Annotated in this window: 55 protein-coding genes (1 of these 55 only partly in view); 28 read left to right on the top strand and 27 right to left on the bottom strand. The window is 61.1% G+C overall.

Translation table 11 applies throughout. The features are described from left to right. The first annotated feature begins 185 nt into the window (after positions 1–185). The 14 genes from NIBR502773_RS15840 (at position 186) to NIBR502773_RS15775 (ending at position 13,968) form a co-directional block, all read left to right on the top strand. On the top strand, positions 186–371 hold the full coding sequence (locus NIBR502773_RS15840) for a DUF1127 domain-containing protein (protein ID WP_027608005.1): 186 nt from the start codon (positions 186–188) through the stop codon (positions 369–371). Between the two features lie 136 nt (positions 372–507). Beyond that, on the top strand, positions 508–828 hold the full coding sequence (locus NIBR502773_RS15835) for a DUF2388 domain-containing protein (RefSeq protein WP_027608006.1): 321 nt from the start codon (positions 508–510) through the stop codon (positions 826–828). Positions 829–933: 105 nt separating this feature from the next. Beyond that, entirely contained in the window at positions 934–1,242 is a 309-nt protein-coding gene (locus tag NIBR502773_RS15830) for a DUF2388 domain-containing protein (protein WP_141156403.1), read from the top strand. A gap of 26 nt (positions 1,243–1,268) precedes the next feature. Further along, positions 1,269–1,589, top strand: coding sequence for a DUF2388 domain-containing protein (locus NIBR502773_RS15825; protein WP_027608008.1), 321 nt, complete (start codon positions 1,269–1,271; stop codon positions 1,587–1,589). Then, positions 1,586–3,547: a DUF4105 domain-containing protein gene (locus tag NIBR502773_RS15820; RefSeq protein WP_141156402.1), complete on the top strand. Its 1,962-nt coding sequence runs from the start codon at positions 1,586–1,588 to the stop codon at positions 3,545–3,547. Before NIBR502773_RS15825 ends, NIBR502773_RS15820 begins: the two co-directional genes overlap by 4 nt. A 313-nt stretch (positions 3,548–3,860) precedes the next feature. After that, a complete protein-coding gene (locus tag NIBR502773_RS15815) occupies positions 3,861–5,168 on the top strand; it encodes a CitMHS family transporter (RefSeq protein ID WP_003170826.1) in 1,308 nt (435 codons plus the stop codon). 68 nt (positions 5,169–5,236) lie between these two features. After that, positions 5,237–6,004, top strand: coding sequence for a TerC family protein (locus NIBR502773_RS15810; protein WP_027608010.1), 768 nt, complete (start codon positions 5,237–5,239; stop codon positions 6,002–6,004). A 211-nt stretch (positions 6,005–6,215) separates the two neighbouring features. Continuing rightward, positions 6,216–7,874, top strand: a complete 1,659-nt coding sequence (locus tag NIBR502773_RS15805) for a Na/Pi cotransporter family protein (RefSeq protein ID WP_065937850.1) — start codon at positions 6,216–6,218, stop codon at positions 7,872–7,874. 57 nt (positions 7,875–7,931) lie between these two features. Continuing rightward, a complete protein-coding gene (locus NIBR502773_RS15800; RefSeq protein WP_141156401.1) occupies positions 7,932–9,314 on the top strand; it encodes a pitrilysin family protein in 1,383 nt (460 codons plus the stop codon). Positions 9,315–9,386: 72 nt separating this feature from the next. Beyond that, entirely contained in the window at positions 9,387–10,418 is a 1,032-nt protein-coding gene (locus NIBR502773_RS15795; protein WP_027608013.1) for a DUF5924 family protein, read from the top strand. A 53-nt stretch (positions 10,419–10,471) separates the two neighbouring features. Next, positions 10,472–11,620, top strand: a complete 1,149-nt coding sequence (locus NIBR502773_RS15790; RefSeq protein WP_141156400.1) for an ABC transporter permease — start codon at positions 10,472–10,474, stop codon at positions 11,618–11,620. After that, complete coding sequence (locus tag NIBR502773_RS15785) at positions 11,617–12,420, top strand: ABC transporter ATP-binding protein (protein ID WP_065937854.1); 804 nt, start codon at positions 11,617–11,619, stop codon at positions 12,418–12,420. The genes NIBR502773_RS15790 and NIBR502773_RS15785 overlap by 4 nt, the downstream gene beginning before the upstream one ends. A gap of 1 nt (position 12,421) precedes the next feature. Then, positions 12,422–13,360 (top strand): MlaD family protein, encoded by a 939-nt coding sequence (locus tag NIBR502773_RS15780; protein ID WP_027608016.1) that lies wholly within the window; start codon positions 12,422–12,424, stop codon positions 13,358–13,360. Next, complete coding sequence (locus NIBR502773_RS15775) at positions 13,357–13,968, top strand: ABC-type transport auxiliary lipoprotein family protein (RefSeq protein WP_141156399.1); 612 nt, start codon at positions 13,357–13,359, stop codon at positions 13,966–13,968. Before NIBR502773_RS15780 ends, NIBR502773_RS15775 begins: the two co-directional genes overlap by 4 nt. Before the next feature lie 85 nt (positions 13,969–14,053). Here NIBR502773_RS15775 and NIBR502773_RS15770 read toward each other — a convergent pair whose 3' ends face one another. From NIBR502773_RS15770 to NIBR502773_RS15750, 5 genes are all read right to left on the bottom strand, one after another. After that, positions 14,054–15,283 (bottom strand): nucleoside recognition domain-containing protein, encoded by a 1,230-nt coding sequence (locus tag NIBR502773_RS15770; RefSeq protein WP_027608018.1) that lies wholly within the window; start codon positions 15,281–15,283, stop codon positions 14,054–14,056. Positions 15,284–15,381: 98 nt separating this feature from the next. Further along, the gene (gltP, locus tag NIBR502773_RS15765; RefSeq protein ID WP_141156398.1) at positions 15,382–16,713 is read right to left on the bottom strand and encodes a glutamate/aspartate:proton symporter GltP; all 1,332 of its coding nucleotides are present in this window, start codon (positions 16,711–16,713) and stop codon (positions 15,382–15,384) included. A 727-nt stretch (positions 16,714–17,440) separates the two neighbouring features. Further along, positions 17,441–17,908 carry an inhibitor of vertebrate lysozyme family protein gene (locus NIBR502773_RS15760; protein ID WP_115488289.1) on the bottom strand — a complete coding sequence of 156 codons (468 nt, stop codon included), beginning with the start codon at positions 17,906–17,908 and terminating at the stop codon, positions 17,441–17,443. Positions 17,909–17,910: 2 nt separating this feature from the next. Beyond that, positions 17,911–18,075, bottom strand: coding sequence for a DUF1328 domain-containing protein (locus tag NIBR502773_RS15755; protein ID WP_003170804.1), 165 nt, complete (start codon positions 18,073–18,075; stop codon positions 17,911–17,913). Positions 18,076–18,158: 83 nt separating this feature from the next. Then, positions 18,159–18,443 (bottom strand): hypothetical protein, encoded by a 285-nt coding sequence (locus tag NIBR502773_RS15750; RefSeq protein WP_115488332.1) that lies wholly within the window; start codon positions 18,441–18,443, stop codon positions 18,159–18,161. Between the two features lie 378 nt (positions 18,444–18,821). Here NIBR502773_RS15750 and algB point away from each other — a divergent pair, with 378 nt between their 5' ends. Together algB and NIBR502773_RS15740 are read left to right on the top strand one after the other, a co-directional pair. Then, positions 18,822–20,168, top strand: coding sequence for a sigma-54-dependent response regulator transcription factor AlgB (gene algB / locus NIBR502773_RS15745; protein ID WP_027608022.1), 1,347 nt, complete (start codon positions 18,822–18,824; stop codon positions 20,166–20,168). A 10-nt stretch (positions 20,169–20,178) separates the two neighbouring features. Next, positions 20,179–21,966: a KinB sensor domain-containing domain gene (locus tag NIBR502773_RS15740; RefSeq protein WP_115488290.1), complete on the top strand. Its 1,788-nt coding sequence runs from the start codon at positions 20,179–20,181 to the stop codon at positions 21,964–21,966. Positions 21,967–21,973: 7 nt separating this feature from the next. On the opposite strand, the gene NIBR502773_RS15735 is transcribed toward NIBR502773_RS15740, so the two are convergent. The 6 genes from NIBR502773_RS15735 to NIBR502773_RS15710 form a co-directional block, all read right to left on the bottom strand. Beyond that, on the bottom strand, positions 21,974–22,750 hold the full coding sequence (locus tag NIBR502773_RS15735; RefSeq protein WP_027608024.1) for an N-acetylmuramoyl-L-alanine amidase: 777 nt from the start codon (positions 22,748–22,750) through the stop codon (positions 21,974–21,976). 87 nt (positions 22,751–22,837) lie between these two features. After that, on the bottom strand, positions 22,838–24,904 hold the full coding sequence (locus tag NIBR502773_RS15730; protein WP_141156397.1) for a GGDEF domain-containing protein: 2,067 nt from the start codon (positions 24,902–24,904) through the stop codon (positions 22,838–22,840). Next, positions 24,901–25,779 (bottom strand): endonuclease/exonuclease/phosphatase family protein, encoded by an 879-nt coding sequence (locus tag NIBR502773_RS15725; RefSeq protein ID WP_065937860.1) that lies wholly within the window; start codon positions 25,777–25,779, stop codon positions 24,901–24,903. The genes NIBR502773_RS15730 and NIBR502773_RS15725 overlap by 4 nt, the downstream gene beginning before the upstream one ends. 10 nt (positions 25,780–25,789) lie before the next feature. Then, the gene (gene dsbA, locus NIBR502773_RS15720) at positions 25,790–26,425 is read right to left on the bottom strand and encodes a thiol:disulfide interchange protein DsbA (protein WP_027608027.1); all 636 of its coding nucleotides are present in this window, start codon (positions 26,423–26,425) and stop codon (positions 25,790–25,792) included. 169 nt (positions 26,426–26,594) lie between these two features. Then, complete coding sequence (locus NIBR502773_RS15715; protein WP_065926859.1) at positions 26,595–27,221, bottom strand: cytochrome c4; 627 nt, start codon at positions 27,219–27,221, stop codon at positions 26,595–26,597. A 33-nt stretch (positions 27,222–27,254) separates the two neighbouring features. Beyond that, positions 27,255–27,557 (bottom strand): cytochrome c5 family protein, encoded by a 303-nt coding sequence (locus NIBR502773_RS15710; protein ID WP_141156396.1) that lies wholly within the window; start codon positions 27,555–27,557, stop codon positions 27,255–27,257. 192 nt (positions 27,558–27,749) lie between these two features. On the opposite strand from NIBR502773_RS15710, the gene yihA reads away from it, so the two are divergent. Then, positions 27,750–28,391: a ribosome biogenesis GTP-binding protein YihA/YsxC gene (yihA, locus tag NIBR502773_RS15705; RefSeq protein WP_027608030.1), complete on the top strand. Its 642-nt coding sequence runs from the start codon at positions 27,750–27,752 to the stop codon at positions 28,389–28,391. A 269-nt stretch (positions 28,392–28,660) separates the two neighbouring features. Here the strand turns inward: yihA and polA are convergent, their stop codons facing one another. Continuing rightward, positions 28,661–31,444, bottom strand: a complete 2,784-nt coding sequence (gene polA, locus NIBR502773_RS15700; protein ID WP_141156395.1) for a DNA polymerase I — start codon at positions 31,442–31,444, stop codon at positions 28,661–28,663. A 74-nt stretch (positions 31,445–31,518) separates the two neighbouring features. On the opposite strand from polA, the gene NIBR502773_RS15695 reads away from it, so the two are divergent. Together NIBR502773_RS15695 and NIBR502773_RS15690 are read left to right on the top strand one after the other, a co-directional pair. Further along, positions 31,519–31,809 carry a DUF2782 domain-containing protein gene (locus NIBR502773_RS15695; protein ID WP_141156394.1) on the top strand — a complete coding sequence of 97 codons (291 nt, stop codon included), beginning with the start codon at positions 31,519–31,521 and terminating at the stop codon, positions 31,807–31,809. Between the two features lie 56 nt (positions 31,810–31,865). Beyond that, positions 31,866–32,819: a homoserine kinase gene (locus tag NIBR502773_RS15690; protein ID WP_115488294.1), complete on the top strand. Its 954-nt coding sequence runs from the start codon at positions 31,866–31,868 to the stop codon at positions 32,817–32,819. Between the two features lie 129 nt (positions 32,820–32,948). Here the strand turns inward: NIBR502773_RS15690 and NIBR502773_RS15685 are convergent, their stop codons facing one another. Beyond that, positions 32,949–33,878 carry a zinc ABC transporter substrate-binding protein gene (locus tag NIBR502773_RS15685; protein WP_092356040.1) on the bottom strand — a complete coding sequence of 310 codons (930 nt, stop codon included), beginning with the start codon at positions 33,876–33,878 and terminating at the stop codon, positions 32,949–32,951. 58 nt (positions 33,879–33,936) lie between these two features. On the opposite strand from NIBR502773_RS15685, the gene zur reads away from it, so the two are divergent. Genes zur through NIBR502773_RS15665 form a run of 4 tightly spaced genes read left to right on the top strand, consistent with a single transcriptional unit; the run spans position 33,937 to position 36,742 of the window. Then, on the top strand, positions 33,937–34,419 hold the full coding sequence (gene zur, locus NIBR502773_RS15680; RefSeq protein WP_026136513.1) for a zinc uptake transcriptional repressor Zur: 483 nt from the start codon (positions 33,937–33,939) through the stop codon (positions 34,417–34,419). After that, on the top strand, positions 34,419–35,204 hold the full coding sequence (gene znuC, locus NIBR502773_RS15675; protein WP_115488295.1) for a zinc ABC transporter ATP-binding protein ZnuC: 786 nt from the start codon (positions 34,419–34,421) through the stop codon (positions 35,202–35,204). The genes zur and znuC overlap by 1 nt, the downstream gene beginning before the upstream one ends. Continuing rightward, positions 35,197–35,985 carry a zinc ABC transporter permease subunit ZnuB gene (gene znuB, locus NIBR502773_RS15670; RefSeq protein ID WP_141156393.1) on the top strand — a complete coding sequence of 263 codons (789 nt, stop codon included), beginning with the start codon at positions 35,197–35,199 and terminating at the stop codon, positions 35,983–35,985. The genes znuC and znuB overlap by 8 nt, the downstream gene beginning before the upstream one ends. A gap of 37 nt (positions 35,986–36,022) precedes the next feature. Beyond that, complete coding sequence (locus NIBR502773_RS15665) at positions 36,023–36,742, top strand: PA5502 family lipoprotein (protein ID WP_141156392.1); 720 nt, start codon at positions 36,023–36,025, stop codon at positions 36,740–36,742. Positions 36,743–36,839: 97 nt separating this feature from the next. Here NIBR502773_RS15665 and katE read toward each other — a convergent pair whose 3' ends face one another. Then, positions 36,840–38,981: a catalase HPII gene (gene katE / locus NIBR502773_RS15660; protein WP_141156391.1), complete on the bottom strand. Its 2,142-nt coding sequence runs from the start codon at positions 38,979–38,981 to the stop codon at positions 36,840–36,842. 265 nt (positions 38,982–39,246) lie between these two features. Between katE and NIBR502773_RS15655 the strand changes: the two genes are divergently transcribed. The 3 genes from NIBR502773_RS15655 to NIBR502773_RS15645 are packed head-to-tail and all read left to right on the top strand — an operon-like array spanning position 39,247 to position 41,753. Next, positions 39,247–40,254, top strand: a complete 1,008-nt coding sequence (locus NIBR502773_RS15655; RefSeq protein WP_027608039.1) for a methionine ABC transporter ATP-binding protein — start codon at positions 39,247–39,249, stop codon at positions 40,252–40,254. Then, positions 40,254–40,928, top strand: a complete 675-nt coding sequence (locus NIBR502773_RS15650; protein ID WP_065926851.1) for a methionine ABC transporter permease — start codon at positions 40,254–40,256, stop codon at positions 40,926–40,928. The genes NIBR502773_RS15655 and NIBR502773_RS15650 overlap by 1 nt, the downstream gene beginning before the upstream one ends. A 51-nt stretch (positions 40,929–40,979) precedes the next feature. Further along, positions 40,980–41,753: a MetQ/NlpA family ABC transporter substrate-binding protein gene (locus NIBR502773_RS15645; RefSeq protein ID WP_141156390.1), complete on the top strand. Its 774-nt coding sequence runs from the start codon at positions 40,980–40,982 to the stop codon at positions 41,751–41,753. A gap of 143 nt (positions 41,754–41,896) precedes the next feature. Here NIBR502773_RS15645 and NIBR502773_RS15640 read toward each other — a convergent pair whose 3' ends face one another. From NIBR502773_RS15640 to NIBR502773_RS15620, 5 genes are read right to left on the bottom strand one after another with little or no spacing between them, the layout of a single operon-like run. Then, positions 41,897–42,532, bottom strand: a complete 636-nt coding sequence (locus tag NIBR502773_RS15640) for an SCO family protein (RefSeq protein ID WP_065937870.1) — start codon at positions 42,530–42,532, stop codon at positions 41,897–41,899. After that, entirely contained in the window at positions 42,529–43,428 is a 900-nt protein-coding gene (cyoE, locus tag NIBR502773_RS15635) for a heme o synthase (protein ID WP_027608043.1), read from the bottom strand. Before cyoE ends, NIBR502773_RS15640 begins: the two co-directional genes overlap by 4 nt. Further along, complete coding sequence (locus tag NIBR502773_RS15630) at positions 43,416–44,495, bottom strand: heme A synthase (protein WP_065937871.1); 1,080 nt, start codon at positions 44,493–44,495, stop codon at positions 43,416–43,418. The genes cyoE and NIBR502773_RS15630 overlap by 13 nt, the downstream gene beginning before the upstream one ends. A 10-nt stretch (positions 44,496–44,505) precedes the next feature. Then, on the bottom strand, positions 44,506–45,090 hold the full coding sequence (locus tag NIBR502773_RS15625; protein ID WP_141156389.1) for a hypothetical protein: 585 nt from the start codon (positions 45,088–45,090) through the stop codon (positions 44,506–44,508). After that, a complete protein-coding gene (locus tag NIBR502773_RS15620; protein WP_141156388.1) occupies positions 45,056–45,820 on the bottom strand; it encodes an SURF1 family protein in 765 nt (254 codons plus the stop codon). The genes NIBR502773_RS15625 and NIBR502773_RS15620 overlap by 35 nt, the downstream gene beginning before the upstream one ends. A 45-nt stretch (positions 45,821–45,865) precedes the next feature. On the opposite strand from NIBR502773_RS15620, the gene NIBR502773_RS15615 reads away from it, so the two are divergent. Next, positions 45,866–46,069 (top strand): twin transmembrane helix small protein, encoded by a 204-nt coding sequence (locus NIBR502773_RS15615; protein WP_016978774.1) that lies wholly within the window; start codon positions 45,866–45,868, stop codon positions 46,067–46,069. Positions 46,070–46,075: 6 nt separating this feature from the next. Here the strand turns inward: NIBR502773_RS15615 and NIBR502773_RS15610 are convergent, their stop codons facing one another. The 4 genes from NIBR502773_RS15610 to coxB are packed head-to-tail and all read right to left on the bottom strand — an operon-like array spanning position 46,076 to position 50,347. After that, positions 46,076–46,963, bottom strand: coding sequence for a cytochrome c oxidase subunit 3 (locus NIBR502773_RS15610; protein ID WP_027608047.1), 888 nt, complete (start codon positions 46,961–46,963; stop codon positions 46,076–46,078). Positions 46,964–46,998: 35 nt separating this feature from the next. Next, positions 46,999–47,550 (bottom strand): cytochrome c oxidase assembly protein, encoded by a 552-nt coding sequence (locus NIBR502773_RS15605; RefSeq protein ID WP_065937874.1) that lies wholly within the window; start codon positions 47,548–47,550, stop codon positions 46,999–47,001. Positions 47,551–47,571: 21 nt separating this feature from the next. After that, positions 47,572–49,161 carry a cytochrome c oxidase subunit I gene (gene ctaD / locus NIBR502773_RS15600; protein WP_024072609.1) on the bottom strand — a complete coding sequence of 530 codons (1,590 nt, stop codon included), beginning with the start codon at positions 49,159–49,161 and terminating at the stop codon, positions 47,572–47,574. 58 nt (positions 49,162–49,219) lie between these two features. Next, positions 49,220–50,347: a cytochrome c oxidase subunit II gene (gene coxB / locus NIBR502773_RS15595; RefSeq protein WP_141156387.1), complete on the bottom strand. Its 1,128-nt coding sequence runs from the start codon at positions 50,345–50,347 to the stop codon at positions 49,220–49,222. 367 nt (positions 50,348–50,714) lie between these two features. On the opposite strand from coxB, the gene NIBR502773_RS15590 reads away from it, so the two are divergent. Beyond that, entirely contained in the window at positions 50,715–51,362 is a 648-nt protein-coding gene (locus NIBR502773_RS15590) for a hypothetical protein (RefSeq protein ID WP_027608050.1), read from the top strand. Positions 51,363–51,429: 67 nt separating this feature from the next. Here the strand turns inward: NIBR502773_RS15590 and NIBR502773_RS15585 are convergent, their stop codons facing one another. The 4 genes from NIBR502773_RS15585 to NIBR502773_RS15570 form a co-directional block, all read right to left on the bottom strand. Continuing rightward, positions 51,430–52,977 (bottom strand): SulP family inorganic anion transporter, encoded by a 1,548-nt coding sequence (locus NIBR502773_RS15585; protein ID WP_141156386.1) that lies wholly within the window; start codon positions 52,975–52,977, stop codon positions 51,430–51,432. 85 nt (positions 52,978–53,062) lie between these two features. Next, a complete protein-coding gene (locus NIBR502773_RS15580; RefSeq protein ID WP_027608119.1) occupies positions 53,063–53,794 on the bottom strand; it encodes a carbonic anhydrase in 732 nt (243 codons plus the stop codon). 226 nt (positions 53,795–54,020) lie between these two features. Further along, the gene (locus tag NIBR502773_RS15575) at positions 54,021–55,079 is read right to left on the bottom strand and encodes a PA0069 family radical SAM protein (RefSeq protein ID WP_065926840.1); all 1,059 of its coding nucleotides are present in this window, start codon (positions 55,077–55,079) and stop codon (positions 54,021–54,023) included. Positions 55,080–55,149: 70 nt separating this feature from the next. Next, positions 55,150–56,327 carry the 3' portion of a cytochrome c gene (locus NIBR502773_RS15570; protein ID WP_141156385.1) on the bottom strand. Its footprint extends 121 nt past the window's final position, so only the last 1,178 of its 1,299 coding nucleotides appear in the window; the start codon falls outside the window, past its right edge; its stop codon occupies positions 55,150–55,152.

Here is a 56,327-nt window from a genome sequence, read left to right as displayed (position 1 = left end):
CCGGAGGCGGGCTTTGTTGTTTTCCGGGACAGCATTCTTCCAGTCCAGACAGAAGCCATTCATCCAAACCAGTACAGTTCAAAAAATATAACAGTTAAGCAGTACAATTAAACATTGGTGTATCTGTAACGGTCAGAGCCACTCGCCCACCATGGTGTTCCAGGACCTCACGAAAGGCGCCCACCATGGACACCCAACCTTCTCTATATAAACGGCTGTTACACAGGACAGCTTCCACGCTGGCCAAATGGCTCCGCCACGCCTACGAACGCCGCCAACTGGCGCAACTCGATCTTCGAGAACTCTCCGATGTCGGCATCAGCCCGGGAGACCGAATGGCCGAGCTGTCCAAGCCGTTCTGGCGAGACTAGGCAGTCAAGAAGCTTTCCGAACGGATAAACAGCGGCTTAATATCCATGCACAACGTGGCGAACCGTTTAGGACAGGCGTCTGATCCCCAATGGCTGCCCTGCGCCACCTTATTCGTTCACCTACAGGAGTCACCCCATGTCCCGTATTCGCCTGCTGAGTGCTGCTGCCCTGCTGGCCCTGGCCACCAACGCCAGCGCCTCCAGCTTCATCGTGACCACCGACTCCATCGTCGGCGCACTGAAGGCTACTTCCGACGCCACCTCCGATGCCACTTCGTCACTGCGGGATAACAAGGTCGTGCGCGCCGCCCGTGACGACGCAGCCAGCTTCGTCGCAAGCGAAGGCGCCATTCGTGGTGTGAAGCTTGAAAGCGCCCTGGCCCAGATCCGCCAACAGGCGCCGCAACTGAACACCGCGACTGACGCACAGCTGGCCCAAGCCATCCTGGCTATTTGAGTGAGTTGACCCAAAGGGAGCGCCCGTCGCTCCCCGATGCCGCCGCACTGGCTCTCGCCCGGGCATTACGCTAGCCTTGGCGCTCGTTTTCAGTTGTCGAGTCCCATGGCTTTTTCATACCGCCTGCTAATTGTCCCTGTGTGTTTGTGTGCCAGTTGGTCGCCATTGGCTTCGGCCTTCGACCTGACCATCCAAGGTACCGTCGCGAGCGCGTACGCCACCAGCAAGGTGACCTCCGCGCCTTTCGACCGGAAAGTAGTCGTGGCGGCCCTGGATGATGCCGCTGCGTTTATCGCCACTGACGGCCAATGGCGGGGCGCACGGCTGGAATCCGCGCTGGATTACCTGCGCCGTACCCAACCAAAACTTAACGCCAGCGACCTTGAACTGGCGCAGGCAATTCTCGTCCAATAATCATCTTTGTATTTCGGAGTCATTCCATGCGTAGCCCGCTGATCGCCGCCACCCTTGGCCTGCTGTTGTTGGCCGACGTTGCCCAGGCACATACCCTGGTGGCCACCAGTAACATCATTGTTCGCGCCTCTGGCCGCACCATTGATTTCACTTCGGACACCACCACCTCTATCCGCGACTCCAAAGTCGTGCGCGAAGCCCACGATGACGCGGCCAGTTTCGTCGCCACCAACGGCGAGATCCGCGGCGCGCAGTTGGAAGCCGCCTTCGACACCCTGCGCACCCGCCTGCCGGAAGCGCGCGATGCCAGTGACCAGACCCTCGCCGAAGCCATTCTCGCTCTGTGAGGCGCCTTGTCGCCTGGCTCCTGGCCGGGACTGTGCTGCTGTGTGCCAGCGCAGCCCAGGCCAGCCTGCAACTGCGGCTCAAGACAGATGGCTTGAGCCCGGCCGAACAGCAGGCCAGCCAGGCATTGCTCGATGAGGCGATGCGCTCGCTGCCACCACGCTTCGTCGAGCAGTTGGACCGGCGCATCGATGTCGGCTGGACCGATAAGATGCCCGAAAATGCCTATGGCCAGGCTTCGTTGGTGTCCGAGCTGGACCTCAACCGCAACCTGCTCGACAGCCTGACCGACGGCAGCGCTGCCACGCAGAAAACCAATCGCCCCCACGGCACCGTGCGCCGGGAAATGCTCGCGACCGTGCTGCATGAACTGACCCACATCTATGACCGTGCGCGCCTGTGGCCCAAGGACGAACGCGCGCTGATCCAGCGTTGCAGCCGCCAGAACAACATCACCGGCCTGATCGGCCTGCCCGATCAATGCCGTGGCCAGAATGACCGGCGCTTCACCCTCAGCGATGACCCGCGCCTGCTGGACCTGGCGGGCTGGCCGCAATATGTCGGCCGTCGCGGTGAGCGCGAACAACACAACCGTCAGGTCGCGCGCAGCCCGGATATCTACGAAACCACCAGCCCGCTGGAATTCGTAGCGGTCAATATGGAGTACTTCCTCCTCGACCCAAGCTATGCCTGCCGGCGCCCCGCGCTGTTCCGCTATTACAAGGAACACTTCGGCTGGGCCCCACCGGAACAAGACACCTGCGCCAAGACCTACGCGTTCCTCAACGCCGGCAACGATTTCGCCAAGACCCCCCTGGGCCACGTCGACCCGGAGCGGGTCTACGAAATCGACTACCTGCTGGCCGAAGCCAACCAGAACCTGGTCAGCCGCTGGGGCCACAGTATGTTGCGCCTGGTGATCTGCGCGCCGGGCCGCCCCCGTGGGCCGGACTGCCGGCTCGACCTGGACCAGCACCTGGTGCTGTCCTACCGCGCCTTCGTCGGCGATGTGCAGCTGTCCAGCTGGGACGGCCTGGTGGGCAAGTACCCGTCACGGCTGTTCGTGCTGCCGCTGGCCCAGGTGATTGACGAATACACCAAGACCGAACTGCGCGGCCTGGCGTCCGTGCCGCTGAAACTGTCGCGCCAGGAGATCAACGACACCGTCGAGCACGCCGCTGAAATGCATTGGAGCTATGACGGCAACTATTACTTCCTGTCCAACAACTGCGCGGTCGAAAGCCTGAAACTGCTGCGCAGCGGCAGCGCCAACCCGCAGCTGACTGGCCTGGACAACATCACCCCCAATGGCCTGCTGGAAGTGCTGCAAGCCCGCGGCCTGGCGGATACCAGCGTACTCAACGACAAACGCGAGGCCATGCGCCTGGGGTATCACTTCGACTCCTTCCGCGAACGCTACCAGGCCATGTTCGACGTGCTGCGCAAACACCTGCCGATCAAACAGACCCAGGTTGAAGACTGGCTGTCCCTCAGCGCCGAAGAGCGCCGCCAGTGGTTTGACCAGGCCGACCTGCGCACCAGCGCCGCACTGCTGCTGCTGGAACAGGCGAGCTTTCGCAAACAGCTGATGCTGGCCCAGGACGAAGTCAAGCAACGCTACCTCGGTGCACGCGAGCTGAAAAACGGCGGCATGGAGAAAGCCAACGCCACGCTGCAGCAGATCCTCGCCAACAGTGGCTTCCTCAGCCGTCCCGCAGAACTGCTGGGCAGCGGTGGCTATGGCCTGCCGCAATCATCGGAAGCCAAGCGCCTGGAATCGGAAAGCGCCGAGCGCCAGAAGCAGCTGCAATCGCTCACCGGCGAGCTGGATAAAGAGGTGAGGGCGCTACTGGATCCGTCCCGCGCGGCCGAAATTGCTGCGTGTGAAGCCAACCTAAAGCAGGTGGGTGAACACCTGCGCAAACTGCACAAAGCAGCGGGCGGCCTTGAGCTGCCCTGAAGTACACGGGATAAACACATTCCAATGTGGGAGCGAGCCCCCTCCCACATTTGCAATGTGTACACCTGAAGACCGTACATCTTCCCACCACCAACTGTTTTACCAACGAAAGCTGGCTGAAAGCTAACGCGTCTAGGATCGCCCCCAACTGCCGGCAACAGACCGGCTGTACACAACAACAATGGTGATCCCCGATGTCCGTCCGTACCCGCCTGTTCGCCCCAACTCCACCCGTACGCCTCGTGCCCTTCGTTCTGCGCTGACCCCACCCCGGTTCGCCATTCCCTAGCCGCGCTACGCCTGGAGTATTCCTATGCTGACTTTCCTTGGCTTTGCCATGGTCATCACGTTCATGTTCCTGATCATGACCAAGCGCCTGTCCGCGCTGATCGCCCTGATCATCGTGCCTATCCTGTTCGCGCTGTTCGGCGGTTTCGCACCGAAGATCGGCCCGATGATGCTCGAAGGCATTACCAAGCTCGCGCCCACCGGCGTGATGCTGATGTTCGCCATCCTCTATTTTGCCCTGATGATCGACTCCGGCCTGTTCGACCCGGCCGTGCGCAAGATCCTCAAGATGGTCAAGGGCGACCCGCTGAAGGTGTCGGTCGGCACCGCGGTGCTGGCCCTGGTGGTGTCCCTCGACGGTGACGGCGCCACCACCTACATGATCTGCGTGGCCGCCATGCTGCCGCTGTACCAGCGCATCGGCATGAGCCCGCGGATCATGGCCGGCCTGATCATCCTCGCCGGTGGCGTGATGAACATGACCCCTTGGGGCGGCCCGACCGCCCGCGCCGCCAGTGCGCTGCACGTGGACCCCTCGGATATTTTCGTCCCGATGATCCCGGCGATGGCCGCCGGTGTGGTCGCGATCCTGGTGATTGCCTACATGTACGGCAAGCGCGAACGGGCGCGCCTGGGTGAGCTGCACCTGCAAGGCGACGAGATCGACCACAGCGAGATCAGCGTGTCGCAATACCCGGACGCCCGCCGTCCGAAGCTGATCTGGTTCAACGGTGCCCTGACCCTGGCCCTGATGTGCACCCTGATCGCCGGCCTGTTGCCGCTGCCGGTACTGTTCATGGTGGCATTCAGTATCGCGATGATCGTCAACTACCCGTGCCTGCAACAGCAGAAAGACCGCGTCGCCGCCCACGCCGGCAGCGTATTGGCGGTGGTCGGGTTGATCTTCGCCGCAGGGATCTTCACCGGCATCCTGTCGGGCACCGGCATGGTCGATGCCATGTCCAAGAGCCTGCTGGCCGTCATTCCGGAAGCCATGGGCCCTTACCTGGCGGTGATCACCGCGCTGGTGAGCATGCCGTTCACCTTCTTCATGTCCAACGATGCGTTCTACTACGGCGTACTGCCGGTACTCGCCGAAGCCGCCAGCCACTACGGCATCACCGCGGTGGAAATGGCTCGCGCCTCGATCGTTGGCCAGCCCGTGCACTTGCTCAGCCCGCTGGTACCGTCGACCTACCTGTTGGTGGCACTGGCCGGTATCGAATTTGGCGATCACCAGCGCTTCACCCTGAAGTGGGCAGTACTGGTATGCCTGTGCATAATGTTCGCCGCATTGCTGATGGGGATTTTTCCGCTGTTCAGCACTCTATAATCGTACCGACTCACTCACCGCGCGGCGCTGCAGCTTGCGCGGTTTAACACTTGCTCAAAGGAATACACATGGAATGGCTGACCAATCCGGAAATCTGGATTGCCTTCTTCACCCTGACGGCTCTCGAGATCGTCCTGGGCATCGATAACATCATCATGATTTCGATCCTGGTCAGCCGCATGCCCAAGCATATGCAGGCACGCACCCGGATCTTCGGCCTGGCATTGGCCATGGTCACGCGAATCCTGTTGCTGCTGTCGATCACCTGGGTCATGCGCCTGACCGACGACCTGTTCGTGGTCTTCGGCCAAGGCATTTCCGGCCGCGACCTGATCCTGTTCTTCGGTGGCCTGTTCCTGCTGTGGAAAAGCTCCCAGGAGATGTACCACGCCCTGGAAGGTGAAGACGAAACCCACGACGAACCCAAGGGTGCCGGTGGCAAGTTCATCTACACCATCATCCAGATCGCGATCATCGACATCGTGTTCTCCCTGGACTCGGTGATCACCGCCGTGGGCATGGTCTCCCATGTGCCGGTCATGGTTGCCGCGATCATTGTTGCCGTATTGGTGATGATGCTGGCCGCCGGCACCATCAGCGACTTCATCGACAAGCACCCGTCGCTGAAGATGCTGGCGCTGTCGTTCCTGCTGGTGGTGGGTACCGTGCTGATCGCTGAATCCTTCGACGTGCACGTGCCAAAAGGCTACGTCTACTTCGCCATGGCGTTCTCGCTGGCGGTGGAAGCGGTGAACATCAAGATGCGCACCGCCATCGCGAAAAAGAAGAAACAGCAGGACCCTGTGAAACTGCGCAAGGACATTCCGGGTCAATAAACCCGAGCCAGACAAAAAAGGGGCTTTTATAAGCCCCTTTTTTTCATGCATAAAAAGCTGATTTCATGACAGTTTTGTTTCAATCCCCACTTTAGCTATGCGATGCTGGCGCCGAGCCCATTCGCCAACTACAGCTTAACTACAAGACGTAGAACGGCACGCGGCAACTTTCCTTCGCTCCTCTTGGAGCGCACCCACACGGGGGCCGAGCATGCTGACCTTGCTCAATCTGCTTTCCGCCGTGACCCTGCTTATCTGGGGCACGCACATCGTCCGTACCGGCATCCTGCGGGTCTACGGTTCCAACCTGCGTCAAGTCATCGGGCAGAACATGTCCAAGCGCTGGCTGGCATTTGTCGCCGGCATCCTGGTGACCGCCATGGTGCAGAGCAGCAACGCCACGGCGATGCTGGTGACCTCTTTTGTCGGCCAGGGCCTGATGGGGCTGGTGCCCGCCCTGGCGACCATGCTCGGCGCCGACGTCGGCACCGCGCTGATGGCCCGGGTGCTGACCTTCGACCTGTCCTGGCTGTCGCCGCTGCTGATCTTTCTCGGGGTGATTTTCTTCCTGTCGCGCAAACAGACGCGGGCCGGGCAGTTGGGCCGGGTCGGGATCGGCCTCGGCCTGATCATCCTCGCGCTGCAATTGATCGTCGAAGCCGCCGGGCCGATTACCCACGCCCAGGGCGTGAAAGTGCTGTTCGCTTCGCTGACCGGCGATATTTTGCTCGATGCCCTGGTCGGCGCCCTGTTCGCGATGATTTCCTACTCCAGCCTCGCCGCTGTCCTGCTGACCGCCACCCTGGCCGGCGCCGGGGTGATCGGCTTGCACGTGGCCATCGGCCTGGTAATCGGCGCCAACATCGGCAGCGGCGTGCTGGCCTTTCTCAGCACCAGCATGCAGAACGCCGCCGGTCGCCAGGTCGCCTTGGGCAGCCTGCTGTACAAACTGATCGGCCTGCTGCTGATTATTCCGGTACTCGACCCGCTGGTGCTGTGGATGGACGGGCTGGACTACAGCGCCCAAGGCATGGTCATCACCTTCCACCTGCTCTACAACGTCAGCCGCTGCCTGATCCTGCTGCCCACCATCGGCCCCATGGCCAAGCTGTGCGCCTGGTTACTGCCGGAGCGGGACGAGGTCAACGGCAAGGCCCAACCGCGCCACCTGGACCCCACGGCCCTGACCACACCGAGCCTGGCCCTGGCCAACGCCGCGCGCGAAACCCTGCGCCTGGGTGATCTGATCGACAACATGCTTACCGCCATGCAGGAAGTGCTGCGCGGCAAACAGACAGCCATTACCCAGGAAATACGCAGCCTCAGCGACGACGTCGAGGCACTCTACAGCGCGATCAAACTCTATCTGGCGCAAATGCCTCGCGAAGACCTCAGCGAGCAAGACAGTCGGCGCTGGGCCGAAATCATCGAGCTGTCGATCAACCTGAAACTGGCCGGCGACCTGATCGAACGCATGCTGCGTAAAGTCCAGCAGCAGAAAACCTCCCAACGCCGCCAGTTTTCCGAAGTGGGCCTGGAAGAACTCACCGGCCTGCACAGCCAATTGATCGCCAACCTGCGCCTGGGTTTGTCGGTGTTCCTCAGTGCCGACCCGGAAAGCGCCCGCCAACTGCTGCGCGAAAAGCGCCGCTTCCGCGCCCAGGAACGCCGCCTGGCCCACGCCCACGTCAGCCGCCTGCAACGCAAGATCGTGCAGAGCCTGGAGACCAGCTCCCTGCACCTGGAGCTGATTGCCGACATGAAACGCTTGAACTCGTTGTTTTGCAGCAGTGCTTATGTAGTCTTGGAAACGTCCGACACCGGCGCACTCTCCGCCGAAGATATTGCCGACATCACACATTCACCCTGAACGTACGATGGCCCGTGAAGTCAGTTAAAACTGACCTCACTCGCCAGGAAGCTTGTTATGCGTCGCCTGTTGTTCGCTTGCCTGCTCATGGGTTCTGCCCACGTCTTTGCCTTTGACCGCTTGCAGGTTGAGGGCTACACCTTGCCCAACGGCCTGCAATTGCTGCTTAAACCGGGCACCGAGCGCGGCCATGTGGCGATTCGCCTGGTGGTCGGCGTCGGCCTGGACGACTTCGGTTGCGAAGACAAGGAACTGCCGCACCTGCTCGAACACTTGCTGTTCAGCGGTATCGACGGCGGCGGCGAAGGCGAGTTGGAAGACCGCATGCAAGCCCTGGGTGGCGAGTGGAACGCCTACACCAGCAACGCCGATACAACCTTTGTGATCGAGGCACCCGCGCAAAACCAGCGCAAGGTGCTCGACCTGCTGCTGGCGATCATCACCCGCACCCAACTGAGCGACGCCAATATCAACGCGGCCAAACAGGTAGTCGAGCGCGAAGACGGCGGTCATTACTCCCACCTGCAACGCCTGCTCGACCGCCAGGACCTGGGTCACACCGCCAGCAATCAACTGGCCATCGAGCTGGGGCTCAAATGCGCCGAGCGCGCCGAGGTCGATCATCTGACCCGCGACCAACTGGAGACGCTGCGCAAAAATTGGTACGCCCCCAACAACATGACCCTGATCATCGTCGGCGACCTCGACAAACTGCTGCCGGCCTACCTGGAACGCACCTACGGCCAACTCGACCCGATCGAACCCAGCGAGCACCCGGCGCTGCCGCAGATCCAGCACGCCGCCGCCAGCCACCGCGACCTGATCCACGGCTGGGTGGGCGACAGTGCCAAACTGCACTTGCTGTTCCCCGAGCCGGTGCTGGACGACCAGCACGATGAAACCTACGACCTGCTCAAGGATTACCTGGACTGGGCGTTGTACCGCCAACTGCGCCTCAAGCATGGGTTGTCCTACGGCCCCTGGAGCGAGCGCGAAGTGCTCGGCGGCGTTGGCTTCCTCAGCCTGAATGCCGACCTCGAGCGGGACAACCTCCCCGAAGCCGAGCGGGTGCTGCAGGACCTCAAGGCGCAACTGCTCAAGGACGGCCTTGACCCAACGGTATTCGCGCGCCTCAAACAGGCCGCCATCGCCCGCCAGGCCTGGGCCGTGCAGGGCAATAGCGCGCTGGCCGACTATTACTGGAGCGCCTCGGGCGATTATGACAACGGCCACTTCAGCGATCCGGTCAAACGCATCAAGGCCGTGAGCCTGGAGCAGACCAGCCAGGCCATGCGCGAGTTGCTCAAGCAACCAGGTTACTGGCGCATCGAGAAACCACTGCTGAGCTACGACATGCTCAACTGGATCGGCGCCGGCGTCCTCGGGCTGATCGCCATTGCGTTGATCGGCCTGCGCCGTTATCGCAAACGGATCGCGTAATGAGGCACCGAACCCTGGCCTAAGACGTTATTCTGTCTGGGATTTTTTCCTACAAAGACTGCGAACCGCCGAATGCAAAACCTGACCCGCTTAATCACCCGCGTCCTCGAACTGATGAAGCGCTACCCAGGGGTGATTGCACTCGGCGGTTTTATCTCGGGTGTCTGCAGCTTCATTCTGGTGGATCGCCAGCAGGGCATGGCCAGTTGGATCGCGGTGATCATGCTGGTGAGCTGGCTGTGGCTGATGCTGGAAAACAGCTTTACCCAGCTGTTCACCAAAGTCTTCAAGCGCGAAATACCCGAACCCCTGCTGCGCTACGCGACCCAGATGATCCACCAGGAAAGTCTGTTCTTCGTGCTGCCGTTCTTTTTCGTCACCACCGCCTGGAACAGCGGCCAATCGGTGTTTACCGGCCTGCTCGGCGCGGCCGCGCTGGTGTCGATCGTCGACCCGCTGTACTACAAATGGCTGGCGCCCAAGCGTTCGTTGTTCCTCGCGTTGCACACCCTGACCCTGTTCGCCGCGCTGCTCACTGCGCTGCCGATCATCCTGCACCTGACCACCGCCGAAAGTTACAAACTCGCCCTCGGCGTCGCCATGGCCTTGTCGATTCCAAGCCTGGCGGTGAGCCTGCCGCTGCGCAGCCTCAAGGGCTGGGCGATGCTGCTAGGGGTAACGGCCGCCATTGGTTGCGCGGGCTGGTTCCTGCGCAGTTGGGTACCGCCGGCCACCTTGTGGATGACCGAAGTGGCGATCAGCACCCAACTGCAAGACCGCACGCCGGGTGACGACCTCAAGGAAGTCAGCGCCGCCCAACTGCGCAGCGGCGGGCTCTATGCCTACACCGCAATCAACGCGCCGCGCGGCCTGGATGAGCGGATCTACCACGTGTGGAAACTCAACGGCAAAGAGGTGGACCGCATCGCGTTGGATATCCACGGCGGGCGCAAGGAAGGCTATCGCGCCTGGACCCACAAGCAGAACTTCCCGCCCGATGCGGTCGGCCGCTGGCAGGTGAGGGTGCTGACCGAAGACGGGCAGGTCATCGGTGTGCTGCGCTTCAAAGTGACTGACGCAGCACAAACGGACAACCCAAAGTAGGCAGGATCGTGCTATTACGTAGGAATTGTGGATAGCAAACAAGCTCGGAGCTTATGACCAGTAGCACCACGGCCGGCGCAGCCCACCTCGATACGTCCACCGCTCCCCCGTTACTGCGAATTACCGGGGACTGGACGCTTGCCCACTACGCAAACCTGAAGAAGCTGTCGGACAAGCTCGACGGCCAATACGACGCCGGCGCGCGCATCGATCTCAATGGCCTCGGCGCCCTGGATACCGCCGGCGCCTCGCTGCTGGTGGAGCTGCTGGGGCCCGCCCGTATCGAACAATCCGCCGAGCAGACCGACTGCAGCCTGTCCGCCGCCGACCGCGCGCTGCTCAAGACCGTCTACCGCTCCCTCAACGATTTTTGCGTGCCGGACAAAGCGCCGGAAGAAGCCACTGGCATTCAGGTGCTGGCGCGTATCGGCGCGGCCGTGGACAAGGTCTGGCAAGACAGTAAGCAACTGCTGGGCTTTATCGGCTTGATTCTCGAAACCTTCGCCCGGGGCATTTTCCGGCCCAAGCGCTGGCGCCTGACGCCGATGGTCGCCCATCTTGAACAGGTCGGCCTCGACGCCGCGCCCATCGTCGCGTTGCTGACCTTTCTGGTCGGTGCCGTGGTGGCGTTCCTCGGCGCTACAGTGCTCAAGAGCTTTGGTGCGACGATCTTTACCGTGGACCTGGTGGCGTTCTCTTTCCTACGGGAATTCGGCGTATTGCTCACCGCCATCCTGATTGCCGGTCGCACCGCCAGCGCCTTTACCGCACAAATTGGCTCGATGAAGGCCAATGAAGAAATCGACGCCATCCGCACCCTGGGCCTGGACCCGATGGAGTTGCTGGTATTGCCGCGCGTGCTGGCGTTGCTGGTGGCACTGCCGATGCTGACGTTCATGGCGATGCTGGCGGGGATCGTCGGCGGCGGCGTGGTCTGCGCCGTGGCCCTGGACATCTCGCCGGCGATGTTCCTTTCGCTGCTGCAATCGGACATTGGCGTGCAGCACTTCCTGGTGGGCATGGTAAAAGCACCGTTCTTCGCCTTCCTGATCGCCGCCATCGGCTGCCTGGAAGGCTTCAAGGTCAGCGGCAGCGCCGAATCGGTCGGCGCCCACACCACCTCCAGCGTGGTGCAATCGATCTTTGTGGTGATCGTGCTGGATGCGATGGCTGCGTTGTTCTTCATGGAGATGGGCTGGTGAGTCGTCTGCACCGTGCGCCCACCGAGGCGGTGATTGAAGTGCGCGGCCTGTGCAATCGCTTTGGCAGCCAGCGCGTGCACGAGCATCTCGACCTGGATCTGTACAAGGGCGAAATCCTTGCGGTGGTCGGCGGCTCCGGCAGCGGTAAATCGGTGCTGCTGCGCAGCATCGTCGGCCTGCGCCGGCCCAGTGAAGGCGAAGTGCGGGTGTTCGGTAAGAACCTGCCGAGCCTGCCGGAACATGAACGCTCGCTGGTGGAACGGCGCTTTGGCGTACTGTTCCAGAAGGGCGCGCTGTTTTCCTCACTGACGGTGACCGAGAACGTCGCGCTGCCGCTGATCGAACATGCCGGGCTCAGCCGCCGTGATGCCGAGCACCTGGCCGCGGTCAAGCTGGCCTTGGCCGGACTGCCGCTGTCGGCGGCCGACAAATACCCGGCCTCGCTGTCCGGCGGCATGATCAAGCGCGCGGCCCTGGCACGCGCCCTGGCGCTGGACCCGGACATCCTGTTCCTCGACGAACCCACCGCCGGCCTCGACCCGATTGGTGCGGCGCAATTCGACCAACTGATCCTGACCCTGCGCGATGCGCTGGGCCTGAGCGTGTTCCTGGTCACCCATGACCTGGACACGCTCTACACCATCACCGACCGTGTGGCGGTGCTGGCGCAGAAGAAGGTGCTGGTGGCCGATGCCATCGATATCGTCTCGGAAACGGACGACGCCTGGATTCACGAATATTTCCACGGCCCCCGAGGCCGCGCGGCATTGGATGCCGCTCAACCGCTCAACGAGGTATGACATGGAAACCCGAGCCCATCATGTGATGATCGGTCTGTTCAGCGTGATCGTGGTGGTCGGCGCGATGCTGTTTGGCCTGTGGCTGGCCAAATCCAGCGTCGACAGCGCCTTCCAGGATTACGAAGTGATCTTCAACGAAGCGGTCAGCGGTCTGTCCCAGGGCAGCTCGGTGCAATACAGCGGGATCAAGGTGGGCGATGTCATCAGCCTGCGCCTGGACCCCAAGGACCCGCGCCGCGTACTCGCGCGCATTCGCCTGGCCGGCCAGACACCGATCAAGGAAGACACCCAGGCCAAACTCGCGCTGACCGGCATCACCGGCACCTCGATCATCCAACTCAGCGGCGGCACGCCGCAAAGCCCGGAGCTCAAGGGCAAGGACGGCAACCTGCCGGAGATCATCGCCTCGCCATCGCCGATCGCGCGATTGCTCAATAACAGCAACGACCTGATGACCAGCATCAACCTGCTGCTGCACAACGCCAACGACATGTTCTCCGCGCAGAATGTCGAGCGCCTCAGCAACACCCTGGACCATCTGGAACAAACCACCGGCGCGATTGCCGACCAGCGTGGGGATATCAAGGTGGTGATGCAGCAATTGATGCAGGTAAGCAAGCAGGCCGGGGCCGCCCTGGAGCAGACCACGGCGCTGATGCGCAACGCCAATGGCCTGCTCAGTGATCAAGGCAAGCAGGTCTTCGGCAGCGCCGAACAGGCGATGAAATCCCTTGAGCAAAGCACCGCCACCATCAATACCTTGCTCACCAACAACAAGGACTCGGTGAACAGCGGCATGCAGGGCCTCAACGAACTGGCGCCGGCCGTGCGCGAACTGCGCGAAACCCTCGGTTCACTGCGCGCCATCTCTCGCCGCCTGGAAGCCAACCCCAGCGGCTACCTGCTGGGCAGCGACAAGAACAAGGAGTTCACGCCATGAAGCGTGCTTACCAAATGATTGCCCCTGTGGCCTTGGCGCTGATCAGCGCGTGTTCGATCCTGCCCAAGGCGGATCCATCGGACGTCTACCGACTGCCTGCGGCCCAGGGCACGACCCAGGGCGCGCCAGTCAATTGGTCGCTGCGCCTGGCCAAGCCACAGACCAGTGAGTTCCTCGACAGCCCACGCATCGCCGTGGTGCCCAATGGCGATTTGATCAGCAGCTATGCGAACTCACGCTGGAGCGACCCGGTGCCGGTGCTGCTGCGCAATCGCCTGATGGACGGGTTCCAGCGCGATGGACGCGTGACGCTGTTGAGCACCGACGACACCAACCTGCAGGCCGATTATGAGTTGGGCGGGCAGTTGCAGGCGTTTCAGAGCGAGTACCGGGGCAGTGCGGTGGCGGTGGTGATCCGCCTCGACGCACGCCTGGTGCGTGGGAGTGATCAGCGGATTATTGCCAGCCGGCGGTTTGAAGTGCAGCAGGCAGTGACTGACACCAAAGTACCGGCGGTGGTGGCTGCTTTTGGTCAGGCCGGGGATCAGTTGAACAGGCAGGTGGTGGAGTGGGTTGTTCAGCAGGGCAATGGTGCGGTGAAACGCTGAGGGCCTCATCGGGGCCCCCAACATTTGGATCTGTGAACACATTCAGAATGTGGGAGGGGGCTTGCTCCCGATAGCTATTTAAGCCTCAGCCAAAGAACCAGTAGCACACCGCAATCGCCGCCACTACACCGGCAAACTCAGCCAGCAACGCGCAGCCTACGGCATGCCGCGCCCGCTGGATGCCCACCGAACCGAAGTACACCGCCAACACATAAAAGGTGGTTTCCGTACTGCCCTGAATCGTCGCCGCCACCAACGCCGGAAAGCTGTCCACACCCTGGGTCTGCATGGTCTCGATCAACATCGCCCGGGCCGCGCTGCCGGAGAAGGGCTTGACCATCGCCGTCGGCAAGGCGTCGACAAAGCGCGTGTCCATGCCCGTCCAGGCCACCACATGGCGAATGCCTTCGAGGCCCAGGTCCAGCGCGCCGGAGGCACGCAACACGCCCACCGCACACAGCATCGCCACCAGGTACGGCAGCAGGTTCTTGGCGACGTCGAAGCCTTCCTTGGCGCCTTCGACAAATGCTTCGTAGACCTTCACCTTGCGCAGCGCGCCGATCAGCAGGAACAGCATGATCAGGCCGAACAACGTCAGGTTGCCGAGGATTGACGACAACCCGGCCAATGCGGTGGCCGAGAGGGTCGCCAGCAGGGCCATGAACCCACCCAGTACCAATGCGCCTGGAACCAGGTAGGCCAGCACCACCGGGTCCCACAGCCGCAGGCGCTGCATCACCGCCACCGACAGCAGGCCCACCAATGTGGATGCGCTGGTGGCCAGCAGGATCGGCAGGAATACCAGGGTCGGATCGGGCGCACCTTGCTGGGCGCGATACATGAAGATCGTCACCGGCAACAGGGTCAGGGAGGATGCATTGAGCACCAGGAACAGGATTTGTGCGTTAGTCGCCGTGTTAGGGATGGGATTGAGCTCTTGCAGCGCCTTCATGGCCTTCAGGCCGATAGGTGTTGCTGCGTTATCCAGGCCCAAGCCGTTGGCGGCAAAGTTGAGGGTGATCAGGCCAATGGCCGGGTGACCGGCCGGCACCTCCGGCATCAGGCGCAGGAACAGCGGACCCAGGGCCTTGGCCAGCCATTCGACAATCCCGGCTTTTTCGGCGATGCGCAAGAAGCCCAGCCATAACGTCAGGGTGCCGAACAACAGCACCATCACTTCCACCGACAATTTGGCCATGGCGAAAATGCTTTCGACCATCGCCGCGAAAATCCCGGCGTTACCGCCCACCAGCCATTGCGCCAGTGCTGACACCATTGCCACGACAAAGAAGCCAAGCCACAGGCCATTGAGCATCAGTTGAATCCCCCGAAAGATGGGGCGAATGATAGCGGGGCTGGCAGAAACGACAAACCCCGGAATTATCCGAGGCTTGTGTCAGCGCAATCGTACGATCAGCCGCGAGTGATCTCGCCGGCCGGCAGCGCTTCCTTGCTGCGCCAGTGCGGCAGGGAGTTCCAGTAGCGCTCGCCCTTGGCGTCGTCGTACATGCCTTCCCAACGGGAGATGACCAGCACGGCCAGGGCGTTGCCGATCACGTTCAGGGCGGTGCGGGCCATATCCATGATGCGGTCGACACCGGCGATGAACGCCAGGCCTTCCAATGGGATGCCCACGCTGCCCAGGGTGGCCAGCAGCACCACGAAGGATACGCCCGGTACACCGGCGATGCCTTTGGAGGTGACCATCAGGGTCAATACCAGCATCAGTTGCTGGCCGATCGACAAGTCGATGCCATACAGCTGGGCGATAAAGATCGCCGCGATGCTCTGGTAAAGGGTCGAACCGTCGAGATTGAACGAGTAGCCGGTCGGTACCACGAAGCTGCAGATGGCCTTCGGCGCGCCGTAGGCTTCCATCTTCTCGATCACGCGCGGCAGCACGGTTTCGGAACTGGCGGTGGAGTAGGCCAGCACCAACTCGTCCTTGAAGATGCGGATCAGCTTGAGGATCGAGAAGCCGAACAGGCGAGCGATCAGGCCCAGCACTGCAAAGGCGAAGAACAGGATAGCGACGTAAACCAGGATCACCAGCTTGGCCAGCGGCAGCAGGGAGGCGAAACCGAAGTTGGCCACCGTCACCGCAATCAGCGCAAACACGCCGATGGGGGCGTACTTCATGATCATGTGGGTAACTTTGAACATGCTCTCGGACACGCCCTGGAACATGGTCACCAGCGGCTCGCGCAGATCCGGCTTGAGGCTCGACAGGCCCAGGCCGAACAGTACGGAGAAGAAGATGATCGGCAGCATCTCGCCACGGGCTACAGCGGCGAAGATGTTAGACGGGATCAGGTTGAGGATCGTCTCGATGAACGCGTGCTCATGCTGCACCTCGGCGGCGGTCGCCTGGTACTTGGAAATATCGACGGTACCCAGGGTACTCATGTCGATGCCTGCACCGGGGTGGAACAGGTTGGCCAGCAGCAGGCCGACCACGATGGCGATGGTGGTGACCACTTCGAAGTAAAGGATGGTTTTGACGCCGATGCGCCCGAGTTTTTTCGCGTCACCGACACCGGCAATGCCGACGATCAACGAGGAAATCACAATCGGGATCACGATCATCTTGATCAGGCGGATAAAGATATCGCCCGCTGGCTGCAACACATTGCTGATCCACCAGGCCTTTTCAGCACTGAAATGGTTGAGCACTGCGCCGATTGCAATCCCTAGCACCAAACCGATGAGGATCTGCCAGGCGAGGCTTAGCTTTGCCTTCTTCATGTCATTACCCTTACTTCAAGTGAACTTAAGGCAAATGCGCCAGCTGCAACGCTCGAGAGCGAAAAAGTGTGTGCATCTGCCTCCATGGAAGGTCACCGCAGCATGGCCGAAATGGCTTACTGGCAGGCGAAAAAAGGCGCAACTATTCCCATGCAAGGGGACGACGTCTAATGCCGTAAACGCCTACCCCATGCCGAATCGGCATGACTTTTTTTCATAATAACTGTCCGAACGGTCAGTTCAAATGTGACATTTTGTCCGGTGAATATGCCGTGAACCGGCCAATTCAGGCTCGCGCAGAGATTCTGGTCGTCTTGGAGAGGTTGGCAGAAATGCCCGAGAACTCTGCGGTCGAGCGTCGGAAACGTCCTATGGCGCGGGCAAAACTTTCTCGATAGATGGTCGCCCCGACACACCCAGAAATGGTTGGTCGAAAGCAAAGTCAGGATTTGCGGCTATGGGCGGCATATGAGGCGGGAATAAGAGTCACAAGCCCGCCGCAAGTTCAGCAAGCCGTGGGCTTGTGAACCTGCGTCGCAGCTTTTCGCCTGACCCGGCCCTTGCGCAGGCACTCCCTGTGCCCGTAGGTCACGCCGATCCCGATTGATCAGAGCAACCCGGCCCCCTGGTCATGCATCACCCTTGGCGGGCAATGCAGACAGAAAGAAGCGCGGGGCTTCTTTCCATGGACGCTGATTGCGCAGACGACAGACGCGTCAGACGCAACCTAGTACCAATTCGGATCTTTCTTCAGCTGCTCCATGAGCAGCTTTTGCATGCCTTCGTCCGGCTTACCGATAAACCGATAATCGGCGTGCCGGGTCGGAGACTTGTCCGCCGGCAAACCGGCCGGGACTTCCACCAACATGGCGTAGGCATCTTCCTTGTCGAGGCTGAAGGCGACGATCAGGCGCTTTTGGAGGCATGTATCCGCAGTCTCGCAGAGCGGCCCCACCAGGTACTTGTCGCCATCTTCTTCCACGGCATTCATTTGCTCGGCCGTGCCCGACAGGTTCATCACCCATTCCGGCAGGCGCTCTTCTTTCTTCACCACGCCTTGCCAAGTCTCCCGGTATTGCGGGTCCGCACTGAGCAATTCGTTGGCTCGGGATTGGCCATCATTGGCGGCCATCGCCAGGCCGCTGCCGCCCAAGAGCAGGGCGGCAGCAATGGCTTTGAGGGACAAAATGGTCATATTCAGCCTCGGCCGCGACGACCAAAGAAGAACGAAGCAATGAACATCACCAGGAAGACGACAAAGAGAATCTTGGCGATACCCGTGGCGGTGCCCGCGATACCACCGAAGCCCAGGACTGCAGCCACAATGGCGATGATCAGAAATGTGATTGCCCAACTCAACATGGTGATTCTCCTTACGCTTCTTTTAAGAGGTAACAGCGGTAGTGCCGGACGGGCGCTCGACATCAAGCGACCGACGTTCTTGCTTAAAACACCCAACGCTCTTGAGTCGGCAGCTCGCCCAGGGTGGAATCCTGGTCGGCCACACGCAATTGCGGGGCGGTTACATCGGCGCTACGGGTGCCAATGGAACTGAAATGGGTCTGGGTCGTTACCGGACGGTCGAACGCTGGGGCTTGCTGCTGACTCTGCTGCCATTGCTGCAACTGCTGGCCTGCAATCAGCGTGACCATCAGGGCCAAGCTGGCAAACAGCCCTTGTTGCAAGCGCAGTGGCGATACACGCAGTTGGCTGAGGCTTTGGCGAGTCATGCTGCATTTCTCCCACATTCTGATTATTCGTTGGGATAGCTATTGCAGAGCGCATGCCAGCTTTTTTATAAAATAAACATCAATAAAATCAACAACTTAAATATATGCATTAGGTCAATCGCCCAGCATCCTGCACGATGCCCCCTACTACGCCGTGCGAAATGCACGATGGTCAGTGGTCGGATGAAGGGATAGAAAGCACAGAGGATGGTGCCGAAGGGGCAGATAGCATGAAATCGCTGTCAGGCGAGACTTCGCAGGAAGCCGCGCAGATAGCTGCACGACATCGCCATTTATCGATCAGAATAAACCATGCAACTTGCCCGATTATTCCGGGACTAAACACCATCATTTATATAGTTAAGGAGCGCGGGACAGATGGAATCAGCCAAGGAACTTCAAGGCCGCATTCTTTTAGTGGATGACGAGTCCGCGATCCTCCGCACCTTCCGTTATTGCCTGGAAGATGAAGGCTACACCGTCGCCACCGCCAACAGCGCCGCCCAAGCCGATGCCTTGATGCAACGCCAGGTGTTCGACCTGTGCTTCCTGGACCTGCGCCTGGGTGAAGACGATGGTCTGGTGGTATTGGCCCAGATGCGTATCCAGGCGCCATGGATGCGTGTGGTGATCGTGACCGCCCATTCCGCCGTGGATACCGCCGTGGACGCAATCCAGGCCGGTGCCGCCGACTACCTGGTCAAGCCTTGCAGCCCCGACCAACTTCGCCTGGCCACCGCCAAACAGCTGGAAGTACGCCAACTTTCCGCGCGCCTGGAAGTATTGGAAGGCGCGGTACGCCAGCAGAAAGACGGCCTCGACTCCCACAGCCCGTCAATGATGGTTGTGCTTGAAACCGCACGCCAGGTGGCGGGCACCGATGCCAACATCCTGATCCTCGGCGAGTCCGGCACGGGTAAAGGCGAACTGGCCCGGGCCATTCACGGCTGGAGCAAGCGCGCGAAGAAATCCTGCGTGACCATCAACTGTCCGTCGCTGACGGCAGAACTGATGGAAAGCGAGCTGTTTGGCCATAGCCGTGGTGCCTTTACCGGCGCCAGTGAGAGCACGTTGGGCCGAGTCAACCAGGCGGACGGCGGTACGCTGTTTCTCGACGAGATCGGCGACTTTCCCCTCACTCTGCAACCCAAGTTGCTGCGATTTATCCAGGACAAGGAGTATGAGCGCGTGGGCGACCCGGTCACCCGTCGCGCCGATGTGCGTATCCTGGCCGCCACCAACCTGAACCTGGAAGACATGGTGCGCGACGGTCGCTTCCGTGAAGACTTGCTGTATCGCCTCAACGTCATCACCTTGCACCTGCCACCGCTGCGCGAGCGCAGTGAAGACATCCTCACCCTGGCAGACCGTTTCCTGGCGCGCTTCGTCAAGGAATACGCCCGCCCGGCGCGAGGCTTCAGTGATCAGGCGCGCGAAGCGCTGCTCAACTATCGCTGGCCAGGCAATATCCGCGAACTGCGCAACGTGGTGGAACGCGCCAGCATCATCTGCCCACAGGAAAAGGTCGAAATCATCCACCTCGGCATGGCCGAGCAACCGACCAATAACGCCCCACGAATTGGCGCGGCGCTGAGCCTGGACGAGCTGGAGAAAGCCCATATCGGCGCCGTACTGGCCACCAGCGATACCCTGGACCAGGCCGCCCGCACCCTCGGCATCGACGCGTCGACCCTGTACCGCAAACGCAAACAGTACAACCTGTGAGCTGCACCCTATGAAGCTAGCGATGAAACTGCGCACTCGGTTGTTCCTGAGTATCTCAGCGCTGATCACCGTCGCCTTGCTGGGTCTGATCCTGGGTCTGGTCAGCGTCATGCAAATGGCCAAGACCCAGGAGTCCCTGATTCGCAGCAACTTCGTCACGCTGGACCTGGGACTCAAGCTGCGCCAAAGCCTGGGCGACCAGCTGATCATGATGCTGGAACATCGCCCCGATCCGCAGGCATTGCAAAGCTCAAAGCAGCATTACTTCGACCTGCTGGACCAAGGCATCGCCCATGAGCAACGTGACGGCCATAGCCACGGCTTCAGCCAGGCGCGGGCCCAATACCAGGACCTGCTGGACGCCTTCGAGCAATCCCAGCAGGCGTCGCCACCACCGGGCAGCAAGGAAAAACTCACCGAAACCTTCAATGTGCTGCGTAACGGGCTGATTGCCGAACATAAGCAGGCCTTGGAAAACATCAGCACCAGCGAACATAAATCCCGCGCACGCGCCTTGCTGATCGCCGGTTTGCTGGGGTTGGTGGGCCTTGCCGTGCTGATCATCGGATTTGTCACGGCCCATGGCATCGCCCGGCGATTTGGCGGCCCGATCGAAGCGCTGGCAAAAGCAGCGGACAAGATCGGCCAGGGCGATTTTGAAGTGACGCTGCCGCTCTCTTCGGCAGCGGAAATGAACCTGTTGACGCGTCGCTTCGGCCTTATGGCCGAGGCGGTGCGCCAGCATCAGGCGACTAACGTTGACGAGTTGCTGGCCGGCCAGCAGCGCCTGCAAGCCGTGCTCGACAGCATCGACGACGGCCTGCTGATGATTGACCGCCAAGGCCGCCTGGAGCATCTCAATCCGGTTGCACAACGCCAATTGGGCTGGGACGAGGAACGCCTCGGCCAAGGCCTTGGCGAAGCCCTGGTGCGCCCGGAGCTGGATGAACAACTGCAACTGGTGTTGCGCGGCGGCACCCTGGAGCGCGCGCCGGAGGACCTGGAAGTCGAAGTCGAGGGCGAACTGCGCCTGCTGACCTACAGCCTCACCCCTGTCAGCCATACCCAGGGACATATCCTTGGGGCGGTGATGGTGCTGCACGACGTCACCGAACAGCGCGCCTTCGAGCGAGTGCGCAGCGAATTCGTCTTGCGCGCCTCCCATGAACTGCGCACGCCGGTGACCGGCATGCACATGGCGTTCGGCCTGTTCCGTGAACGCGCGAAGTTCCCGCCGGACTCCCGTGAAGCGGACCTGCTGGATACGGTCAATGAAGAAATGCAGCGCCTGATGCAGTTGATCAACGACCTGCTCAATTTCTCGCGCTACCAGAACGGCCTGCAGAAACTCACCTTGGGCCCCTGCGACGTGACCGATCTGCTCGAACACGCCCGCGCGCGCTTTGTGGAGCCCGCCAATGCGCAACACATCGAACTGCTGGTAGAAGTGCAATCCGACCTGCCACGGCTGTATGCCGACCAGGCGCAATTGGAACGGGTACTCGACAACCTGCTGGGCAATGCCCTGCGTCATACCGCCGACGGCGGGCAGATTCGCCTGCAGGCCCGACGTCATGGCGAACGGGTGATTATCAGCGTCGAAGACAACGGCGAAGGTATCGCTTATGGCCAGCAAGGGCGCATCTTCGAACCCTTTGTCCAGGTTGGGCGCAAGAAGGGCGGCGCCGGCCTGGGGCTGGCGCTGTGCAAGGAGATCGTGCAATTGCACGGCGGCCGTATGGGGGTGTATTCGCGGCCGGGGCAGGGCACCCAGTTCTATATGGCGCTGCCCTTGTAGGCGCCAGCTAGCGCCGGTTCAGGGCACGCAGGATGGCAGCACTTTCGGCATCCGGCACGCCATCGAACCGGGATGGCCGGAAGCGCATCTGGAACGCCGCGATCACATGGCGCGTGGCGACATCCAACTCACCCGTCTGGGGTGTCGGGTAACCGAGGAGCGCCAATTCTTCCTGGAACCAGGTGATGCTCGGCAATTCAGCGGCGTACTGCACCTGGAAACGGGCGACGGCCTGGGCATCCGGCCACACACTCAGGCCTTCATCGGCCAGGCGCTTCCAGGGGAACAGCGGCCCCGGGTCGAGCTTGCGCAGCGGCGCGATATCGCTATGGCCGATGATGTTCCTGGGGTCGATGCCATTGCGCTTGCTGATGTCCTTGAGCAGCACCACCAGCGATTTCACCTGGGCCTCGGAGTAGGGGTACCACAAGCGGCCTGTGGGGGTGTCCTTATAGCCCGGGTTTACGATCTCGATGCCGATGGAGCTGGAGTTGAGCCAGGTACGCCCCATCCACTCGCTTTCTCCCGCATGCCAGGCACGTTGGCTCTCATCCACCAGCTTGTAGATGGTGGCGCCGGCGTCGTCACCGATCAGGTAGTGAGCGCTGACCTGGCCGTGGGTCAGCAGGGCGAGGGAACGCTCAAGGTTGGTGGAGGTGTAGTGCACGACCACGAACTGCACGCGATTGTCGTGGTTCGCCGAAGGGTGGCGGGTGTCCAGGCGCGGACCACTGGCGCAGCCGGCGAGCAGAAGAAATACACAGGCGAAGTACAAGGATTTCATGGCGGAAGACAGTACGCTGAAGACGATAATGCAACAGTGTAACGTACCGTTTGTGGCCAGCGGTCAAATTACACGATGGAACGTCTTTTATGCGGCCTGCACCTGATTACGCCCAGCCGCCTTGGCCCGATACAACGCCTCGTCGGCTCGCTTGAGCGCCAGCTCACTGCGCTCACCCGGCTGCAGTTGCGCCACGCCCATGGACACGGTAATCGTCACCGGCTCGCCCTTGAAGTGGAACGGGCAGGCGGCAATCGCGGCACGCAGTACTTCCCCCACTGCCAGGGCGTCCGAAAGGGTTGAGTCAGGCATCAGCAACACAAACTCCTCACCGCCAAAACGCGCGATAAAGTCACTGGGGCGCAGGCGCTTACGCAGGACGTTGGCGATGATTTTCAGCACCTTGTCACCCGCCAGATGGCCGTAGCCATCGTTGATGCGCTTGAAGTGGTCCAGGTCCAACATCGCCAGCGAAAGGCTATTGCCACGCTGGTGCCAGGCATTGACCTCATGGTCCAGACGCTCGCTCCAGGCCGCGCGGTTAGGCAAGCCGGTGAGCGGATCGATCAAGGCCTTCTGGCGTTGCACCTCCAGGTGCTCACGGTAACCCTGGGCTTCCTGCTCCATATTGGCGACCCGCTCGGCCAGGCCTTTCAGGCGCGCCGCCACTTCCTGCTCGCGCTGGTCACGTTGTTGCTGGTGCTCGTCCATGGTCCCAAGCAAACCCTCCAGATGGCTTTCGAGCACCTGCTTGAGGCTGTCCAGGTCCGCGGCTTCCTGGACACTGCTTTGCAGGCCGTCGACCTGTTCGCGAATCTGCGTGTCCAGCTCCCTGGCAGCGGAGCGGCTGTCGGCATGGCCGTCGCTGGCCACTTGCAGATGGCCCTGGAAGGCTTCAAGGCGTTCGTTGAGCTGTTTGAGGTAAGCCTCAAACTCGTGCTGGCCGCTGTCGGTGATCGCCAGCATCAGCACCGCCAGGTCATCGAGGATCGGCAGCAATTCGTACCAATTCAAGCCGTGGGCCAAGCGCTCACGCATGGCTTCGGCCTGGGGCCGATGGCGCTCGGGCAAGGCCAACTCCTCAAGCAGACCGATCAGGGTGTCTTCGATGTGCTTGGCCACGGAGCTGTACGATGGCTCCGGTGAATCCGGCAGGGAGTAGAGGCCATCCGATTGAAGTTCATCGGGGTCCGGTTCTTCGACGTCAAGAACCGGAGGGAACGAGAGGCTGCCGATCACCGTCTCCTGCGGCGCCTCGACGGCAACCTGCGGCGTTTCGATAAAGGCGGCGAGCGCGCTTTCGGAGGCGGGCTCTTCCACCTGCGGCTCAGGCTCCCCGGGCTCGACAGGTGCTGGAGATACGTCGACAGGCGCAGCTACTGCGGCCCTTTGGGCAGGCGCCTCGTACACAAACTTTTCACTGGCGACATCGGCAGCCTTGGCGGGCGCTGTGGCTTCAGACTGCGCGGCAACCGGCGCCTGAGGCTGCGGCGCAAAGGCTCGCAACGCTTGCGTCAATTCGTCGGACTGTTCGGGCTCCTGGGGCTCGACGGCGGGCTTGGGGGCAACAGGGGCCGGCGGCGGACTGGGGATGGGCTCGCTGGCCGGCGCCTCGCTCGAAGCGTCCTTGGCCCCAAACAGGCGTTGCAACAAGCCCGGCCCGGGACGCACGGTTTCACCGTCCGGCTCCAGGTTATCCAGCGCCTGCCCTTGCAGGCTGCTCAACTCGCTGAGCAACAGGGGAATCTCGCGCGCCTGGCTGACGCGGCCATCCAATTGCTTGGCAAAGGCTTTCAGCGGACGGGCGACCTCACGGGGCAGCGGCAGCTTTTGCAACTGCGTGACCAGGGAGGTCAGTGCGGTACTAATCTGGTCGATCCGGGTTTCGCGGCGCTGCTCCGAATCCAGTACCGCCTTCTCCAGGCGCGGCAGCAAGGCGGCGAGGGCGGCATCCATGTCGTCGGTACGCACGACGTCGCGCATTTCCTTCATGCACTGGTCAACCGCACGGTCGGTGCCTTCCGCCGCCAGTGTGCTGCGCACCAGCCCACGACGCAGCAGGTCGAGGCGGGCAGCCCAACGGCGTTCGAGCTTTTCTTGTTGCTCGATGCTTAACAGGTATTTCTCTTTCCAGCGCTGGGCGTCGTCGCTCATGCAAGGGGTCCGCGAGGGCCAGGGCTCAACGCGGGCAATGCATCAGCCGTGAGCGAACCCGGCAGACGAATCTCTACCGCGACTGGCAGGTGATCGGAGATGGGCTGCGCCAGTACCTGCACACTCTCGAGTGTGAGGCTCGGGCTGAGCAGGATATGGTCAAGACAGCGTTGCGGGCGCCAGCTGGGGAACGTGGCTTCGACTTGCGGCGCCAGTAGCCCGAGGTCACGCAACGGGGAATTCAGCAGGAGGTCGTTCGCATGGGTGTTCATGTCACCCATCAACACCTGATGCTTGTAATTGCCAATCAGGTCGCGCACGTAGGCCAACTGCAGGTTGCGCGTACGCCCCCCGAGCGCCAGGTGCATCATCACCACCACCAAGGCCTCAGGGCCTTCGCCAAACCGCACGAGAATCGCCCCGCGCCCCTTGGGGCCCGGCAATGGGTGATCTTCGATGGAGGTGGGCTTCAAACGGCTGAGCACACCATTACTGTGCTGCGCCAGGCGCCCGAGGTTGCGATTGAGCTGCTGGTACCAGTAGGGGAACGCCCCGAGGTGCGCCAGGTGTTCGACCTGATTGATATAGCCGGAACGCATGCTGCCGCCGTCGGCTTCCTGCAGGGCGACCAGGTCGAAATCATTCAACAGGTCGCCGATCTTCTGCAGGTTACCGGCCCGTCCGTTGTGGGGCAGCAAATGCTGCCAGCCCCGGGTGAGGTAGTGTCGGTACTTCTCGGTGCTGTTGCCCACCTGGATATTGAAGCTGAGCAGGCGCAGGCGGTTGTCGGCCGGCAAACCTGTGGACTCCAGATGATGTTCGTTGACCTGCGGTTCACGCAGGCCAACCACACGTTCAGTACCCCAGCGGCGCATGAGGAGCCCCTTACTTGGCTGCGCGTTCTTTGGCAATCAACTGGTCGGCAACGTTGAGGGTCGCTTCAGGACCACCGGTGGTGCCCAGGTCGAAACGATACTTGCCGTTCACAATCATGGTCGGTACGCCTTGCACGCCGTACTTCTGCGCCAGCTCCTTGGCCTGCTTGATCTGGCCCTGGATGGCGAAGGAGTTGAAGGTGGCCAGGAACTTGTCCTTGTCGACGCCTTGGGTGGCAATGAAGTCAGCCATTTCGTCCGGTTTGGTCAGGCGCTTGCCTTGTTTCTGGATGGCGTCGAATACCGCGTTGTGGACCTTGTGCTCCACACCCATGGCTTCCAGGGTCAGGAACAGTTGGCCGTGGGCATCCCATGGGCCGCCGAACATGGCGGGGATGCGCTTGAAGTTCACGTCCTTGGGCAGCTTCTCGACCCAAGGGTTGATGACCGGCTCAAAAGCGTAGCAATGCGGGCAGCCGTACCAGAACAGCTCCACCACTTCGATCTTGCCCGGCACCGAAACGGGCACTGGGTTGGCCAATTCAACGTAGGTTTTACCGGCTTCAAGCGGCACATCGGCAGCTTGCGCGGTCATGCCGAAGAGGCTGGCAGTGACGAGAGCGGCGCTGAGGATCAGATTACGCATGCTTTACTCCTGGACAAATAAAGTCGCCTCACGCGACCTTTGTTGTGACAGGTCTACGCGGGCATGAGTTCGTTAGTGTAACGGCAGCGGCCACAAAAAAGGGCGGCCTCAGCCACCCTTTTTATGCTTGCATCGATGGATTAATCGAGCGTTAACGTTGCCGGGGCACTTAGTGCAGGCCCTGGATGTAGCTGGAGACGGCGGCAATGTCCTCGTCACTCAGCTTGCGGGCGATGGTGCGCATGATTGCCGCGTCGCCATCATTGGCTCGCCCTGCCTCTTCCTTACGGAAATCGGTCAGTTGCTTGGCAATGTAAGTGGCGTGCTGGCCGCTCAGGTGCGGGAAGCCGGCGGCGGCTATGCCCGCGCCATTGGGCGAGTGGCAACCGGTGCAGGCAGGCAGGCCTTTATCCAGGTCACCGCCGCGGAACAGTTTTTCACCACGAGCAACCAGTTTCGGATCAGCAGCTCCCACACTGCCTTTCTGGCTGGCAAAATAAGCCGCGAGGTCTGCCAGGTCCTGGTCACTGAGGTTGGTCAGCAGACCGGTCATTTCCAGGACCGTACGCTTGCCATCCTTGATGTCGTGCATCTGCTTGGTCAGGTAACGCTCACCCTGGCCGGCCAATTTGGGGAAGTTCGGCGCCGGGCTGTTACCATCCGGCCCATGGCAGGCACCACATACGGCGGCTTTCGCTTGACCGGCAGTGGCATCACCTTTAAGGGGGCCCTCTGCGGCGACGGCAACACCGGTGATGCCCAAGGTCAACAGCAGACTCACGATCAGTTTGTTCATCAGCTAATCCAACTACGGCTAAGGGTTTAAGAGTTATCTACCGGGTTTACTCACCATCAACTCAATGATGGCCTGGTAATCCTCGGTACTGCAGTCCATGCACAAACCACGCGGCGGCATTGCCTTGAAACCCTGGGTCACGTGTTGCACCAGCATGTCCATGCCCTGCGCCAGTCTTGGCGCCCAGGCTGCCTGGTCACCCCGTTTCGGGGCGTTCGGCAGTTGGCCGGCATGGCAAGCCACGCAAACTCGGTTGTACACCGCTTCCGGATCCTGTGTAGCCTGAGCGCCATACAGCGGAACCAGGGCACCAAAAGCGAGCAACCATCGGGTCATACATCGACCTTTTCAGGGTTTGAGAGCGTTTTGCGTTCTAATGCGCAATAAAGGTCTATCGCTCCCGTGAACTTCATCCTTCGCTGGGACAAAGCACACACAAAATCTGCGGCATTATATACTGGCGCTACTGAAACGGAAACGACACCGCTTGCCGCACCCTTTTTCGGCACCGCCCACATCGGAAATCTCATGCAACTCAAGAACCCCATCCTCGGCCTGTGCCAACAGTCCACCTTCATGCTCAGCGCCGCCAAAGTTGACCAATGCCCCGATGACGAAGGCTTTGAAGTCGCCTTTGCCGGTCGCTCCAACGCCGGTAAATCCAGCGCACTGAACACCCTGACCCACGCCAGCCTCGCGCGCACCTCGAAAACCCCGGGCCGCACGCAGTTACTCAACTTCTTCAAGCTAGACGATGATCGGCGTCTGGTCGACCTGCCGGGCTACGGTTATGCAAAAGTACCTATCCCGCTGAAGCTGCACTGGCAGCGTCACCTGGAGGCTTACCTGGGTGGCCGCGAGAGTTTGAAGGGGTTGATCCTGATGATGGATATCCGTCATCCAATGACCGACTTCGACCTGCTGATGCTGGATTGGGCGGTCGCCAGCGGCATGCCGATGCATATCCTGCTGACCAAGGCCGACAAGCTCACCTATGGCGCCGCCAAGAACACCCTGCTCAAAGTGCAGTCCGAAATCCGCAAGGGTTGGGGTGACACAATCACCATCCAGCTGTTCTCGGCCCCCAAGCGCATGGGCCTGGAAGATGCCTATACCGTGCTGGCCGGCTGGATGGAATTGGCTGACAAAGGCGCGGAACTCGCCGAGTAACTTTTCTGCGGGCAAAAAAAACCCCGGACTTCGTATGGGGAGGGGAAGTTCGGGGTTCAAGTACCGGACCGCTAGGGCGGGGTCCGGATATCTGCCAACACTTAACACAACATAGGAGCATTGAAGGGCTTCACCACCCATTCAGTAACTCTGAGTAGCAGTTCACAGGTTAAGTTCCGGCAGGTTCAAAAAACTATTGGAAATAACTGAAGCGGATTTCCGATCTAAAGCATTCCGCCACCACGCTCGGTGGTGGCGATGCCGCGAAATCAGTGCGCTTCGTCCCAGTTGTCGCCTACGCCAACGTCCACCACCAACGGCACATCCAACTGCGCCGCCGCACTCATGTGCTCGCGAATCTTCTCGCTGACCTCGGCCACCAGATCCTCACGCACCTCCAGCACCAGCTCATCGTGTACCTGCAGGATCACCTTGGCATCCAGGCCCGACGCGGTCAGCCAGTTATCCACCAGCACCATGGCTTTCTTGATGATATCCGCCGCCGTGCCCTGCATCGGCGCGTTGATCGCCGTGCGTTCTGCGGCCGCGCGCTCCTGGGGCTTGTTGGAGTTGATATCCGGCAAATACAGCCGACGTCCGAAGAAGGTTTCCACGTAACCTTGATCGGCAGCCTGGGCGCGGGTGCGCTCCATGTACTCGCGAACGCCTGGGTAGCGGGCGAAGTACACATCGATGTAAGCCTTGGCGGTCTTGGTATCGACACCGATGTCCTTGCCGAGCTTCTGGGCCCCCATACCGTAGATCAGGCCAAAGTTGATCGCCTTGGCACTGCGACGCTGATTGGAGGTGACCTCAGCCAATTCGACCTTGAACACCTCGGCCGCCGTGGCGGTATGCACGTCCAGGTCGTTACGGAACGCATTCATCAGCCCTTCGTCCTTGGACAGGTGCGCCATGATCCGCAGCTCGATCTGCGAATAGTCCGCCGCCAGCAGTTTGTAGCCCTTGGGCGCGACAAACGCCTGGCGGATGCGCCGCCCTTCGGCGGTGCGCACCGGGATGTTCTGCAGGTTCGGGTCGCTGGAAGACAGCCGCCCGGTCGCCGCCACCGCCTGATGGTAAGAGGTGTGAACACGCCCGGTCCGCGGGTTGATCTGCTCCGGCAAGCGGTCGGTGTAAGTGCTTTTCAGCTTGCTCATGCTGCGGTACTGCATCAGTACCTTGGGCAGCGGATAGTCATCTTCGGCCAGCTTGGCCAGCACTTCCTCTGCCGTGGATGCCTGGCCCTTGCCCGTCTTTTTCAGCACCGGCAGGCCGAGTTTCTCGTAGAGAATCGCGCCGAGCTGCTTGGGCGAACCCAGGTTGAACTCTTCGCCGGCGATCTCGAACGCCTGGCGCTCCAGCTCAACCATCTTGTTGCCCAGCTCGATGCTCTGGACACCGAGCAGCTGCGCATCCACCAGGGCGCCCTGGCGTTCGATACGCGCCAGCACCGGTACCAGGGGGATTTCGATGTCCGTCAGCACACTTGCCAGGCTCGGGATGGCGGTGAGCTGTGCGTGCAATGCCTGATGCAGGCGCAGCGTCACGTCCGCATCTTCGGCAGCATAAGGGCCAGCCTGTTCGAGCGGGATCTGGTCGAAGGTGAGCTGCTTGGCGCCTTTGCCGGCGATGTCCTGGAAACTGACGGTGTCGTAGTCCAGGTACTTCTTGGCCAGGCTGTCCATGTCATGGCGGGTCGCAGTGGAATTCAACACGTAGGATTCAAGCATGGTGTCGAACGCGATACCGCGCACGCTGATGCCATTCGCCGGGTCACCGCCGATGGCACAGTTGGCCAGGATATTCATGTCGAACTTGGCGTGCTGGCCGACCTTGAGCTTGCTCGGGTCTTCCAATAATGGCTTCAAGGCCAGCAGCACGGTGTCGCGATCCAGCTGCTGCGGCGCACCGATGTAGGAATGGGTCAGCGGGATGTAGGCGGCTTCATGGGGCTGCACGGCGAAGGAAACCCCCACCAGTTGCGCCTGCTGAGCGTCGATCCCGGTGGTTTCGGTGTCGAAAGCGAACAACGTCGCGTCGTTGAGTTTCTTCAGCCAGACATCGAATGTGGCTTGGTCGAGGATCGTGGTGTAGGTCGTTTCTGCGGGTGCCGCAGGCGTAGCTTCAATAACATCTTCGGCAACAGGCGCGGCCTTGAGCTCCACTCGCTTGGCATCGCGCTGAATCTCATCGAACCAGCTCTTGAACTCCAGCAGGGTGTAAAGCTCCAGCAACTTTTCGCGATCCGGTTCAATCAGGTGCAAATCGTCCAGACCCACGTCCAGCGGCACATCGATCTTGATCGTCGCCAACTGATAGGAGAGGAATGCCATCTCCTTATGCTCTTCCAGCTTCGCCGGCAGCGTCTTGGCACCCCGGATCGGCAGGGTCGGCACAATGTCCAGCTGCTCATAAAGCTCTTTGAGGCCGCCGTTCACGCCCACCAGCAAGCCGGAAGCGGTCTTCGGACCAATGCCCGGAACGCCCGGGATGTTGTCGGACGAATCGCCCATCAACGCCAGATAGTCGATGATCTGCTCCGGAGCGACGCCAAATTTCTCCTTTACGCCCTCGATGTCCATCGAGCTACCGGTCATGGTGTTGACCAGGGTAATGTGCCCGTCGACCAACTGCGCCATGTCCTTATCTCCGGTGGAGATCACCACCGGACGGTCAGCGGCGGCACTGCTGCGGGCCAGGGTGCCGATCACGTCATCGGCCTCGACGCCTTCGACGCACAGCAAAGGGAAGCCCAGGGCGATCACGCTCTGGTGCAGGGGCTCGATTTGCACGCGCATGTCATCGGGCATGCTTGGGCGGTTGGCCTTGTATTCGGCGTACATGTCATCGCGAAACGTCCCACCCTTGGCGTCGAACACTACCGCGAACGGGCTGTCCGGGTACTGCTTGCGCAGGCTTTTGAGCATGTTCAACACGCCCTTGACCGCACCGGTCGGCAGGCCTTTGGAGGTGGTCAGCGGTGGCAGCGCGTGGAACGCGCGGTACAGGTAAGACGAACCGTCCACCAGGACGAGGGGGGCTTGGCTCATGAGCAGGATCAACCTTTTCGGCGGGTCAGGCGCTAGAATAGCCGGACCAATGAAAACAAAGGGACAAGGTTATCATGCGTACATTCAATCGCCTGCTGTTGACCGGCCTGATTGCATTCGCTCCGATGGCTGCCATGGCGGCAGACAGCGCGCCTTCGGGTGATCCGGAAGTGACCATTCGCACGGAAGGCGACCGGACTATCCAGGAGTACCGTCAGAACGGTTTCCTGTATGCAATCAAGGTGACCGTAAAAGGTGCGCCTCCGTATTTCCTAGTACGCGCGGACGGAACCGACGCGAACTTCATCCGCTCTGACCAGCCGGATATGCTGATCCCGTCATGGAAGATCTTCGAATGGAAATGATTTCTTAACTTCAATTGGCGCCGCCCACTGCGGCGCCCGTACTGGCAGTTTTAACCATGTCTGTGTTCACCCCCCTGGCTCGGCCCGAGCTGGAAACCTTTCTCGCCCCCTACGGGCTCGGCCGCCTGCTTGACTTCCAGGGGATTGCCGCTGGTAGCGAAAACACCAATTTCTTTATCAGCCTGGAACAGGGCGAGTACGTCCTGACCCTGGTTGAGCGCGGCCCCGTGCAGGAAATGCCGTTCTTCATCGAACTGCTCGACGTGCTCCACGACGCCGACCTGCCGGTGCCCTACGCCCTGCGCACCACCGATGGCGTTGCATTGCGCGAACTGAAAGGCAAACCAGCCCTGCTGCAACCACGCCTGGCCGGCAAACACATCAAGGACGCCAACCCACAGCATTGCGCCCAGGTCGGCGACCTGCTCGGCCATCTGCACCTGGCGACACAAGGCGAGAAAGTGCTGGAGCGCAAGACCGATCGCGGGCTGGACTGGATGCTCAGCGAAGGTGCGCAGCTGATTTCGCACCTGGACGATGCGCAGCAAAGCCTGCTGCAAGCAGCATTGACTGAAATCGAAACCCATAAGGCCGAGATCCTCGCCCTGCCGCGGGCCAACGTGCACGCCGACCTGTTCCGTGACAACGCGATGTTCGAAGGCACGCACCTGACGGGCTTGATCGACTTCTACAACGCTTGCTCCGGGCCGATGCTGTACGACGTGGCGATCGCCCTGAATGACTGGTGTTCACACGCCGATGGCGTGATTGATGGCCCGCGCGCCCGAGCGCTGCTGGGTGCCTACGCCGGCCTGCGGCCGTTCACGGCCAAGGAGGCCGAGCTATGGCCAACCATGTTGCGGGTGGCGTGCGTGCGGTTCTGGCTGTCGCGCCTGATCGCCGCTGAATCGTTTGCCGGGCAGGATGTGTTGATCCACGATCCCGCCGAGTTCGAGCATCGGCTGGCGCAACGCCAAGACGTTACTGTCCACCTGCCGTTCGCCCTTTAACGGTTCAGGCGGGCAAAAAAATGTGGGAGAGGGCTTGCTCCCGATAGCGGTAGATCAGTCAACTTATGCACTGACTGACACTCTGGTATCGGGAGCAAGCCCCCTCCCACATTTGATCTGCGCTGCGGCTTATAACGACTCCAGGCACCCTGCCAAGTCGTTCCCCAACTTCTCCAGCACCTGCTCATAACCCTGGGCCGTGGCGGGGGTGTAGCCGCCCAGCGCATCCAATTCCGCCAGCTTCACCGGCAAACCTGCCACCAAGGTTTCGGCCAGACGCGGACGCAACGGCGGCTCACTGAACACACAGGTCTTGCCCACTTCCTGCAAACGCGTACGCATCGCCGCCACATGCTGGGCGCCAGGCTGCACTTCGGCAGCAACGCTGAACACGCCAGTGTGCTTGAGCCCGTAGGCGTCTTCAAAGTAATCAAAGGCTTCGTGGAACACGAAGTAAGGTTTGTCACCGATGCTCGCCAGGCGTTTTTTCAGGCGCGCATCCAGTGCATCAAGGCGCTCGTCGAAAGCCTTGGCATTGCTCTGATAACGCGCGGCGTTCACGGGGTCGGCAGCACTGAGGTCAGCGGCCATACGCGCTGCGATCACCCGAGCGTTCACCGTGGACAGCCACAGGTGTGCATCCAGGCTCCCCGGGCGGTGATCATGGTCATGTTCGTCGGCATCGTCGGCGTGGGAATGGCTATCTTCGGCGAACCGACGCAATTTCATCCCCGGCAGGTCTTGAACCGCTACGGTCGGTGCGGTACGCCCCTTGAGCACGCGAGGCAGGAAGCCCTCCATGTCCGGCCCGATCCAATACAGCAGATCGACCGACTGCACACGCCGTACGTCGGATGGGCGCAAGGCAAAGTTATGGGGCGATGCACCCGGCGGCAGCAATACCTCCGGAACCGCCACACCGTCCTGCACGGCAGCGGCAATCAACTGCAATGGCTTGATGCTCGTGAGCACCTTGACCTCGGCCTGAGCGGCCCCAGCGAGGAACAAACTGGTGACAAATACGACAAAAACGGGAAAAAGTCGGGACACGATGACCACTCAATGACGTAGGAACGGGTAACATAATAACGTCTCTATCAAATATCTGTCGCCGCTCATGCCTAAAACACCGCTTGCCAGCCGTCCACACGACCACTCTCACTGCGTGCATACCGCGCTGTCGGAGGCCGACACCCTGTGCGCACAGAAAGGCTTGCGCCTGACCGCCCTGCGTCGCCGGGTGCTGGAACTCGTCTGGCAGAGCCACAAGCCCCTGGGTGCCTACGACATCCTGGGCGTGCTCAGCGAGCAGGACGGCCGCCGCGCCGCGCCACCGACCGTGTACCGCGCGCTGGATTTCCTGCTGGAAAACGGCCTGGTGCACCGCATTGCCTCGCTCAACGCCTTTGTCGGCTGCAACCACCCGGAACACGCGCATCAGGGCCAGTTCCTGATCTGCCGCGAGTGCCACGCCGCCATCGAGCTTGAACAAAAGAGCATCAGCGACGCCATCATCAAGAGCTCCGCCGACGTAGGTTTCCGGGTCGAAGGACAGACGGTCGAAGTGGTCGGCCTGTGCTCGGGCTGCCAGGGGGCTTGATGAGCAATGCGTTAATTCGCCTGGAGCAGGTCGGCGTCACGTTTGCCGGGCAAAACGTGCTGGATAACATCGCGTTGAGCGTCGAACCGGGGCAGATCGTCACCCTGATCGGCCCCAATGGCGCCGGCAAGACCACCCTGGTGCGCGCCGTACTCGGCTTGCTCAAGCCCGACACCGGCAGCGTGTGGCGCAAGCCAAGGCTGCGCGTGGGCTACATGCCGCAAAAGCTGCACGTTGATCCAACCTTGCCCTTGTCCGTACTGCGGTTTTTGCGCCTGGTGCCCGGTGTGGACCGCGCCCGCGCGCAGGCGGCCCTGAAGGAGGTCGGCGCCGAGCAGGTCATCGACAGCCCGGTGCAAAGCATCTCCGGCGGCGAAATGCAGCGCGTGCTGCTGGCCCGTGCCCTGTTGCGCGAGCCCGAGTTGCTGGTGCTGGATGAACCCGTGCAGGGCGTCGACGTCGCCGGCCAGGCCGAGCTGTACAGCCTGATTACCCGCCTGCGCGACCGTCATGGCTGCGGCGTGCTGATGGTCTCCCATGACTTGCACCTGGTGATGAGCACCACCGACCAGGTGGTATGCCTCAACCGCCACGTGTGCTGCTCCGGCCACCCGGAACAAGTCAGCAGCGACCCGGCGTTCGTCGAGCTGTTCGGCAAGAACGCCCAGAGCCTGGCGATCTATCACCACCATCACGATCACGCCCATGACCTGCATGGCGCTGTCGTTGACGATCCCGCGACGCCCCACCCCCACGTTCATGGAGATAGCTGCAAGCATGGCTGATTTTCTGCTTTACGCCCTGCTGGCAGGCTTGGCTCTGGCGCTGGTGGCGGGCCCACTGGGCTCGTTCGTGGTCTGGCGGCGCATGGCGTACTTTGGCGACACCTTGTCCCACGCCGCGCTGCTGGGCGTGGCCATGGGCTTCCTGCTGGATGTGAGTCCGACCATCGCCGTGACCGTGGGCTGCCTGCTGCTGGCGGTACTGCTGGTGACCCTGCAACAGCGCCAGCCACTGGCCTCGGACACCCTGCTGGGCATCCTGGCGCCGAGCACGCTGTCCCTGGGCCTGGTGGTGCTGAGCTTTATGCATGAAGTGCGCATCGACCTGATGGCCTATCTGTTCGGCGACCTGCTGGCGATCAGCCCCACCGATCTTGCCTGGATTCTCGGCGGCAGCGCCACAGTATTGGTGCTGTTGGTCGCCCTGTGGCGCCCACTGCTGGCCATCACGGTGCATGAAGAACTGGCCAGGGTCGAAGGCTTGCCCGTATCCGCGTTGCGCATGGCCCTGATGCTGCTGATTGCCGTGGTGATCGCTGTCGCGATGAAGATTGTCGGCGTATTGTTGATCACATCGCTGTTGATCATTCCCGCCGCCGCCGCCCAGCGCCACGCCCGCTCGCCGGAGCAGATGGCAATCGGTGCCAGCCTGTTGGGGATGCTGGCAGTGTGTGGGGGCCTGGCGTTGTCATGGTTCAAGGACACGCCGGCCGGACCGTCGATCGTAGTCACGGCGGCCGCCCTGTTTCTGCTGAGTTTTGTCCTGCCCCGTCGAGGGGTGTAGACTTGCTCGCTTTTTGCGCAAATAGAGAGTCGCAGGAATGAAGCTGTTCACCTCCCGTTATCTGCTCCTTGCCGCGTTTTCCCTGCTGCTGGGCGCCTGTCAAAGCACACCGCCCGCCGCCCCAGAGGCCCCGGATCCGCGTGCTGCGGCCATCGCGCAGCTGGAGCAAAACCTGGCCAGCAGTGAGCTGGCCACCGCCGAAGACCAACTGGCCTCGCTGCAGGCCCAGTCGCCCAATGACCCGACGCTGGAACCCTACCAACGTCAATTGGCCGAGGCTTACTTGCAGCGCAGCCAGATCGTGCTGCAAAAAGGCGACGTAAACGCCGCCGCCACCGCCCTGAGCCGTGCCCGCGCGCTGATGCCCAAGGCACCGGCGCTGACCGGTGGCGTCAACAGCGCGATCACCCACGCCCGTAAAGTCGAGCTGGATAAAGCCGAAGAGGCCCTCAAGGCCGCCGAAGCCAAGCCCGCCGCCAAAGTCATCGACCCGGCCGCGCCAAGCACCACCGTGGCGCTGAACCTTACTGATATTGAAGCGCTGCGCCATCAACTGGATGCGATTGCCACCGACGTGGTGAATTACCAGTGCGATGTGACGATCCAGGCGCCGCGCACCCAGGACTACCCGTGGCTGGCCACGTTGCTGGCCAAACGGGTGAAGCGCATTGATTCAGGGTATGACCTGAAGATTCACCGGCAGATTCTTAAGCATATTCCGGCGCAGGTTGTGCTGACTCCGCGTAAGGAGGAATGACGCATCGGGGGCAAGCCCCTCTCACGTTTGAATTGTGAATACATTCAATTGTGAGAGGGGCTTGCCCCCGATAGCGATCTAACAAGCAACCAATAACTTAAGCCGGAATCGCCTTAGCCTTCGGCTCACGATCCCAAACCCGATGCTGTGCAATCGCGGCAAAAAACGCCTTGAACGCTTTCGCATCCGAACCCACGATCAACCCCGCATCCGTCTCCAGCTTCAGCAGATCCAGCAGTGGCTTCACGTCACTGGCAACCGCAATCGCCTTCAGGTGTTTGTAGGCTTCCAGAACGTAATGCAATGCCACACCATCACCGCTCAGTGCTTTCACCGACTCTTTTCCGCCTGGAATAAACACGGCGTCAAACGCAATCGACGGCATGCCTTCCATCGACGCATCCACCGGCAGGCGCTTGCCATCCGCCGTCTTCACCGGCGCCGAGGTCGGCCCCAGCAACTTGGCATGGGCACCTTCTGCCGCCAGTGCTTTTTTAAGCGCATCGATTGCCGCGCCATCCACACCGTCAGCCGCGAGAATCGCGACTTTGCGCGTCTTGATATCGCCGGACAGCAGGTTCACCTGGCTCAATGCCGGCGACTCTTTCAGCGAAGACTCACGCGGCGCTACCGTGCCTTTGGTCGGCGCCGGCAGACCAAGGTTCTGCGCCACGCGCTTGGCCAGTTCCAGATCGATATTGGCCAGAATCTCGTTGACCTGCCGCGCGCGGATAAACTCGCGCTCCACCTTGCCCAACTCGAAGCTGTAGGCCGCGATGATGTGCTCTTTCTCGTGGTGGCTCATGCTGTGGAAAAACAGCGCAGCCTGGGAGAAGTGGTCGCCAAACGACTCACTGCGCTCACGTACCTTATTGGCATCGACGCGCTCGTAATAGGTTTCGAAACCGCCATCCTGGGCAGCCGGTGGCGTTTCTTTCGGCCAGCCGCCATCGATCGAGTTCGGCTCGTAAGCAGCACGGCCCTTGTCGATCACGGTGCGATGCTGGGCGTCGCGCTGGCCGTTGTGGAAAGGTACTACCGGCCGGTTGATCGGCAGCTCATGGAAGTTCGGCCCACCGAGGCGGCTGATCTGCGTGTCCGTGTAGGAAAACAGACGACCTTGCAGCAACGGGTCGTTGGTGAAGTCGATACCCGGCACGATATGGCCCGGGCAAAACGCGACCTGCTCGACTTCGGCAAAGAAGTTATCCGGGTTGCGGTTCAGCACCATCTTGCCCAGCGGCGTGATCGGCACCAGTTCCTCGGGGATGATCTTGGTCGGATCGAGCAGGTCAAAGTCGAACTTATGCTCGTCTTCTTCCGCAACGATCTGCACACCCAACTCCCACTCAGGGTAGTCGCCGCTTTCAATCGCTTCCCACAGATCACGACGGTGGTAATCGGTATCTTTACCGGCCAGCTTTTGCGCTTCGTCCCACACCAGGGAGCAGGTGCCGACCTTCGGGTGCCAGTGGAACTTCACAAAGCTGGACTTACCTTCGGTATTGATCAAGCGGAAGGTGTGAATGCCAAACCCCTGCATGGCACGCAGGCTTTTTGGAATGGCGCGGTCAGACATCGCCCAGATCACCATGTGCGCCGACTCCGGCTGCAACGAAACAAAATCCCAGAACGTATCGTGAGCCGAGCCGCCGGTAGGAATTTCGTTGTGCGGCTCAGGTTTTACCGCATGCACGAAGTCGGGAAACTTGATCGCATCCTGAATGAAAAACACCGGCATGTTGTTGCCGACCAGGTCGAAGTTGCCCTCGTCGGTGAAGAACTTCACCGCGAAACCGCGCACGTCACGCACCGTATCGCCCGAGCCACGCGGGCCCTGCACGGTGGAGAAACGCACGAACACCGGGGTTTTATGCTCGGGGTTACGCAGGAAACCCGCCTTGCTCAGCGCGGAATGGTTTTCATAGGTCTGGAAATAGCCATGGGCGCCGGTGCCCCGGGCATGCACGATGCGCTCGGGGATACGCTCATGGTCAAAGTGCGTGATTTTTTCACGCATGATGAAGTCTTCCAGCAGCGAGGGGCCGCGGGCGCCGACTTTCAAGGTGTTCTGGTTGTCGGAAATCTTCACGCCTTGGTTGGTACGCAGGGCCTGGCCGGTCGCATCGGAACGGAATTCCTCCAGGGCTTGCAGCTTGGCGTTGGTGTTGCCACGGTCAAGGGTGTCGGTGCCTGCAAGTTCACTCTTCGACGGGGTGGCTGGCTTCTTGGTACTCATCAGTCAAAACTCCTTATTCAAAGTGGCCAGAGCGGTCCCCGGCTCGTTTGAGCAAAACCCCAGGCACGGCACCTGGGAAATCGAGTTGCTTAAGTAGTGACTGACACGGTTTTCTGCCGTTCCTTTTTTATGACCTTTGATCGCGTTATTGCCAAATCACTGGTTGAATGCGAAATAAATGCTAAGAAACGCTATACGGACAGGCTAAAATGCGCGCCCGGCTAACCGCTGATCCCTTTTCAATGCGCCCCACAAGGTTCGCTACGTGATCGAGTTTCAAAACGTCCATAAAACCTACCGCGTCGCCGGTAAGGATATTCCCGCGCTGTACCCCACCAGCCTGCGCGTCGAAAACGGCCAGGTGTTTGGCCTGATCGGCCACTCGGGTGCAGGTAAAAGCACGCTACTGCGCCTGATCAACCGCCTGGAAGAGCCCAGCGGCGGCCAGATCACGGTGGACGGCGAAGAAGTCACCGCCCTGGACGCCAACGGCCTGCGCCGTTTCCGCCAGCAGGTCGGGATGATCTTCCAGCACTTCAACCTGCTGGCGTCCAAGACCGTTGCCGACAACGTGGCCCTGCCACTGACCCTGGCCGGCGAATTGTCGCGCAAGGACATCGACCAACGCGTCGCCGAGCTACTCGCCCGCGTCGGCCTGTCGGACCACGCCAGGAAGTACCCGGCGCAGTTGTCCGGTGGCCAGAAGCAGCGCGTCGGCATTGCCCGCGCCCTGGCGACCAAGCCGAAAATCCTGCTGTGCGACGAGGCCACCAGTGCCCTCGACCCGCAAACCACCGCCTCGGTCCTGCAACTGCTGGCCGAGATCAATCGCGAGTTGAAACTGACCATCGTGCTGATCACCCATGAAATGGATGTGATCCGCCGCGTGTGTGACCAGGTAGCCGTGATGGACGCCGGCGTGATCGTCGAGCAAGGCTCGGTGGCCGACGTGTTCCTGCACCCCAAGCACCCGACCACCAAGCGCTTCGTGCAGGAAGCCGAGCAGGTCGATGAAGGCGAGCAGCGCGATGACTTCGCCCATGTACCGGGTCGCATCGTACGGCTGACATTCCAGGGTGAAGCGACCTACGCGCCATTGCTGGGCACCGTCGCCCGGGAAACGGGGGTGGACTACAGCATCCTCGCCGGCCGCATCGACCGCATCAAAGACATCCCCTACGGGCAACTGACCCTTGCAGTCACCGGCGGTGACATGGAAGCGGCCTTTGCCCGCTTTACCGCCGCAGACGTCCACATGGAGGTGCTGCGCTGATGGACGTTTTCTTGAGTTTCTTCGCCAATATCGACTGGTCCGAAATCTGGCTCGCCACCGGCGACACCATGATCATGCTGTTCGGTTCGCTGTTCTTCACCGTGGTATTGGGCCTGCCTTTGGGCGTGCTGTTGTTCCTGACCAGCCCACGCCAGTTGTTCGAGCAAAAAGGCCTGTACGCACTGCTGTCGCTGGTCGTGAACATCCTGCGCTCGCTGCCGTTCATCATCCTGCTGATCGTGATGATCCCGTTCACCGTGCTGATCACCGGTACATCCCTGGGCGTAGCGGGGGCGATCCCGCCGCTGGTCGTAGGGGCCACGCCATTCTTCGCCCGCCTGGTGGAAACCGCCTTGCGTGAAGTGGACCGCGGCATCATCGAGGCCACCCAGTCCATGGGCGCCAGCACCCGCCAGATCATCATCAACGCGCTGCTGCCCGAAGCACGCCCCGGCATCTTCGCGGCGATAACGGTGACGGCGATTACCCTGGTGTCCTACACGGCCATGGCCGGTGTCGTCGGCGCCGGCGGCCTGGGTGACCTGGCGATCCGTTTCGGTTACCAGCGCTTCCAGACCGATGTGATGGTGGTCACCGTGGTAATGCTGTTGATCCTGGTGCAAATTCTGCAAACCGTCGGCGACAAGCTGGTGGTGCACTTTTCTCGAAAATAACGGCCATTGCCGGTCAAAAGCCGGCACATGCCCGAACAAGGAGCTTGTTGGATGAAAAAACTACTGGTTGCTTTCGCCGCCGTTGCCGCGTTTTCCGCCCATGCCGCCGAGACCCTGAAAGTCGCTGCCTCGCCGGTGCCCCACGCGGAAATCCTGGAATTCGTGAAGCCTGCCCTCGCCAAAGAAGGCGTGGACCTGCAAGTCAAAGTCTTCACCGATTACGTACAGCCCAACGTCCAGGTAGCGGAAAAGCGCCTGGACGCGAACTTCTTCCAGCACCAGCCGTACCTGGATGAATTCAACAAAGCCAAAGGCACTCACCTGGTGAGCGTCGGCGCTGTGCACCTGGAGCCTCTGGGCGCTTACTCCAGCAAGTACAAAAAACTGGAAGACCTGCCTGACGGCGCCAACGTGGTGATCCCGAACGACGCCACCAACGGTGGCCGTGCGCTGTTGCTGCTGGCTAAAGCCGGTTTGATCAAATTGAAGGACTCGACCAACATCCTGTCGACCATCAAGGACATCACCGAAAACCCGAAAAACCTGAAATTCCGCGAACTGGAAGCCGCCACCCTGCCGCGCGTGCTGACCCAGGTCGACCTGGCGCTGATCAACACCAACTATGCGCTGGAAGCCAAGCTGGACCCGTCCAAGGACGCCCTGGTGATCGAAGGCAATGACTCGCCTTACGTGAACATCCTCGTGAGCCGCGAAGACAACCAGGATTCGGACGCGATGAAAAAGCTGATTGCAGCCCTGCACACCCCTGAGGTGAAGCAATTCATCCAAGAGAAGTACAAAGGCGCGATCCTGCCGGCGTTCTGATCAGACTCGGTCTCCAACACGCTGGAGATCAAAAAATGTGGGAGGGGGCTTGCCCCCGATTGCGGAGTATCAGTCGCTGCATGAGCTGACTGATCTGCCGCCATCGGGGCAAGCCCCCTCCCACATGTGTTGGGCATTGCCTGTTACTTGCGCTGCAACAGCCCCGGCAGTTGCGCCACCAGCTTCTGGTTGTTCAACGGCGCACGGATAAAGCCGCGCTGGGTACCATCCGGACCGATCAGCGCGAGGTTGCCGCTGTGGTCGACGGTGTAGTTGGGCTTGCTGGTGTCTGCCGGGATGAACGGGATGCTCACGGCATTCGAGACCTTCTGCACATCCTCCACGTTCGCGCCGGTGAGGCCTTGAAATTGTGGGTCGAAGTAGCCCAGGTACTGCTTGAGCTGGGTCGGGGTGTCGCGGTTCGGGTCGACGCTGACCAGGATTACCTGCAACTTATCCACAGCCTCCTTAGGCAACTCGCTCTTGATCTGGCGCAGTTGGGCGAGGGTGGTCGGGCAGATGTCGGGGCAGAAGGTGTAGCCGAAGAACAGCAGGCTCCACTTGCCTTTCAACTCGTTGACCAGCACCGGCTGGCCTTCCTGGTTGGTCATGCTCACCGGCGGCAGCTGGCGGCTTTGCGGCAGCAGGATGATACCGGCATCAATCAATGCCGTAGGGTCGCCCTGGCCCTTGCCCGAGAGCACTTTGTTAACGGTCAGGCCCATGATCAACGCGACGATGGCCACCAGGATAAAGACGGTTTTTTGAGTTCGAGTCATAGGTTCAACAGTAAGTAGTGGTCTACGAGCAGGGCGATAAACAGCAGGAACAGGTACCAGATAGAGTACTTGAAGGTGTTGATCGCCGCGTGCGGCTGAGCGCCACGGTACAGCACCCAGGCCCATTGCAGAAAGCGTCCGCCCAAAACCAGCGCACAGGCCAGGTAGAGCGGGCCGCTCATGTGGATCACATAGGGCATCAGGCTCACCGCCAACAGGGCGAAGGTATAGAGCAGGATATGCACCTTGGTGTAGTGCTCGCCGTGGGTGACAGGCAGCATTGGGATATCGGCCTTGGCGTATTCCTCCTTGCGGTGAATGGCCAGGGCCCAGAAGTGCGGCGGCGTCCAGGCGAAGATGATCAGCACCAGCAACAAGGGCTCGGCGCTGACATGGCCGGTAACGGCGACCCAGCCCAACAGCGGTGGCGCGGCACCGGCCAGGCCTCCGATGACAATATTTTGTGGCGTCGCACGCTTGAGAAAACCGGTGTAGACCACCGCATAACCGAGCAGCGAAGCCAGCGTCAGCCATGCCGCCAGGGGGTTGGTAAACGCCAGCAACAAGGCCAATCCTGCAACGGCTAGAAACAAAGCAAAGGCCAGCGCCGCCACCGGCGACACACGCCCCTCCGCCAACGGCCGCTTATGAGTGCGAGCCATCACTGCATCAATCCGCCGGTCCACCACATGGTTCACCGCCGCCGCGCCACCGGCACACAGGGCTATTCCCAGGTTGCCGAAAATCAGTACCGCCCACGGCACGCCGGCGCGGGTCGCGAGGAACATGCCGACCAGGGAGGTGATGAGCATCAGCACCACCACTTTCGGCTTGGTCAGCTCCAGGTAATCGCGCCAGATCGCCTGGCTGTGGCGCGCGCCGATCAAGGTCGCCATGGCATCTCTCCTTTAAGGGTGATGAGGCCCGATACGCGTTTGCGCGGGCTGAAGCGCCAGCCGAACGGCAACTGGTGACGCACCCGGACCAGACTGGTGCGGGCGTGGTAATTGACCAGCACCAGGGTCAATAACAGCGCCGCACCGCCGGCGTTATGGCCGACCGCAACCGGCAGCGGCAGGTGGAAATACACGTTGCTCAGGCCCAGGCTGATTTGTGCCGCCAGGGCAATCAACAGCAGGCCCGCGAGCCGCGTCATACCCACCGCACGCAGCTGCCAGGCCAGCCCCGCAAGCACCAGGGTGACCAGCACCGCACCGATGCGGTGGGTCAGGTGGATGGCGGTGCGCGCGTCGCTGTCGAGCTGGCCGCCAAGGTAATTGGGCCCGATGTGCTGGGTCAGGTGAAAGCCGTTGGCGAAGTCCGCCGCAGGCCACCACTGACCATGGCAGGTGGGCAAATCGATACAGGCCACCGCTGCGTAGTTGGAACTGACCCAGCCGCCCAAGGCGATCTGACCGATCACCAGCACCAGGCCGGCCGTGGCCCAATATTGCAGGCGCCTGGGCACGATCAACGCGGGCAACACCCCAGACAAGCGCAGGGTCAGCAGAAACAGCAGGCTCAAGGTCGCAAAGCCGCCCAACAAATGCCCCGTCACCACCTGGGGCCACAGCTTCAAGGTCACCGTCCACATGCCAAACGCGGCCTGGGCGAACACCACCATCAACAGAAACAACGGCAGTTTCACTGGCTGGCCCGGATCACGCCGATGGCTCCACGAACGCGCCGCCAACAGCACAATCAACAGGCCCAGGGTGCCGGCGAAATAGCGATGGGTCATCTCCGCCCAGCCCTTGTCAGCCTCCACCGGCGTATCGGGAAAATGCAATTCGGCATGGGCCAGCTGGGCCTCGCTTTGCGGCACGCTGATAAAGCCGTAGCAGCCCGGCCAGTCCGGGCAACCGAGGCCGGCGTGGGTCAGGCGGGTGTAGGCGCCAAGCAGCACGACGATCAACGCCAGCAGAGAGGCAAACAACGCGAGGCGAAATCCAGGTTTGGCCATGACGATGCCCTTATCCGATGTTCGACAGTTTCAACAGGTGGCGCAGGTCATTGAGCAAGTCCTTGCCCTTGACCTTGGCGTCGTAGCGCAGCACCAGGTTGCCGTGGGGGTCGACGATCCACAGTTGCGCAGCGCCCGGCGCGGCGGCGTTTTTGGTGAAGGTCGAGAGGTCCAGCGAGTAGCGCTGCAATTGCGGGTATTCGGCCTTGAGCTTGGTGTCATAGTCGGCAGCGACCGGTTGCGCACTGGCCAAGGCATGGCTGGCGCGTGAAGCGTCGCGCCCCAGGCCGATCTGCAACTGGCGCGCGAGGTACACCAGTTGCCGGCAATCGGCGGCGCAGGCGGCAGGCGCGGTGACCAGCAACTGCCAGCGCTGTTCATCGGCCTGCACGCCAATATCGGCGCGGGTCTGACCGTTACCGATCATTTCTCCGTGGTAGCTGCGACTGTCCGGCACCCAGAACTGCAGTTTGTACATGAGGGTGGCCAGCACCATCGGACCGATCACCATCAGCAGGATCAGCATCAACTGCCAGCGGCCTTTGCGCCGATCAGGTACCTCAGACATGTTGAGTGGATTCGTGGCCGTTCCCATGGGGCTTCTCCTTTGTGGTGTGCCATCCGAGGTAGAGGTAAAGAGCCAGTAGCGCCAGGGACATGGCGAACCACTGCACCGCGTAGGCCAGGTGTTTTTCCGGCCCCATCGCAACGATGGGCCAGGTGGTTTCGTACGTGCCGGGGCCGGCTTCGGCGCGCAGTTCGTAGGCGAAACCGTTGCGGCCCAGCTCAGCCCACAGCGCGGCGGGGTGCAACGCGGTCAACAGGCGCGGCCATTGCGCGGTCGTGGGGTCCGCATGCAGCTGGAAGGTTTCGCCGGGCGCGACATACACCCAGGCGTCGAGATTCAAGGGCTGAGCGGGAGTAGTGAAGACGGGCGGGGTGCGCCGATCCGGCCACGGCAACCAGCCCCGATTGAGCAATAACCACAGGCCGCTGGCCTGGTCATGAAAGGGTTGCAGCAGCTCGACACCTGCCTTGCCGTCGCGCATGCGGTTATCCAGCAATACGCTGTGCTCGGCATCGAATTGCCCGCGCAGATGCACGCGGCGAAAGGCCGGGTCCGCCATATCACCGAGTTGCACACTGCTGATCGGCTCAGCGGCGCGGCGTTCGGCATAGCTGTCCACCAGCAACTGTTTCTCATGGCCGCGCGACAGCTGCCAGACGCCCAAGCCCACCATCAAAGGCAGCAGAATCATCACCACCACGGTTGGTGCGATACCTGGACGAAAGCGTTTCATGGCGCTGGCTATACTTGTTTTCATTGCCCGCCCATCCCCTTGATGCCCACCAACGCCAGGAACCAGACCATGCTCAAAGCAGCCATTGCCCTGATGCTGATCGCGACCGTCGTGAGCCTGTTCAGTGGCCTGTTCTTCCTGGTCAAGGACGAGGGCAACTCCAACCGCCTCGTCACGGCCTTGACCGTGCGTGTGGTACTGGCCGTGATCACCGTGGCGTTGATCGCCTGGGGATTTTTCAGCGGCCAGCTGGTATCTCATGCGCCCTGGTAAGTCGCCTCACAGCACATAGACGAAGAAAAACAGCCCGATCCACACCACATCCACGAAGTGCCAATACCAACTGGCCGCCTCGAAACCGAACTGATGCTCGGCATTGAAATGCCCGCGCAGGATGCGCATCAGCATCACAAACAAAATGATGGTGCCGATGGTCACGTGAGCACCGTGGAAGCCCGTGAGCATAAAGAACGTCGCGCCGTACACCCCCGAACCCAAGGTCAGGCCCAGCTCTTTATAGGCGTGGATGTATTCCTCGGCCTGGAACCCGAGGAATGCCAGGCCCAGCAAGACGGTGATCGCCAGCCAGATCTTCAGCGCGCCGCGATGTCCCTTGCGCAAGGCGTGGTGGGCAATGGTGATGGTCACGCTGGAACTCACCAGCAGGATGGTGTTCACCAACGGCAAGCCCCACGGGCTGATGGTGCCCTCCGGCGCGGGATAGAGCTTCGGGTCCGGGTTGTTGAGCAACGGCCAGGCAAACTCGAAGTTCGGCCACAGCATGTGCGCAATACCTTTGGGGCCTTCGCCGGCCAACGCGGGGCCGGACAAATGGCGCACGTAGAACAGCGCTCCGAAAAACGCGATGAAGAACATCACCTCGGAAAAAATAAACCAGGTCATGCCCCAGCGAAACGAGCGGTCCATCTGGGCGCTGTACAAACCGGCGCGGCTTTCCTTGATCACTGCACCGAACCAGCCAAACAGCATGTAGGCCAGCAACAGCCCTCCGACGAAAAAGATCCACGGCCCGTGGGATTCCGGGCGTGCCGCCTTCAGGTCGTTGAACCACACGGCCAGGCCATACACGGTGACCAGCATGCCAATCGTGGCAATTATCGGCCATTTGCTTTGCGCTGGTACGTAGTACGTATCATGAGTCGACATGTATTCGCTCTCCTGATTGAGCGGGCAAACAGTAGCTAGCCGCCGGTACGGACAGCCACGGGCGGTTGGCGCGCAGTGATATCAAACAGCGTGTACGCCAGGGTCAAATGCTTCACATCCTTGGGCATGTCACGGTCGACAATAAAACGCACCGGCATCTCGATGCGCTGGCCTGGCTGCAGCACTTGCTGGGTGAAGCAAAAGCATTCGGTCTTGTGGAAATACATCGCCGCTTCGGCAGGGGAAATGCTCGGCACCGCCTGGGCGGTCATCGGCTTGTCAGTGGGGTTGTAGGCCACGAACAGCATCTCGGTGACTGCGCCGGGGTTGACCACCACCTCATCAGCCTTGGAATGAAACTCCCAGACCATGTCGATGGCATTGGTGGACAGGAACTGCACCCGTACCTGGCGCGTGAGGTCGACGACCTGTTCGCCTTCGTACTGCCCGGCCGTCTTGCCGTTGATGCCGAATGCCTTGCACATCACGTCGTAGATCGGCACCAGGGCAAAGCCGAAGGCGAACATCGCTAGCACCAGGATCAGCAGGCGGGTAACCAGGCGCTTGAGGGGCACGGAGTCAGCCATGGCCACCTCCGCTCACCCTGTTCATTTGACCTCCGGTGGTGTGGTGAAGGTGTGGTACGGCGCGGGCGAGGGCACGCTCCACTCCAGGCCTTCGGCACCATCCCACGGCTTGGCCGGCGCGGGCGGGCCGCCACGGATGCACTTGATCACGATAAACAGGAAGAAGATCTGCGTGGCGCCAAACATGAACGCGCCAATCGACGAGACCATATTGAAGTCGGCGAACTGCAGGTTGTAGTCCGGCACGCGACGCGGCATGCCGGCCAGTCCCACGAAGTGCATCGGGAAGAACGCCATGTTCATGCCCACGAAAGACAGCCAGAAATGCAGCTTGCCCAGGGTTTCGTCGTACATGTGGCCGGTCCATTTCGGCAGCCAGTAGTAGGCCGAGGCGAAGATGCCGAAGATCGCACCAGGCACCAGTACGTAATGGAAGTGCGCCACCACAAAATAGGTGTCGTGGTACTGGAAGTCCGCCGGGGCAATCGCCAGCATCAATCCGGAGAAGCCGCCGATGGTGAACAGGATCACGAACGCCACGGCAAACAGCATCGGCGTCTCGAAGGTCAGCGAGCCTTGCCACATGGTGCTGACCCAGTTGAACACCTTCACACCGGTGGGCACCGCAATCAGCAACGTGGCGTACATGAAGAACAACTCGCCGACCAATGGAATGCCCACCACGAACATATGGTGCGCCCACACGATAAACGAGAGGAACGCGATGCTCGCCGTGGCGTAGACCATCGACGTGTAGCCGAACAATGGCTTGCGCGAGAAGGTCGGGATAATCGAACTGACGGCGCCAAACGCCGGCAGGATCATGATGTACACCTCGGGGTGGCCGAAGAACCAGAACACATGCTGGAACAGCACCGGATCACCGCCACCGGCCGCACTGAAGAAGCTGGTGCCGAAGTGGATGTCCATCAGCATCATGGTCACGCAGCCGGCCAGCACCGGCATCACCGCGATCAGCAGGAAGGCGGTGATCAGCCAGGTCCAGACGAACAGCGGCATTTTCATCAAGGTCATGCCGGGCGCACGCAGGTTGAGGATGGTGGCAACCACGTTGATCGCACCCATGATCGAGCTGATGCCCATCAAGTGGATGGCGAAGATGAAGAACGTCACGCTTTCCGGCGCGTAGGTGGTGGAGAGCGGGGCGTAGAACGTCCAGCCGAAATTCGGCCCGCCACCGGGCGTGAACAGGGTCGAAACCAGCAGCAGGAACGCCGCCGGCAGCAGCCAGAAGCTGAAGTTGTTCATGCGCGGCAAGGCCATGTCCGGCGCGCCGATCATCAGCGGAATCATCCAGTTGGCCAGGCCGACAAACGCCGGCATTACCGCACCAAACACCATGATCAGGCCGTGCATGGTGGTCATCTGGTTGAAAAAAGCCGGCTCGACGATCTGCAGGCCAGGCTGGAACAGCTCGGCACGGATCACCATGGCGAACGAGCCGCCGAGCAGGAACATGGTGAACGCGAACCACAGGTACATCGTGCCGATGTCCTTATGGTTGGTGGTCAGTACCCAGCGCATCAAGCCTTTGGCGGGGCCGTGGGCATGGTCACCGGCGTGGCCATGGTCATCGATCACAGCGCTCATGGCCGTTCTCCTGCAAGCGAGTGGGCGGGGCGGTTCGGGGTATACGCAATGAATGAAGTCATTTGCTTTCCGCCTGCTTGATGGCCAGCACGTCTTTAGGCGTGACCATGTCGCCCTTGTTGTTACCCCAGGCGTTGCGCTCGTAGGTCACCACGGCGGCGATATCCACTTCCGAGAGCTGTTTGCCGAATGCGGCCATCGCCGTACCGGGCTTGCCGTGGTAGACGAGGCTCAGGTGACCTTCCTTGGGCCCGGTGGCGATTTTAGAACCCTTGAGGGCCGGGAACATCGGCGGCAGGCCCTGGCCTTCGGCCTGGTGACAGGCCACGCAGGTGGTGTGATAGACCTTGTCACCACGTGCCACCAGCTCTTCCAGTGTCCACTCCTTGGAGGTCAGCTCCTTGAGCTTGGCGGCCTCTGCCTTACGCTCGCCGAGCCAGGTGTCGTAGTCGGCCTTGGACTTGACCTCGACCACGATGGGCATGAAACCGTGGTCCTTGCCACACAGTTCGGCGCATTGGCCACGGTAGATGCCGGGCTTCTCGACGCGGGTCCAGGCCTCGTTGACGAACCCCGGGATGGCGTCACGCTTGACCGCAAAGGCCGGCACCCACCAGGAGTGGATCACGTCGGCGGCGGTCACCAGGAAGCGCACCTTGGCGCCCACCGGCAGCACCAGCGGCTGGTCGACTTCCAGCAGGTAATGTTCGCCTTTGGTGGCCTGGTTACGGATCTGCTCGGCGGGCGTGGCCAGGTTGCTGAAGAACTCCACGTCCTGGCCCAGGTATTTGTAATGCCACTTCCACTGATAGCCGGTGACCTGGATATCGATATCCGACTCGGTGCTGTCGTAGATATTGATCAAGGTCTTGGTCGCCGGAATGGCCATCGCGACCAGGATCAGCAAGGGCACCACGGTCCAGAGGATTTCCACGGTGGTGCTTTCGTGGAATTTGGCCGCGACCTGGCCCGTAGAGCGGCGATGAAGGATCATCGACCAGAACATCGCGCCAAAAACGACAATGCCGATCACTACACAGATCCAGAAAATGGTCATGTGCAGGTCGAACACAGCGTGACTGACTTCAGTTGCCCCTGGTGCCATATTCGTTGTCCAGGCGGCGTGCGCCTGGCCGAATACCGACCACAACAGGAGGCCCATCCAAACATGTGGATGTCGCGTCATTGCGGGTTCCCCTTATCGTTCTTGTTATCCCGCCGGTTTGCACCTGCGTCGAAGGGAGCGGCTTCCATACTGCTTACAACCGCTTAGCCTTACCTGCTTATGCAGTCTGGCGTCATCAGCTAATCGCGTACAAACCCGAGTATAGACACGCTCTGCAACCCCGCAATGTGTAGGGGCAAATGAGCAAAAATGAGTGGCCAGGCCTAATAAAACCGGGTGCGGAATCGTTTATCCGACCAACGATGGCAATTCGATATAACGCCTGTGCATAACCATGAAATAATTATGACAAATGCGTCTTAGGCGCTCGTATAAACGAGCTACCTTATGCTGTCCCTATTCCTACACCTGCTTCACTGGAGCCTTCATGAACACCGCCGCATTGCGCGAGCAGATTTCCCGTGCCCATCAACACGAATCCAGCACTGGCCAGTTGGCCAAGCAGCTGGAAGAGCAATTGCCGCACCTGCATTCGGCCATTTCCCTGGCTGATGGTGATCGCAACATTGTCATGACCCGTTTCGTCACGGCCTACATCGATCTCGTGCCGGACCTGCTGGACGCCGCCAACGACGTGGCCCGCGAGGCCGGCATCGAAAGCCAGATCAAGCCAGTGCTGAAAATCGCCGAGCATTTCTTCCTGCAACCCCCCGCCATCCTGGCCGGCCATGAAGGGCTCGACGGTCTGCTGGACGAGGCTTACCTGGCCCATCGCCTGGTGGAAGAGGTCAACGATTTGTACATCAAACACTTTGGCCAGCCGCTGATTCCGGCAGATACCACCGTGGCCAACGTGATTGCCCATCAGTTGATCGGCGAAGCATTCGCCAACCAGCTGGATGAAGCCGTTCATCATGCGGTGGATGAAATGCTCAACGAAGACAGCTTTGCACTGGAATCTGTCGAAGCATATCGCGAACAGCTGAAAAGCCCGGCAACGGAAGCCGCGTGGAAGCGCTGGCCGTGCCTGTCCCGCCAGCTGGGGGTTGAATTGGCGCTGGACCAGCCAGCTTAAATCCTAAATTACACAGAGAACGAATGTGGGAGGGGGCTTGCCCCCTCCCACATGTTGATCCGACTTCTCAGCCGACTGAGGGCGCCGAGCCGATCCCTGTCGTCATCCTGACCCGGCCTTCGAGCCTGCGCTTCAACCCACGCGCTTCGATCACCAGCTTCGAGCCCTTGGCCGCATTCGCCCGGCCCCACTCCTCCAGCAACTCCAGGCAGGAATGGTCGATATAACTCAGGTTACTCAGCGGTACGTGCACAGTCGTGCCCGGAGGCACTGTCGCCAGCACCCGGGTCAACGCCGGCACTTTCAGGAAAGTCGCCGCACCAGTCAAACGCAGCTCCATTTCCCCCTCCGGGGGCAGGTCGATCAGACTGACTTTCAGGCGTGAGGCCTTGAGCGCCAGCTTGACCAGTGTGAGCCCGAAGCCCACCAGCACACCGGTCAGCAGGTCGGTGAAAATGATCGCCAACGCGGTGGCCGCGTAGGTAAACATCGGCATACGCCCATAACGACCGAGGGCCTTGAAGGCCTTGATGTCCACCAGCTTGATCCCGGTGTACACCAACACACCCGCCAGGCTTGCCACAGGAATGCTTTGCAGCACGCTCGACAGCAACAGTACGAACCCCAACAGCCATACGCCATGGAACATCGCTGACAACCGCGTGGTGGCACCGGCCTGCACGTTGGCCGAGCTGCGCACGATCACACCGGTCATCGGCAGGGCACCGACCAGGCCGCACAGCATGTTGCCCACGCCTTGGGCGGACAATTCCTTATCGAAATCGGAACGCTGGCCGCTGTGCATGCGGTCGACCGCTGCCGCAGAGAGCAGGGTTTCGGCACTGGCGATAAACGCCACCGCAAACGCAGCGATCAACAACTGAGGGTCAGCCAGGTTCAACAGGTCGCTGGGACGCAGCCAATCGATGGCGTCGGCGAGGTTCTCCGGGACTTCCACACGCTTGACCTGCAACGCCAGCACTAGGCTGGCCACCGTTGCCAGGCCCACGCCCAACAGGGCTCCGGGCACGAAACGCAGGGTTTGCGGACGGAATTTATCCCACAGGTACATCACCAGCATCGTCGACAAACCGAGCAAGCCGGCCTGCCAACCCAGGCCACCGCCCAAGGTAGGAATCGCCTCCACCAGCGCGGCGGGGAAGCCCGCCAAGTTATCCAGCCCTGAGGGCTTGGGCGCGCCGTCGAGCATCACATGGATCTGCGATAGCACAATCAATACGCCGATCCCCGCCAGCATCCCGTACACCACCGCCGGCGCCGTGACGCGGAACCAGCAACCCAAGCGCAGGCGCCCGGCCACCAGCTGCAAGAAGCCGGCCAGCAGCAGGATCGGCCCGAGCATCAGCATCCCATGCTGGCGCACCAGCTCGAACACCAAGACTGCCAGACCCGCTGCCGGGCCGCTGACCTGCAGCGGCGAACCCGCCAACCAGCCCACCACCAGGCCACCGATAATCCCGGTGATGAGGCCCTTGGCCGGCGGCATGCCGGACGCGATGGCGATCCCCATGCACAGGGGCAGGGCAACCAGAAACACAACCACAGAGGCGAGCAGCTCCCGTGGCAATACAGCTTTCAATTGAGCAGCACGCATGATGGCTCTCCCGAGGTATTCGCCGGGCGCGGCAAAGCCTGGCTGCATCCATGGCAGCCACCGCTTTACCCGGCAGGGAAGTGTTTTAGAAGCGCGCTTTAGGCGTCGCGGAAGGAATCGGCCCTTCGCCGCTTAACGGTCGGAATGCCGACTGATCAGCATCGTAAGCTCGAATTTCACTGGTCTCGATGTTGTAGATCCAGCCGTGAATAAACAGCTGACCGTTGGCCATGCGCGACGCCACCGAAGGATGGGTACGCAAATGCTGCAGTTGGGCGATGACGTTTTCTTCAGTGAGCACTTTCATGCTCTCGCCTTCGTTGGCACAGTCGCAATTGTCCTCGACCATGGACTTGGCGACTTCGGCGTGCCGCAGCCAGGCCCTTACCGTTGGCATCTTCTCCAGGCTGGCGGGGTTGAGGACCGCACGCATGGCGCCACAATCGGAGTGCCCGCACACGATGATGTGTTGCACGCCCAGGGCCAGTACCGCGTACTCGATGGCAGTGGAAACACCGCCGTTCATCTGCCCATAAGGCGGCACGACGTTACCGACGTTGCGGGTCACGAACAGGTCGCCGGGAGAGCTTTGGGTAATCAGCTCAGGCACGATGCGCGAGTCGGCGCAGGTAATGAACATCGCCCGCGGGCTCTGGGCCGTGGCGAGTTTCTTGAAGAGTTCTTCCTGCTGAGGGAAGACGTCGTGATGGAAATGCAAAAAGCCGTCAACGATATGTTTTAGCGCTGCATCGGCAGACTCTGCCACCTGAGGGGCTGAAGCCGACGCAGCCAACGGCTGTTTATCCTTGTCACTCATGATTCATCCTCTTGATTAATGCAGGGGAGTTTTCAGGTCAGTTCGACGCCAGGCCAGTGAAATAGTTGTAAAAGCCACAAACCAGGCTGCCGACTCATCAGTCACTCGCTGAACAAGGTAACCACCGAAACTTAACTCAAACTGAATGAACCGCTCTAGATCGCGGGTTTCAGTGATGTCAAAACGCGACTATTCCTACAGGAACGATGCATTCTGCCTTTTCAGTCTACAACAATGCCATCTGTCTGCCCGGTGGACAGAACGCCGTGCAATCCAGATTGAAGCCTTCTCTGCGATCGAGCCCCAGGCGTTTGATCGCCTTGCTGAAGCGCTGGGCCAGCAGGTCGGCAAACGGCCCCTCGCCCCGCATGCGGACGCCGAACCGGCTGTCGTAGACCTCACCACCACGCACCTGGCGCACCAGGCTCATCACATGGGCCGCACGCTGCGGGTAATGCGCCGCCAGCCACTCCTCGAACAGCGGCGCCACCTCCAGCGGCAGGCGCAACATCATGTATGCCGCACTCTGCGCACCGGCGGCATGGGCTTCGGTGAGTAGGCTTTCCAACTCGCTGTCGTTGATCATCGGGATCATCGGCGAGCACAGCACGCCCACCGGGATGCCCGCCTCGCGCATCACCCGTATGGCCCGCAACCGTGCCTTGGGCGCGGCGGTGCGCGGCTCCAGGATGCGCTTGAGCTCATCATCCAGGCTGGTGAGGCTGATCATCACCGCCACAAGGCGTTGCCTGGCCAGCTCCGCCAGCAGGTCCAGGTCGCGCAGGATCAACGAGCCCTTGGTGATGATGGTGACCGGGTGCCGATAACGCAGCAGCACTTCGAGGGTTTGCCGGGTGATCCTGTACTCACGCTCGATAGGCTGGTACGGGTCGGTGTTGGAACCCAGGTTGATCGGCGCACACACATAGCCCGGCTTCGACAGCTGCTGTTCCAGCACGTCGGCCGCATTGCTCTTGGCGATCAGCCTGGTTTCGAAATCCAGCCCCGGCGACATGTCCCAATAGGCGTGGCTGGGCCGTGCATAGCAGTAAATGCAGCCATGTTCGCAGCCACGGTAAGGATTGATGGAGCGGTCGAACGGCAGGTCCGGCGAGTTGTTGCGGGTGATGATGGTCTTGGCCGTTTCGATGCGTACTTCGGTGCCCTGGGTCGGCGGCACTTCCTGGTACCAGCCGTCGTCCTCGGCCACGCTGACGGTGGGCGCAAAGCGGTTGTGCAGGTTGGTGGCCGTGCCCCGACCACGGGGCGGCAGCGGAGTAGACATGAAAGCGCCTCGATACTGTTTTTATATACAGTATAGAGGCGCGATGTTTCTGACCAGTGCCGTCTGGCGGTCAGTGCTTTTGTGTGACCTGCCCCAGGTCATCGCCCGATGTGGTGCGCATGTCGTTCTTGCGCAGGTCGGCCACGTCACTGGCTTTCACCGCGGCCCCCTGGTTACCCCAACTGCCACGGATGAAACTGACCACAGCCGCCACTTCCTGGTCCGACAGGCGCCAGGCGAACGCCGGCATGGTAAAGGTCGACGGTGCCGTGTGAGTGGCCGGCAACGTGCCGCCGTTCAACACGATGTTGATCAACGACGTGGCGTCCGCCGTCTGCACCACCGGGTTGCCCGCCAACGCCGGGAACACCCGTGTGTAACCATGGCCATCGGTACGGTGGCAGGCCGCGCAGTTGTCGATATACACCGAGGCACCGGGCTTGCTGTCATCGCCTTTCCACAGCGCCTCGGTCACCTGCTTGTCATATTGGTGCGGCTGATCCTGCGGGTCCACCGCCGGCAGGCTCTTGAGGTAACGGGCGATAGCGGTCAGGTCGTCCTGGGACATGTACTGCATGCTATGCACGACCACGTCGCTCATACCGCCAAACACCGCACTGCGATCACTGCGACCGGTCTTGAGGAATTGCACCAGCTGCGCCTCGCTCCAACCGCCGAGGCCGTCCTTATGGTCACCGCGCAGGCTCTTGGCGATCCAGCCTTCCAGTGGCGCGCTGCCGGACAGGAAGGCCTTGCCGTCAGTCGCGCTCAGGGCTTTTTCCTGCATGGTCAGGGCGCGTGGTGTATGGCACGCGCCACAGTGGCCAAGGCCTTCCACCAGATAAGCGCCGCGGCTGATCACCGGGTCTGCGTCGGCCATGACAGGCTTATCCACCACCTCAGGGGCAAACATCCAGCGCCACGCCGCCAGCGGCCAACGCATGCTCAACGGCCACGGAATGTCACTGTCCTTGTTCTCCTGGGCGACCGGTTCCACGCCCTTCATGAAGTACGCATACAACGCCTGCATATCGCTTTCGCCGACACGCGCATAAGACGGGTAGGGCATCGCCGGGTAAAGCGTACTACCACTCTTGGCGACACCGTGACGCACGGCCTTGTCGAAGTCCTCGAAGCTGTAGTCGCCCAGGCCGGTCTTGTCCGGGGTGATGTTGGTGGAATAGATCACACCGATGGGGGTTTCCATCGGCAGGCCACCAGCGAACGGTTTGCCGCCCTTGGCGGTGT

The sequence above is a fragment of the Pseudomonas sp. NIBRBAC000502773 genome, assembly GCF_006517195.1.
In the GTDB taxonomy this organism is placed as follows: Bacteria; Pseudomonadota; Gammaproteobacteria; order Pseudomonadales; family Pseudomonadaceae; genus Aquipseudomonas; species Aquipseudomonas marginalis.
This window is presented reverse-complemented; position numbering and strand designations above follow the sequence as displayed.

Excerpts from the sequence above, each read along its gene's own strand:
- NIBR502773_RS15840 (WP_027608005.1), top strand. The coding sequence starts at position 186 with ATGGACACCCAACCTTCTCTATATAAACGGCTGTTACACAGGACAGCT.
- NIBR502773_RS15835 (WP_027608006.1), top strand. The coding sequence starts at position 508 with ATGTCCCGTATTCGCCTGCTGAGTGCTGCTGCCCTGCTGGCCCTGGCC.
- NIBR502773_RS15830 (WP_141156403.1), top strand. The coding sequence starts at position 934 with ATGGCTTTTTCATACCGCCTGCTAATTGTCCCTGTGTGTTTGTGTGCC.
- NIBR502773_RS15825 (WP_027608008.1), top strand. The coding sequence starts at position 1,269 with ATGCGTAGCCCGCTGATCGCCGCCACCCTTGGCCTGCTGTTGTTGGCC.
- NIBR502773_RS15815 (WP_003170826.1), top strand. The coding sequence starts at position 3,861 with ATGCTGACTTTCCTTGGCTTTGCCATGGTCATCACGTTCATGTTCCTG.
- NIBR502773_RS15810 (WP_027608010.1), top strand. The coding sequence starts at position 5,237 with ATGGAATGGCTGACCAATCCGGAAATCTGGATTGCCTTCTTCACCCTG.
- NIBR502773_RS15805 (WP_065937850.1), top strand. The coding sequence starts at position 6,216 with ATGCTGACCTTGCTCAATCTGCTTTCCGCCGTGACCCTGCTTATCTGG.
- NIBR502773_RS15800 (WP_141156401.1), top strand. The coding sequence starts at position 7,932 with ATGCGTCGCCTGTTGTTCGCTTGCCTGCTCATGGGTTCTGCCCACGTC.
- NIBR502773_RS15795 (WP_027608013.1), top strand. The coding sequence starts at position 9,387 with ATGCAAAACCTGACCCGCTTAATCACCCGCGTCCTCGAACTGATGAAG.
- NIBR502773_RS15790 (WP_141156400.1), top strand. The coding sequence starts at position 10,472 with ATGACCAGTAGCACCACGGCCGGCGCAGCCCACCTCGATACGTCCACC.
- NIBR502773_RS15780 (WP_027608016.1), top strand. The coding sequence starts at position 12,422 with ATGGAAACCCGAGCCCATCATGTGATGATCGGTCTGTTCAGCGTGATC.
- NIBR502773_RS15775 (WP_141156399.1), top strand. The coding sequence starts at position 13,357 with ATGAAGCGTGCTTACCAAATGATTGCCCCTGTGGCCTTGGCGCTGATC.
- NIBR502773_RS15770 (WP_027608018.1), bottom strand. The coding sequence starts at position 15,283 with ATGCTCAATGGCCTGTGGCTTGGCTTCTTTGTCGTGGCAATGGTGTCA.
- gltP (WP_141156398.1), bottom strand. The coding sequence starts at position 16,713 with ATGAAGAAGGCAAAGCTAAGCCTCGCCTGGCAGATCCTCATCGGTTTG.
- NIBR502773_RS15760 (WP_115488289.1), bottom strand. The coding sequence starts at position 17,908 with ATGACCATTTTGTCCCTCAAAGCCATTGCTGCCGCCCTGCTCTTGGGC.
- NIBR502773_RS15755 (WP_003170804.1), bottom strand. The coding sequence starts at position 18,075 with ATGTTGAGTTGGGCAATCACATTTCTGATCATCGCCATTGTGGCTGCA.
- NIBR502773_RS15750 (WP_115488332.1), bottom strand. The coding sequence starts at position 18,443 with ATGACTCGCCAAAGCCTCAGCCAACTGCGTGTATCGCCACTGCGCTTG.
- algB (WP_027608022.1), top strand. The coding sequence starts at position 18,822 with ATGGAATCAGCCAAGGAACTTCAAGGCCGCATTCTTTTAGTGGATGAC.
- NIBR502773_RS15740 (WP_115488290.1), top strand. The coding sequence starts at position 20,179 with ATGAAGCTAGCGATGAAACTGCGCACTCGGTTGTTCCTGAGTATCTCA.
- NIBR502773_RS15735 (WP_027608024.1), bottom strand. The coding sequence starts at position 22,750 with ATGAAATCCTTGTACTTCGCCTGTGTATTTCTTCTGCTCGCCGGCTGC.
- NIBR502773_RS15730 (WP_141156397.1), bottom strand. The coding sequence starts at position 24,904 with ATGAGCGACGACGCCCAGCGCTGGAAAGAGAAATACCTGTTAAGCATC.
- NIBR502773_RS15725 (WP_065937860.1), bottom strand. The coding sequence starts at position 25,779 with ATGCGCCGCTGGGGTACTGAACGTGTGGTTGGCCTGCGTGAACCGCAG.
- dsbA (WP_027608027.1), bottom strand. The coding sequence starts at position 26,425 with ATGCGTAATCTGATCCTCAGCGCCGCTCTCGTCACTGCCAGCCTCTTC.
- NIBR502773_RS15715 (WP_065926859.1), bottom strand. The coding sequence starts at position 27,221 with ATGAACAAACTGATCGTGAGTCTGCTGTTGACCTTGGGCATCACCGGT.
- NIBR502773_RS15710 (WP_141156396.1), bottom strand. The coding sequence starts at position 27,557 with ATGACCCGATGGTTGCTCGCTTTTGGTGCCCTGGTTCCGCTGTATGGC.
- yihA (WP_027608030.1), top strand. The coding sequence starts at position 27,750 with ATGCAACTCAAGAACCCCATCCTCGGCCTGTGCCAACAGTCCACCTTC.
- polA (WP_141156395.1), bottom strand. The coding sequence starts at position 31,444 with ATGAGCCAAGCCCCCCTCGTCCTGGTGGACGGTTCGTCTTACCTGTAC.
- NIBR502773_RS15695 (WP_141156394.1), top strand. The coding sequence starts at position 31,519 with ATGCGTACATTCAATCGCCTGCTGTTGACCGGCCTGATTGCATTCGCT.
- NIBR502773_RS15690 (WP_115488294.1), top strand. The coding sequence starts at position 31,866 with ATGTCTGTGTTCACCCCCCTGGCTCGGCCCGAGCTGGAAACCTTTCTC.
- zur (WP_026136513.1), top strand. The coding sequence starts at position 33,937 with ATGCCTAAAACACCGCTTGCCAGCCGTCCACACGACCACTCTCACTGC.
- znuC (WP_115488295.1), top strand. The coding sequence starts at position 34,419 with ATGAGCAATGCGTTAATTCGCCTGGAGCAGGTCGGCGTCACGTTTGCC.
- znuB (WP_141156393.1), top strand. The coding sequence starts at position 35,197 with ATGGCTGATTTTCTGCTTTACGCCCTGCTGGCAGGCTTGGCTCTGGCG.
- NIBR502773_RS15665 (WP_141156392.1), top strand. The coding sequence starts at position 36,023 with ATGAAGCTGTTCACCTCCCGTTATCTGCTCCTTGCCGCGTTTTCCCTG.
- katE (WP_141156391.1), bottom strand. The coding sequence starts at position 38,981 with ATGAGTACCAAGAAGCCAGCCACCCCGTCGAAGAGTGAACTTGCAGGC.
- NIBR502773_RS15650 (WP_065926851.1), top strand. The coding sequence starts at position 40,254 with ATGGACGTTTTCTTGAGTTTCTTCGCCAATATCGACTGGTCCGAAATC.
- NIBR502773_RS15645 (WP_141156390.1), top strand. The coding sequence starts at position 40,980 with ATGAAAAAACTACTGGTTGCTTTCGCCGCCGTTGCCGCGTTTTCCGCC.
- NIBR502773_RS15640 (WP_065937870.1), bottom strand. The coding sequence starts at position 42,532 with ATGACTCGAACTCAAAAAACCGTCTTTATCCTGGTGGCCATCGTCGCG.
- cyoE (WP_027608043.1), bottom strand. The coding sequence starts at position 43,428 with ATGGCGACCTTGATCGGCGCGCGCCACAGCCAGGCGATCTGGCGCGAT.
- NIBR502773_RS15630 (WP_065937871.1), bottom strand. The coding sequence starts at position 44,495 with ATGGCCAAACCTGGATTTCGCCTCGCGTTGTTTGCCTCTCTGCTGGCG.
- NIBR502773_RS15625 (WP_141156389.1), bottom strand. The coding sequence starts at position 45,090 with ATGGGAACGGCCACGAATCCACTCAACATGTCTGAGGTACCTGATCGG.
- NIBR502773_RS15620 (WP_141156388.1), bottom strand. The coding sequence starts at position 45,820 with ATGAAAACAAGTATAGCCAGCGCCATGAAACGCTTTCGTCCAGGTATC.
- NIBR502773_RS15615 (WP_016978774.1), top strand. The coding sequence starts at position 45,866 with ATGCTCAAAGCAGCCATTGCCCTGATGCTGATCGCGACCGTCGTGAGC.
- NIBR502773_RS15610 (WP_027608047.1), bottom strand. The coding sequence starts at position 46,963 with ATGTCGACTCATGATACGTACTACGTACCAGCGCAAAGCAAATGGCCG.
- NIBR502773_RS15605 (WP_065937874.1), bottom strand. The coding sequence starts at position 47,550 with ATGGCTGACTCCGTGCCCCTCAAGCGCCTGGTTACCCGCCTGCTGATC.
- ctaD (WP_024072609.1), bottom strand. The coding sequence starts at position 49,161 with ATGAGCGCTGTGATCGATGACCATGGCCACGCCGGTGACCATGCCCAC.
- coxB (WP_141156387.1), bottom strand. The coding sequence starts at position 50,347 with ATGACGCGACATCCACATGTTTGGATGGGCCTCCTGTTGTGGTCGGTA.
- NIBR502773_RS15590 (WP_027608050.1), top strand. The coding sequence starts at position 50,715 with ATGAACACCGCCGCATTGCGCGAGCAGATTTCCCGTGCCCATCAACAC.
- NIBR502773_RS15585 (WP_141156386.1), bottom strand. The coding sequence starts at position 52,977 with ATGCGTGCTGCTCAATTGAAAGCTGTATTGCCACGGGAGCTGCTCGCC.
- NIBR502773_RS15580 (WP_027608119.1), bottom strand. The coding sequence starts at position 53,794 with ATGAGTGACAAGGATAAACAGCCGTTGGCTGCGTCGGCTTCAGCCCCT.
- NIBR502773_RS15575 (WP_065926840.1), bottom strand. The coding sequence starts at position 55,079 with ATGTCTACTCCGCTGCCGCCCCGTGGTCGGGGCACGGCCACCAACCTG.